We start from the raw sequence: 49681 nt of genomic DNA, 5'->3' as shown, positions 1-49681 counted from the left end.
TGTGTCACGATAAAGGGCACCATGGTTGAGTAAAACACGAGATTGGTGATTGCGCCGATTTTGCGTGTGGAGGCGACTACTGGGGGGTATTTGTCCTTCGCAACTTTATGTTTGTCTTCCTCGCGATTGACTGCCCGCATACCATCAAAGGCGCGGACCTGCTTCACCAGTCTATTACCGATGACGGTAACAAGCGTCAGCGTCGCCAGCAGTATCAGAGTGGCCTGCCAGTTGTAGGTCATGGTGCGCTCCTTTCTTTAATCGCTACCCTGCAGTTATGTAAACATACATTTACGAAGAGTAAAATACATATTTACCAGTTTGGCGGCGTATCTGCCCCTTTAGGTGCGGTTTGCGCTATTTTGGTGCAAAAATACCCTGCTACATCCTTGGCCCGTTTCCGGGAGATGGCTCAAATATCGTCAAATTGCCCGATTGTGGGGGCTTTTCCGTGACCTCAGGCCCACAAACTGGCATCCTGTAGGGCTAATTCATTGATGAGGTTACTATGAAAATCGCAAACAACTGTGTCGTCTCCTTCCATTACACGCTCACGGACGAAGACGGCCAGACTCTGGATAGCTCAGATGGCCGCGAGCCACTGGCCTATCTGCACGGCCACAACGGCATCATTCCCGGTCTGGAAAATGAACTGGTGGGTAAAGGCCAAGGCGACTCTCTGCAGGTGGTTGTTCAGCCGGAAGATGGCTACGGAGAATTTAATCCCGAGCTGCTGCAACAGGTTCCGCGCGAAGCCTTCCAGGGCGTAGAAAGTATTGAGCCCGGTATGCAGTTCCAAGCTCAGGGTGAAGGTGGTCAGGCCCAGATGGTCGTGGTTCGTGAGGTTACTGACGAGGCTGTGTTGGTTGACGGGAATCACCCGCTGGCAGGTCAGGTACTGAACTTTGACGTAACCATCGAATCGGTTCGCGAAGCATCTGCCGAAGAGATTGAACACGGTCACGCCCACTGACGTGATACTGACAGGGTGCCGCCACACAACGTTGTGGCGGCAATTCCAGACCATATGATTGTTGTTACCGACCTCGACGGTACGCTCCTCGATCACCACTCCTATTCTTTTGACCCCGCACGCCCGGTGCTGGCCGAACTGGCCCGACGCCATATCCCGGTTATTCTCAATACTAGTAAAACCCGCGCGGAGCTCACCGATTTGCAGCGAGCCTTGGGCCTGCAGACCCCGTTTGTGGTTGAAAACGGCTCTGCTATCTACAGTGCGGATCAATCAGCTTGTAGGGTGCTTGGGGCGCCTCGCGTCGAGTTGTTGAGCGCGTTGGGCGACGCACGAATTCAGGGTTACCGTTTCTCTGGCTATGCTGATATGTCTGTTCAGGACGTGGTTCAGCACACCGGGCTCAGCGAAGCCCAGGCGCAGGCGTCGATGGCGCGTGAATTTACCGAGCCACTTGTTTGGGAAGATACCCCAGAGCGGCTTGCTGATTTTGCGCAATGGATTAAGGCACGGGGATTGCAGTGTTTACGTGGAGGGCGCTTTGTTCACGTGATGGGGCGCTGCGATAAGGGGCTGGCTATGCAACAACTAATACAGCACTACTATACTGACAATCGTGGCCCGGTGGTGGCGCTCGGGGATAGCGAAAATGATCTGGCCATGCTCGAGCAGGCCGATATTGCCGTGTGTATTCGCTCTTATTCTGACCGCCGGCTGGAACCGGCATCGTCAGTCGTAGCAATACATACCGACAACTATGGTCCGCAAGGGTGGGCCGAGGCCATGACAGATATTCTCAATCAATGGGGAAGAGATTAAGTGGGCGATTTTTATCAGAGCGGCAGCATAGCCACCTTGCACAATCTCGTGGATCGGCCGCTGGAGGCGCTTGAGGCGGAGTTGTGTCAGTTCTCTCACACCCGGCCGATGAGCCTGGTGTTACCGAGCCTCTTTTCCGAGCTCCAAGGCGAGGCGCTGGAGAACATTGTCCAACATTTGCAGAAGGTTCCCTATCTGAGCGAAATCGTTGTTGGGCTTGATCGGGCCAGCGAGGACGAGTTTCGACAGGCCATCGATTTCTTTGGCCGGTTGCCGCAACACCACAGAATTCTCTGGAATGATGGGCCGCGCCTGAAAGCACTTGATCAGCGCTTGCAGCAGGAAGGCTTGGCGCCGCAGGAGGCAGGAAAGGGGCGCAATGCCTGGTATTGTCTGGGGTATGTGCAGGCTTCAGGCAAGGGCAAAGCGATAGCCTTGCACGATTGCGATATCGTCACCTATGACCGTTCGCTGCCGGCGCGTTTATTTTATCCGGTAGCTAATCCGGTATTCAGCTACGAATTCTGTAAAGGTTATTACGCCCGGGTCACCGACAAAACGATCAATGGTCGGGTGAGCCGCTTGCTGGTGACGCCGCTGATCCGGTCGCTCAAAAAAATCTACCCGAATATGGAATATCTGGATTATCTAGATAGCTTTCGTTATCCACTTGCCGGTGAATTCTCCATGCAGGCAGACGTTGTCAGTGACCTGCGCATTCCCAGTGACTGGGGGCTTGAAATCGGGCTGTTGTCGGAAGTCTTCCGTAACTATTCCTGTAATCGCCTGTGTCAGGTGGATATTGCGGATCGCTACGATCACAAACACCAGGATCTGTCAGAACACGACGATAGTGGCGGCTTGTCGAAAATGTCTATCGATATCACCAAAGCCATTTTCCGAAAGCTAGCAATCAATGGCGTAGTATTTTCCAACGAAACCTTCCGCTCCATTAAGGCTACCTATTACCGCATGGCGCTGGATTTTGTCGAGATGTACAACAACGACGCGTTGATGAATGGTCTGCAGTTGGATATACATCGCGAAGAGCAAGCGGTGGAGCTGTTTGCCGGCAATATTGTAAAAGCGGGGAATATCTTTCTCGACAACCCGATGGAAACGCCGTTTATTCCCAGTTGGAACCGGGTTGTCAGTGCCATCCCGTCCATTCTGTGTGACCTGCGTGAAGCGGTTGAGGCTGATCGACGGGAGTTTGGTGGGCGTGACTAATCAGACTGATTTTGGCTTGCTGACGGCCACACTCGACAGTCAGTTGTCGTTTATTTACGGTGAAGCGCGGGCGCTTGAGTTGCGCGAGCGGATTGTCAGCTTGTTTGGCTTTAATGACACAACGTTTGGTCCCGAGCCCTTCAGTAATCACTGGGATCAATCCGATATCTGGATGATTACCTATGGTGACAGCGTTCAGCGGGCGCCTGACCCTCCCTTGCAGGTGCTCAAGGAATTTCTTGATACGCGCTTGCAGGGTGCAATTTCGGGTGTGCATATTCTGCCGTTTTGCCCCTACAGCTCCGATGACGGTTTTGCCGTCATCAATTATGTGGAGATAAACCCCGCACTAGGTGAATGGGAAGATATCGAAGCAATCTCGCGAAACTACAGCTTAATGGCCGACTGTGTTATCAACCATTGTTCCAGTCGCAGCCTGTGGTTTGAAAACTTTAAGAAGGGCGAAGGTGTTGGTGCCGATTTCTTTTATGAAGCCTCTCCGGAAGATGATCTCACTGCAGTAGTGCGGCCGCGCACCAGCCCCTTATTGCGGCCTACGGAAACTGCGAGTGGCCTGAAGCATGTGTGGTGTACCTTCAGTCACGATCAGGTGGATTTTGATTTTGGTAATCCCAGCGTGCTGCTTGAATTCCTTTCAATTATCAAGCTCTACCTGGATCGCGGCGTACGCATTCTGCGTTTGGATGCAATAGCTTTTTTGTGGAAGGAATTAGGTAGCAATTGCCTTAACCTGCCGCAAACGCACGAGATCGTGCGCTTGATTCGAACAGTGTGTGAACACTACCGCGGCGACTCAGTTATTATTACCGAGACCAATATTCCTAACAGGGAAAATCTGAGCTATTTCGGTAATGCCAATGAGGCGCATATCGTTTACAACTTTTCACTACCGCCGTTGCTTCTGCACAGCCTTCTCAGTGAAGACTGCAGCCACTTGAAAACCTGGCTGATGAGCATGCCGCCTGCTCAGCATGGTACTACCTATCTTAATTTTATTGCGTCCCATGATGGTATTGGTCTACGCCCTGCGGAGGGGCTGCTGAGCGACGAGGAACTGTCGCAGTTGGTAACCAGTGTCGAGTCTTTCGGCGCTAAGATTTCGTGGCGAGCCTTGGAAGATGGCGGTAACCGCCCCTATGAACTCAATGTGAGCTTGTTTGATGCCTTGCGCGGAACTCATCAGGGGGAGGACGAGTTCGCAGTGCCGCGTTTTCTTTGCGCGCATGCGATCATGTTGGCGCTTGAAGGTATACCGGCGTTTTATATTCATAGCCTGTTTGGTACGCGCAACGATTACAAACGTTTAGAAAATACTAGTCATAACCGCGCGATCAATCGTCATCAATGGCAGTGGGACGAGCTGCAAACTGCGATAACGGATGACACCACGCATCGCCAGATCTTCGAGGCGCTGCAACGCCTGATTCGTGTACGCAAGGCGCAGCCCGCATTTCACCCCAATGCCACACAATATACGCTGCACATCAATGATCAGGTCTTTTCTTTCTGGCGACAGAGTGCTGACCGGCGGCAAAGCATATTTGCCCTGCACAATATTTCCCGACAAGAGCAGACAGTCAGCCTGACAGAGTTGAACCTCATCGGAACGGATGCCTGGTTTGACCTGCTCAGCGGTATCGCTATTGAGGATTTACGCGGTACGCTATCGCTTGCGCCGTATCAGTGTGTCTGGATCAGTAATTCAGGCTTATAGTCGTGGCGATGCAAGCTCTGGCTGTTGGCCGCACTCATCGCTTTGCGCTATTAGTGCTTGTGCCCCGCTCAAAGGTAGCTTAGGATTCTCGGTGTTACTCAACTTTCTGATCTGAGATTACATGTATCCACTTCATCTTATGACATTTAGTGCTATTCGCTGGCTGGTGTGCCCGGCGAGGCTTGGCTGCGTGTCTGGATGAGGTAAACCCCTAATTCAAAAAGGCCGCAGAAATCTGCGGCTTTTTTTGTTTCAGGCTCCAGATTTCTCCGGCACAACAGGAGAACCAAAACATGGGGCCGCCGCTGGCTTACCTGGTTGTGATTGCCGTTTGGGCAACAACACCGCTCGCTATCAAACTGAGCAGTGAATATTACGCGCCAATGGCGGCGGCTTCGCTGCGATTTTTGCTAGCCTGTGCCATCGCTTGCTGTTTGATTGCGCTGTTTCGTGGCGGCAGTAGCCTGAAACGGACTCACTGGAAAGCCTACCTGGTAGCGAGTTTGGGTATCTTTCCGAATATGCCTTTGGTTTACATGGCAACCGGCTATATCTCTTCGGGGTTGGTGTCGGTAATGATGGCAACCGCGCCGTTTATTATGGGCGCCTTATCCATCTTTGTTTTGCGACAGAACCCCTTTACACCCTTGCGGATGTTGGGGCTGGTGGTCGCGCTGGCAGGGCTGCTGGTGATCACCGCGAATCAGTTTGCGTTGGATGCTGATGCGTGGCGGGGCATATTACTTATGCTTGGCTCCACCTTCACATTTTCATTGAGTAATGTGTTGCTCAAACGAATGGATACTTCGACGATTGATCCTCTGGAACAGAGCCTTGGCGCTATGATATTTGCGTTGCCTGGGCTGTTGCTGTGCTGGCAGGTTAGTGATGGAAATGTGCCGCAAATTGCCCTCAATAGCGCCACCTGGGCCGTTGTGTATCTTGCGGTCGTGGCATCAATTGTCGGTTTTATGGCGTTTTACTATGTGCTGCGCACTCTGCCGTTTGAACTGGTTGGGCTGGTGCCGCTGATCACTCCAGCGCTGGCCATGACGCTGGGCGTGCTTTATGCCGGCGAGATGGTTGATGATGCACTAAAGCTCGGCAGCCTTATGATTTTGTTGGGGCTGGCAATCTACGAGGTGGTGCCCGGCCTGCTGAAACGCAGGCGCATGTCAGTTGTCGTCAGCGGCTGTGCTGGGACTGCGCAGCATCAGTAGGCCACCGCTAATCACAAGCGCAATGCCGAGAACTGTTGGGGTGTCGGGAACCGCACCCCAGATCCACCAGTCGAGTAGTCCGGCGAAGACCAGGGCAAAGTAACTGGTGGGTGCCAGAATGGAGGAGGGCACATAGGAGAAAGCCTTGGTATAGATCACAAACGTGCCATACATGACCACGCCGACGTACAGCAGCCAGGGCAGCGCAGCTTCGGGGATAGGTTGGTAGTGAAGAACGAAAAACGGCAATACAAACAGCAGGGATATACTGAAATAGTAAAACAGTATCCGGCTTTCTGGTTCGGTGCGGGCAAGCTCACGCGTGCTGACCATTGAGATGGCCAGCCCCAGCCCGGAACTGAGAGCTACCAACTGCCATGGGCTGATGCCGTCGATAGTGGGGCGCAGTACCAGTAGTACACCGGCAAAGCCAATGATCAGTGGCAACAATCGTGAAGTGGGGATGGCGTTGCGATACCAGACGAGTATTACCATTGGTACCATCAGTGGCGCCGTATTCCGAAACAGGGTCGCTTCGACCAGTGGCATATATTGCATCGCCAGATAGTACGTATAGAAACACGCGCAGCCGCTAATACCGCGAATGGCGTGTTGCAATGGCCGTTGGGTGACTATCGCGCGTTTGCCGTTGCGCAGCCACCAGGGCAACACCAATAGGAAGCAGATCAGGTATTGCGCCAGAACAATAGCGGAGATGTGAACCTGTCCGCTGAGGTGTTTGCCGGCCGCAGCAACAGTGCTGCCGAGGAATACCGTTAGAATGCCGAGTGTGATACCGAGCGCAAATTGTCTTGGATTGCCAGTAGTAATGTTGTTTTCCTTGCACAGCCTTTGTGCGCAGATCGGGGGGCGTCATGCGGCGGGCTGAAATTTACAATTGGGTCTTTGTAGCGTGAAGTGTAAGGTGAAGTGATGTCTGTGTGGAAGCAGCCGGCAACAATTGACGACCTAAATCGCATGCAGGGTGACAGCCTCGCCACTGTGTTGGGTATTGAGTTTATTGAAATTGGCGACGATTACTTGAGGGCCACCATGCCAGTGGATAATCGTACCCGGCAGCCCTTTGGCCTGCTGCACGGCGGGGCTTCGGTCGTGCTGTCGGAAACCATGGGAAGTGTAGGCGGCTTTCTGGCGGCGGCGCCGGGCTCGATGGTTGTTGGCCTGGAGGTGAATGCCAATCATTTGCGCTCGGCGACGGAGGGTGTGGTTACAGGTACCTGTAAGCCATTGCATATGGGGCGAACCACGCAGGTCTGGGAAACTCAGGTTCACGACGCGCAGCAGCGATTGGTATGTGTGTCCCGGCTAACCGTAGTCGTCAAAACGCCTAAGAAGTAACCGTAAATTCGAAGGTTGGGGGCTGGTTACAGCCCCTGGATTTTGCGTACGGCCTCAACTTCGAGATCTTGAAGATCTTCCAGAATGTTATCGAGCACAGTGCTGATTTTGGTGCAGGTGCGAATGGTTTCAAGGTTGGGCCAGGTTGCCCGTTCACCTTCACGCATCAGGCCGAATAACTCCTCTTCCGACAATTTGGCGAGCAGTTTGCGCAAGTCGTAAAAACGGAAGCTCGGTACGATATTGATATCACCCGAATACTCCTGCTTGGCGAGGCTGTGCATACTGTTCAGCGCCATGTTGACGCGAGGCATATCGCGTAAATAGTTTTGCGATATAAAGCGCTGGGCATCGAGTACTTCGGTCAAAGCCGAGCGACCGACGCCGGTCAGTAGGGTAGACAGACCTCCGCGCTTCTTTTTACGGCTGATAAACGGCAGAACGACGGGGTTAACCTGGCTGACGATGAAGTGGTTCACGCCGTACATGCGTGACAGTCGTTTCGCCGGCAGGTCATCCGAAATCGAGCCATCGATCCATTTGCGTGAGGCCAGGTATGGCTGGCTGTCACCGTAAACGTTTTTAGCCTGAAGGCTGACCGGTGGGTACACGCCGGGTACCGCGCAGGAGGCGAGTACAGCCGAGCGGATATAAACATTGGGTGAGGCAATGGCATTTAGCAGACGCGAGGTCTGGTGCGGCTCAGCCGGGGCAATCGAGATACAGATTTCTCGTCCCGTTTTCTTGTAAGCCTCTTCAAAGGTCATGTCTGGAATCAGACGGCTTATCAAATTCTGCAGGTCGTGAATGTCGATGTTGGCGCGGGCTCCGCGGAACATGCGATTGAACCAGCTGGCTTCCTGCTGTGCTTCAAACGCCAGGTTCTTGGGGTCCATGAACTTTTCCATCTCGTCGTCGGTGTGCGTGCCGAGCACGGCGGCGACGAGTGAGCCGGCGCTGGCGCCGGAAATCACGTGGGGGAGTAGCTTTTCTTCCAGCAGGGCTTTGACCACGCCTATGTGGTAGAAGCCCAGTGCACCGCCGCCGCTGAGCATCAGCGCTGAGCGGCCATAGCATTGGCTGGCTCGATTAAAGAAGTCGAGCTTGTCCTCGAAACTGATGTCTGGGTTGTCTGTGTTGGCAATGTGTGTCAGGGCGCTGGCAATTTCATCCACATAGTCCTCTATCAGCACCTTGGTGCCAAATTTGGAGCGGGAGTGCACGGCAGCTTTGCCCATGCCGCCCATATTGCCGTGAATGCCCTCATTCAGGGTGAACAGCAGGCCGATGTCATCATGGCGGGCGCGCAGCGCGCGCAGGCGGTCTAGGCGGTATCGGATGGACACATGGTCGTATAGCCGGGTTTGGTCCATTTTGCGCCACTGAGCCAGTCCAACCAGTTCATCGTAAGCCTGGGCGGCCTGAGACCATTGCTCGTAGTTCTCGGCATTGCGCATGCGATCTTCGAGTTGTTTACGTCTTCTCACCGGTAGCTGCACCATAGATTCCTGATTCACATATAAATTGACAGTGGCCACATTGTAGAGCGTCTATCAGCTGATTCATAGCGGCCCCACTTACTGATGTTGTCAGATGGCACACTCGCAAATATATGTTTCCATCGTGTGAATATGGCCCTTGCAGCTCAGTTTTCCCTCTCATCTTGGGGAGGGCTCGCGTATAATTGCGGTTTTGTTCAGGATCAGGGACGAGGTATGGCTGACGACCCGGTTTTTATGCCCCAAAAGTACTCTCAAAGACGGCGCTCCATGCAACTCGCGGAGCTAGGGGTGCGCGGTTCGGTGCGTATGTTGCAAACCTTCGCTGCCGTCTATCCCAAAGCGGTGAAATGGCTCTATAACTGGCGTGTGCCGTCACCGGCAGAGATGCGAGAGCTGTTTGAGACCTTGGGTGTGACCTATATCAAATTTGGTCAGTTTATCGCCAGCTCACCCTCTATCTTTCCCAAAGAGTACGTGGATGAGTTCCAGAAGTGCCTGGATCAGACGCCAGCGATACCCTTTCGTAAGGTAAAGGCCATTATTGAGGAGGATCTGGGTAAGCCGTTGGATCGCGTGTTTGCCCATGTCAGCCCGGAACCCTTAGCCTCAGCCTCGATTGCCCAGGTTCACGCGGCAAAACTGCTCACGGGCGAAGACGTAGTGGTCAAGGTGCAAAAACCCGGTGTGCGCGCCACCCTCACCACTGACCTGAATGCGGTATACCTCGTAACCCGCTTGTTTGAGCGGATCGTGCCGAATCTGGATAGGGGCTCGATTGCCGACCTGGTCGAGGAGATGTTTCAGGCAATGCTCGATGAGTGTGATTTTGTCAAAGAGGCCGACAACCTGATCCAATTTGACCGTTTTCTTGCCAAGTCCAGCAATTCGATGGTGGTGGTGCCAAAGCCCTACTTACAGGCCAGTAATGAGCGGGTGCTGACTATGGAGCGATTTTATGGCGTGGCGCTGACGGACATGGAGGCTCTCAAGGCTTCGGGGCATGACCCGGCAGAAAGCCTCTTCAATGCCATGAACACCTGGTTTGCCAGCCTAACTCAATGCGACTTCTTTCATGCAGATTTGCACAGTGGCAATTTGATGTTGCTGAAAACTGGCGAAGTGGGATTTATTGATTTTGGTATGGTTGGGCGGATCAAACCGAGCGTTTGGGAGGCGACCTTCAGGCTCTTCATGGCGGTAAACGAACAGGATTATCAGGCCATGGCGGAATCGATGCTGGCTATCGGCGTCACACGCAGTGAAGTGGATGTCGCCGCTTTGGCGCGAGATATAGAGCGCCTGTTTAGTCGCTTGGATGCGATGGAGCCTGAGTACTTGCTTGGTAATGGTGGCACAGAGCCGGATGGGGTGACGAACTTAATGACGGAGCTGGGTGCTATTGCCAAAGATTATGGTATCCGCTTCCCACGTTCTTTTACCCTGTTGCTAAAGCAGTTCCTCTATTTTGATCGCTATATGGATCTGCTTGCCCCGGGCGCCAATATTTTCGGCGACGATCGGGTAAACCTCTACCACTAATACTGTACGCCTGTTAATGGAAATCGGGTGCTTGCTGGTCTTCAATGGCGGCACCGATAAAACTAACAGGCCAATCCCATGTCTTTTGTTCTAGTTGATAAACCCCGCCCGCACGTCACCCGTATTACCCTGAATCGCCCTGAGCGAATGAACGCCATGGCATTCGATGTCATGGTCCCTCTAAAAGAGGCATTGGAAGAAGTCAGCTTTGACAATGATACCCGGGTTGTCATCCTGACCGGCGCAGGAGAGGGCTTTTGCTCGGGTGCCGATCTGGAAGATCCTGGCTACATGTCAATCTTTGATGGTCTCACCATGCCCGGTATAGCGCGCCGCGCGATGAAAGTTCTCGATGACGTAGTGAAGGCGCTGCAGGATATGCATCAGCCGGTGATCGGCGCCATTAACGGCGCAGCCATTGGTGGTGGTTTTTGTCTGGCAATGGCTACGGATATTCGGGTCGTCTCCGAGAGAGCGTATTTTCGCGCGGCTGGCATCAATAATGGTCTGACTGCGGCGGAGCTGGGGCTCAGTTATATGTTGCCCCGGGCAATAGGGTCGAGTCGCGCTTTCGAAATTATGTTGTCCGGCCGGGATGTTGATGCGACAGAGGCCGATCTTATTGGTTTGGTATCAAAAGCCGTCCCACATGAGTCCCTGCTCGATGAGTGTTATTCGGTGGCCGAGAGAATTGTTGGTTTCAGCCAGTTGGGGGTGGAGTTGACCAAGCAAATGTTGTGGGCAGGTCTGGAGGCCGGAAGCAGGCATTCGCACATGAACCACGAAGGGCATGCTCAGCTGTTTGTGCGGATGACGACGCAGAACTTTGAAGAGGCGATCAAGGCCAGAAAACAGGGCAGGGCGCCCGAATTTAAGGATTAGTCAGTTGGTTTGCTTTCGCCTGCGCATGCGGCCGTTTAGGGCATTCACCCCAGAATGCCCTATGGCACACCTAGGAATTAGTGGTAGCTTGCGCTACTCTTGAGGGTAACTGGTGATTTTTAGCGCTAAAGTCACCATTCAAGCCACAAGAGCACAATCATGTCGCGTTACCTGACGTACATAGCGATCGCAGCCCTGCTGATGGTGGGGGGGCGTGGACACGCCCTCGGACTGGGAGAAGCTCAGGTACGTTCTCATTTTGGCTCACCGCTGGATTTGAGTATTCCTGTACAGCATCTCAGTGGAATGACAGGGGATGATCTACGAATAGCCCTTTCGGCACTCAATGACGCAGTCTCCGGCTCCCCTCTGGACGCGATGGTGGGCAGCAAGTATGAGGTCGACTATGACCCTGCTACGCAATCTATACGACTGCGTTCGAACGAGCCGGTCATGGAGCCCTATCTCGCGTTTACCCTGAAAGTGCGGTGGCCCAGTGGACATCTGAGCCGCGAATACACCGTACTGCTCGATATGCCCGCAATACACACCACCAAACCAGCCCAACACGTTGCCAACGTCAATCAGGCTGTCGGTAAACCTGTTGTAGGTTCTGGCGCTGTGGCAGCTGATGTCAGCAGTGTAAAGGCAGTGCCAGTTAGGGCTGAGCCACGGATGCCGCCAGAGCAGGCAGCGGCAGATTATGACAGCGGCCGTTACCGTGTTGTGAGAGGTGATTCGCTCTGGAAGCTGGCGCAAGATATCAGTGATCAACGCCAGGGCAGTCATGCTCAGTGGATGGCCGCGCTGTTTCAGGAAAACCCAGGCGCTTTTATTTCAGGGCGGCCTGATCGGTTGAAAGAGGCCTACTTCTTAACTGTGCCAGAAGCCTGCTCAGACACCAGACTTCTGTTAACGGCTGACGGGGGCTATCGGTTGGTGGCAGGTGAGCACCAGAAGGTTGCTGGCCGTGCTGAGAATGACGCGGCGGCTGCACCCGCACTAGAGAAGGGCTCGGAATCAGTCGTCGACACAAAGTCGTCGTTAGTAGCTGAATTAGGTGCATCGGAAGTGTTAGCCGGCGAGCAGTTATTGGTCGAGGCTTCGCTGCCCGTCGAACCGGTCCCGAGCATGGATGAGGGTGCGCCGGAACTCAGTGTGTCGCCGGTCGCCGAACGTGATGCTATCGAATCACAGGTTGTTTTAAATGAGCAGCGAGTTGCAGAGCTGGAGCGGCAGTTGGTTGAAGCGCTGGCATTGATTGAGCAGCAGAGTCAGCTCGTTGCTGGGCAGCAGCTGTCGCTGGAAAATTTGCCGGTGACGGCTTCCGTACCACCGGTGTTGGCAGATCTGACTACCCCTGCTTATCTCTTCCGTTCGATGGGCTGGTTGGCGCTCGGCATGTCGCTGGTGCTTGGGTATATTATGTACAGGGATCGCAGTGGCCCAAGTTTTCGGGTGGGTGGTCGGCGGAACCGCCAGGCGGATTTTGCGTCGATGCTGAGAAAAAATTAACTCAGGCGAATATTTGTAGGCCATAAACTAAAACGCCCGGCAACTGCCGGGCGTTTTAGTTTATGGCGGTGAGGGAGGGATTCGAACCCTCGAAACGTTGCCGTTTACACACTTTCCAGGCGTGCTCCTTCAGCCACTCGGACACCTCACCAGATGAAACATCAGCGTACTATGCGGTTTTTTTACGAGCTCCAAATTCGCACGCCTGCGCGCTCGTTATCGCCCTTTCGGGCTCCCTTGCTCCGGCGCTGAGAACCAGTTGTTTACAGCCTTCCCGAGAAGGGCCGCTACTCTATAGAAATGCGGCCAAAATGGCAATATGCGTTTCATGTTTCGCCAATGCGGCTGCCCGCCAAGCGGTGCTGTGGTAAGCTGGGGGCTTGATTTGAAGGTGTTTTACGATGTTGAAATGTGCGATTGTGCCGGTCACGGCCTACCAACAGAATTGCAGTATTCTGGTGTGCGAACAGACAGGCAAGGCTGCGGTCGTTGATCCCGGTGGTGACGTGGAACGCATCAAGCAGGGCTTGGAGCAGCTTGGCGGAACCTTGGAAAAGGTCTTGCTAACCCACGGGCATATGGACCATTGCGCAGCGGCCGATGATATGCGCCAAGAGTATGGCGTACCCATTGTTGGGCCGCATAAAGAAGACAGCTTCTGGATCGACAAGCTTCCCGAATGGTGCCAGATGGCAGGCTTTCCCCGCGCCGAGGCTTTTGTGCCGGATCAGTGGCTGGCAGAGGGTGACACGGTAACTGTCGGTGAGCAGACCCTCAAGGTTCGCCACTGTCCCGGCCATACGCCGGGGCATGTCATCTTCTTTCACGAGGGGATTCGTCTGGCCATCGTGGGCGACGTGTTGTTTCAAGGCTCGATTGGGCGCACGGACTTTCCGATGGGTGATCACGATACACTGATAAGCTCCATTCAGGATAAGCTCTGGCCACTAGGCGATGACGTAACCTTTATTCCCGGGCATGGTCCCACCTCTACCTTTGGTCAGGAGCGGCGCACCAACCCCTTTGTTTCAGATTCGCGATTTGGGTGAGCCATGGGTGATCAACTGACGCATATAGATGCCAAGGGTAATGCCCAGATGGTCGATGTTACCGACAAGGCGGTTACCCAGCGTGAAGCCCGAGCGACAGCCACGGTATCCATGCAGCCTGAAACCCTGAGCATGATTGTAAAGGGAGCGCATAAGAAGGGCGATGTTCTCACCGTTGCAAGAATCGCCGGTATTCAGGCCGCCAAGAAATGTGCAGACCTTATTCCGCTTTGCCACCCACTGATGCTTAGCTCAATTAAAGTGGAGCTGTCACCCGTGCCAGAGGAAAATTGCGTTCGCATAGAGGCGGTATGCAAGCTCGCCGGGCAGACCGGTGTGGAGATGGAAGCGCTGACAGCCGCTTCGGTGGCGGCACTGACTATTTATGATATGTGCAAGGCAGTTGATAAGGGAATGGTGATCGGCGACGTCAGATTGCTGGAAAAGCTCGGCGGCCGTTCGGGCCATTGGCAGGCAGCGCCATGATAAAGGTATTGTTTTTCGCCAAATTGCGCGAAAGTTTAGGCTGCGGCTCTCTCGAGTGGCCCGTTCAGGAGGCGCTCTCGTTAAAGGATTTACGTGACCAGATAATTGCCAGGCACCCAGAGTGGGAGCCCGACCTGTGCGCGCAAAATGTGATCGCGGCGGTGAATCAGGCGGTCGCAGCACCGCATGAGGTTGTTCAACCTGGTGACGAGGTTGCGTTTTATCCGCCGGTGACGGGGGGGTAGCTGTGGAGCCGCTAATTCGCGTCGGTGAAGCAGACTTTGACGTAGGCGTTGAAGTCCAGCGCGTGCTTGCGATGGCGGATACCATTGGAGGGGTCGTCAATTTTGTTGGCGTAATGCGCAGCAACAATGACGGGAGAGCGGTGGAGGCAATGCATCTCGAGCACTACCCGGGGATGACTGAAAAGGCACTGGCAGCCATTGCGCAGCAGGCAAGTGAGCGCTGGTCGCTGGAGGCTATTACCGTCATTCACCGTGTAGGGCTCTTCAAACCGGGGGATCAGATCGTGCTCGTGGTGACTGCGGCATCGCATCGCGGCGAGGCGTTCCAGGCCTGTGAATTCATCATGGATTTCCTGAAAACACGAGCGCCGTTCTGGAAGAAGGAAATTACCGCGCAGGGCGAGTTCTGGGTAGACGCACGCAGCAGTGACGACAGCGCGGCGGATCGCTGGCAGTCTACTTGATTTGGGTGGCCTCTACGGCCACATTCTGCGGGGCCATCGGCCTCGCAGAGCATTAATTTAAAAAGGCAGCGGTGTATAATGCTGAGTTTTACCCTGCCTGATTATAAGGAATAAGCATGAGTCTAGACAGCCGAGAGTTTCGCAATGCGCTGGGGCGCTTTCCCACCGGAGTGTGCGTAATTACTGCCAATCCGGACGGATATGAGCCATTTGGTATGACGGTCAACTCCTTTGCCTCTGTGTCGTTAGATCCGGCCCTGGTGCTGTGGAGTCTGCAAAATGATTCAGAGTGTTTTGAAGCATTTGCCAAAGCCAAAAAGTATGCGGTGAACATATTGGCTGAAGACCAGATGCAGCTTTCGAACTTCTATGCGAAGAAAGGCGACCACACCTTGCAGAAAGAACACTACACGATGGGTCGCCACGGAACACCTGTGATTAAAGGCGCACTGACTACCTTTGAGTGTGATATCTGGCAGCGATACGAAGGTGGGGACCATGTGATTCTTGTTGGCAAAGTACAGGCCATGCTCAACAGTTTTGAGACCAAGCCACTGGTATTCTTTTCCGGGAAATATCGCGAGTTGCGCTGATGAATTATTGCAGTGAATGCGGTAAACCAGTTGCGCAGAGGGTTCCTGAAGGGGACGACCGGCTGCGCTATATTTGTGATCACTGCGATACTATCCACTACCAGAATCCACGTGTCGTTGTAGGTTGCCTGATAACCGAAGGCGATAAGATTCTGCTCTGTCGTCGCGCCATTGAGCCCCGTAAGAATTTCTGGACCATTCCCGCCGGCTTTATGGAAAACGGTGAAACTATGTTGCAGGGTGCTCTGCGTGAGTCACAGGAAGAGGCTTGTGCCGAAGTGCAGGGCGAGACGCTTTACCGGCTGTTTGATATTCCCCGAATTAACCAGGTGTATGTATTTTATCGTGGCACGCTAAAAAATGGCGCCTTTGATGCCGGCCCGGAAAGTTTGGAAGTGCGCTTGTTTGATGAGGATGAAATTCCCTGGTCCGAGCTGGCTTTTCCCGTGGTCACAGATCTACTGATGGAATATCTGGAAGATCGGAAAACCGGTCAATATCCCGTGCGTATAGATCAACCGGGGCCATTGTGGGCCGAACATACCGGGTGGAACAAGCGCTAGCCCCCGCGCGCCACGGTTATCTGCATTCGCAGCGTGCGTGCGGTAATAACTACCAAATAACCAAGGTGTTCAGCGTAGGGATACTATGACAACACAGACAATAGCCATGCTGGTAGCAGCATTGATTTTCGGATTGCTGCTCGGTGTGTTAATAGGCGACTTAAGACGCCGGCGCCAGTCAGATTCAGAGGTACAGGCTGCCAGAATTGATGCCAGCGCGTATTCTGTGAAGCTTGAAGCCGCCGTTGCCCAAAGCCAGAGATTAAGCAGCGAGCTCACTCAGGCGCGCCAGGAAATTCTGGAACAAACCAATGAAAATGCCCGGCTGACGACACGTTTGGAAGAGCAGGCGAAAGTGCACGAGGAAAAAATGCAGGTGCTCAATAGCGCCCGCGATCAGCTGACCTCGCAGTTTAAACAGCTCTCCGACACCATCTTCGACCACAAGCAGAAAAGTTTTAACGAATCCAGTCGGCAAACGCTGGAGTCGCTGTTGACGCCCTTTCGGGATCAGATTAAGGAATTTCGCACTCGGGTAGATGATATCTACGACCGGGAAACGCGAGATCGGAGCTCACTCAAAGAACAAATCAATCAGTTGCAACAAGTGAACCAGCGTATGAGCCAGGAAGCGCTCAACCTTACCAGGGCGCTCAAGGGAGATAGCAAGGCTCGCGGCAATTGGGGTGAGGTGATCCTGGAGCGGGTGCTGGAAGAATCTGGTTTGCGCAAAGGTCATGAGTATGAAACTCAGGCCAGTTTTACCGAGCAGGATGGTCGCCGCCTGCAGCCTGACGTAGTGGTGCACTTGCCTGATGACAAGGATATCGTGATCGACGCCAAGGTTTCACTGGTTGCCTATGAACAGTATGTGAGAGCAGAGGAAGAGGCGGAGAAAAAGGCGGCACTGCAAGCTCATGTTCGCTCACTAAAGCAGCATATTGATGGCCTTAGCCTGAAATCCTACGAGCATATAGAAGGCATCAATACGCTGGACTTTGTATTGATATTTGTTCCGATTGAGTCGGCCTTTATGGCGGCATTTGATAGCGACCCTGAGCTGTTCCGAGTCGCCTATGAGAAAAATATTATCGTTGTTAGCCCGACAACCCTGCTGGCCACCCTGCGCACAGTACAGAGTATCTGGCGTCATGAACACCAGAATCGCAATGCTGAGACCATTGCCAGAGAGGCGGGCGGGTTGCACGACCAGTTTGTTTTAATGCTGAGCTCACTGGAAGATGTCGGCAAGTTTCTGGACCGGAGTCGTGAAGCCTACGAAAAAACGCTGGATCGTATCAGCCGAGGGCGAGGCAATCTGGTCAGACGTGTGGAGAAATTGGAAAAGTTAGGTGCCAAGGTTAAGCGCAGCCTCCCGCGTAAATATACTTCAGAAGATGAAGAGCTTGAATCTCTTCCCAATGAACAAGACTAACGGAGCATACGATGACATTTCCCAAAGTTGGCAATCTGGCCCCTGCCTTTAGCCTGAAAGATCAGGATGGCAATAAGGTTTCATTGAAAGATTTTCGTGATAAAAAAAATGTCGTTTTGTATTTTTATCCGCGCGCTATGACACCGGGTTGTACCACGCAAGCTTGCGGTCTGCGTGACACCGAAGCCGAGCTGGCCAAGCGCGATTGTGTTGTGTTGGGAGTAAGTTTTGACCCCGTAGCCAAACTCAAAAAGTTTCAAGAGAAATACGACCTGAACTTTACACTTTTGTCCGACGAGGATCATGCCGTCATTGATAAATATGGCTGCTGGCAACTCAAGAAGTTTATGGGCAAGGAAAATATGGGTACGGTCAGAACCACTTTTATTATCGGCAAAGATGGCCGGTTAAAATATATTCTCGACAAGTTCAAAACCAAGACTCACCACGAAGACCTTGTGGCATTGGTGGAACAAAACCTTTAAACCGCAAACGCTGTAGTTTTTCAGCGCAAACAGTGCCTCAGGCATCGCGAAATTAACCGGGTAGCCCCATGAAAAAATTTATGTACACAGCCATCACACTGCTTACCCTGAGCATTGTGTTTGGAGCCGTGTTTGGTTGGATTGAATTTCGCGATCGAATGGTTGACAGTTTTGTGGCGGCCTACATACCACCACCTGTTGGTGTAGAGGCCGAGCCCGCAAGGGACGATCACTGGGACACCACATTGTCTGCCGTGGGTACGGTGAAAGCCGTGAATGGCGTAGACATTACCACCGAGGTCGGCGGGCTCGTAAAAGAAATCTATTTTGCGTCGGGTCAGAATGTCGAAGAGGGTGACGTTCTCATTCAGCTTGACGATGACGTTGAACAGGCAAACCTGAAAAGCTTTAAAGCGCAATATCGTCTGGCGAAGATAAATTACGATCGTGATTCGCGGCTGATGCGAAGCAATGCCATTTCCCGTACAGCGTTCGACAAGGTCGAAGCCCAGCTGGCGGATATGAAAGCCCAGGTAGAGCGCACACAAGCCATCATTGCTCAGAAAAAAATCAAGGCGCCTTTTGCTGGCCGGTTGGGGATTCGCCAGGTAAATGTGGGTGAATTCGTCAACAGCGGCGACAAGATTGTTACCCTTCAAGCACTTGACGAACTATTGATCAACTTCAATGTGCCTGAATACTACACGCCAAAACTGTTTGTCGGCCAAAAGCTGCGTTTTACCGTAACTGCCTTTGGGCGCCGCGTTTTTGAAGCTGCGATTTCATCCATCGATGCGAAGGTCGATGAAACCACCCGCAACATTCAGGTGCAGGGGAGTTTCCTCAATGATTTGGGAACGGTTGTGCCTGGTATGTTTGCCAACGTCAATGTGGTGCTGGACGAACAGAAGTCAGTTACCACGGTGCCGCAAACCTCGGTCAGCTATTCACTGTATGGCGATTCGGTGTTTGTCGTATCGGAACAAGAGCTCAACCTGAAAAAGCCAGACACCACCATAGAGCTGTTGGGGATGACGATTGATCTGTCCAGCATTCATAAGATGGAGACTCCTCCTGAACGAGGGCTGGTGGTCAGCAGACGTTACGTTAAGCTTGGTGCCCGTCAAGGTGACCGTGTGGCCATAGAAGAAGGTGTCGCGGCGGGTGAATTGGTGGTTACCGCCGGGCAGCTCAAATTGAATAATGGCACGCGCGTAGAAGTTATCGCTCCCGGATCAGAAGACGGCCTATGAATTTTACCGATATCTTTATTCGCCGTCCGGTGCTGGCAACCGTACTCAGCCTGTTACTGCTGGTGTCGGGTATGAAGGCTTTTACCAGTTTGCAGGTGAGGCAGTACCCGGAAATAACCTACCCGGCAATCAACGTTACCACGGTTTATCCTGGTGCCTCAGCATCGTTGATGAAAGGATTTGTAACAACCCCAGTCCTCTCGGCCTTGAGTTCTGCCCAGGGGATTTCCTATTTGACAGCCACGAGCACTGACGGCACCTCTACCGTTACGGCTTTCCTGTTGCCGGACTACGATGTGGACTCAGCTTTTCTTGAGGTGAGCGCCAAGATCAACAAGGTTAAAAGTGAGCTGCCTAGGGAGTCAGAGAACCCGCTGGTCGAAAAAATGGAAGGCGCCACAGGCGATATTCTGCAGTACATCAGTTTTGTTAGTGATGTAATGAGTCAGGAGCAGATTACCGATTATTTGAGCAAGGTCGTGTTGCCGGAAATTACCACGATTGAAGGTGTCAGTAGGGCTCAAATTCGCGGTAAGCGAACCTTTGCCATGCGTATCTGGTTGGACAGTGATCGTATGGCGTCTCTGGGTATCTCCACCCAAGACGTAGAAAGTGCGCTGGCGCGCAACAATTACCAGAGCGCAGCGGGAAAAATTGAAGGTGAGTTTGTCCGTATTTCTGTGACAGCCGATACCGACCTAAATACGGTGGAAGAGTTTAACGATATTGTCATTCGTGGCGATGGTCAGACATTGATCCGCTTGCGTGATATTGCACGAGTAGAGCTCGGCGCTGAGCACTACCGGGATGTGATTCGCTACGGTGGCAAGCGTACTGTCTTTCTTCAGACCACGGCTGCGGCTGCGGCGAACCCGGTTGAAGTGGCAGAGAATGTTCGTCAGGCCTTGCCTCAACTGGAAAAGCAGTTGCCGCCAGAGCTGAAAATGGAAGTGGTTTTTGATACCACGGTATCTATTGAGCGCTCGATTAATGAAGTGTTGAAAACCCTAGTGGAAGCCAGCGCCATCGTGGTGCTGGTTATCCTGATTTTCTTGGGTAACTTGCGCTCCGTGTTGGTACCTGTGGTCACGATTCCGCTATCGCTGATCGGCGTGATGGTGTTGATGTTGATGATGGGTTTCTCCCTCAATCTGCTGACCTTGCTCGCGATGGTGTTGGCGATTGGGCTGGTGGTCGACGATGCGATAGTGGTGCTGGAAAATATTCAGCGCCATATGGAAGAGGGGGAGTCGCGCTATCAGGCGTCCCTTAAAGGTGCGCGCGAAATCGCTTTTCCGGTTATAGCCATGACCTTTACGCTCGCGGCCGTATACGGACCTGTAGGTTTTCTGGAAGGGCTCACGGGGGCGTTGTTTACCGAGTTTGCGTTTACGCTGGCAGCGGCTGTTGTCGTGTCGGGCGTGGTGGCACTTACCCTGTCGCCCATGATGTGCTCGCGGATGTTGCCAGAGCAACTTGAAGTGGGACGCTTTGCTCGTGGGGTTAATTCGGTGCTCGATGGTCTGACTCAGCTCTACCTGCGAGCGCTGGATGAAGCCATTAAAATGCGCTGGCTCACAGTGATGTTCTGCGGAATTATCCTCGCCTGTATTTACTTTCTTTACGACTCCATTGCTCAGGAATTGGCACCTCAGGAGGATGATGGCGTTGTGGTTGTTACCGGTGTTGGCCCCATCGATGCCAATGCTGACTACATGGAAAAATACGTCGCGCAGGCGGAGAAGCCAATCGCGGCGATACCGGAGCGGGAGCGCAGCTTCTTCTGGGTGTCTGATTCCAGTGTCTTTTCGTTGGTGCTGCTGTCGGAATGGGAAAATCGTGAGCGCAGCGCCAAGGAAATTCAGGATTCGCTGCTTGCCGATCTCAATAAGGTCACAGGTCTGCAGCTTTATACATACAACTTCCCACCCTTGCCTGGCGCCGCCAGCGGTCTGCCCATGCAATACGTGCTCACTTCTACGCTGTCTGATGAGTTGCTGTTTCAAGTTGCCAATAGGATACGTGAAGAAGCGCAGGCCAGTGGTTTGTTTACCTACGTTAGTCAAGATCTGAAGTTTAACAAGCCCGAGCTCGTGCTCAGCATCGATCGATCCATTGCCGGCGAAATGGGTGTTTCAATGGAGGCCATAGGGCAGACGCTATCTACCTATTTGGGAGAAGCTAACAGTGGTCGATTCAGTGTGGAAGAACGCAGTTACAAGGTCATTGCTCAGGCAGATACCCAGTTCCGACTGAATCCGGAAGCGATGAACAATTACTATGTGCCTGCGGCCAATGGCACTATGGTGCCGCTTTCAACTTTTGTTACTACAACGCTCCGGGCGTCGCCTAACAAGCTAAGTCAGTTTCAACAATTGAATGCGACTTATATTGGCGCAATGCTGGCACCCGGTGTGAGCATGGGGCAGGCGGTCGATTACTTTGATGAGCTGTCCGGACGGGTATTGCCGGATGGATTCAGCCATGATTACATGGGGCAATCGCGCCAATTTCTGGACGAGGGCAATGTACTGGTTGCCACCTTCGGGTTCTCTGTACTCCTGATCTACTTGGTACTGGCAGCCCAGTTTGAGAGTTTCAGGGATCCGATTATCGTGCTCATCAGTGTGCCCATGTCGATATGCGGCGCATTGATTCCGCTCGCCGTTGGTCTGTCCACCATGAATATCTACAGCCAGATTGGCTTGATTACATTGATAGGGCTGATCAGTAAGCACGGCATACTTATAGTCGACTTTGCCAATAATCTGCAGGAATCCGAAGGTTTGAGTATTCGTGAAGCCGCAAAGCGCGCTGCAGCAGTGCGCTTGCGTCCCATTCTCATGACGACCGCCGCGATGGTGTTTGGCGTGCTGCCGCTGCTGACTGCGACCGGTGCGGGTGCAGAAAGCCGCTATAGTATCGGTCTGGTCATCACGGCAGGAATGTCGATAGGTACCGTGTTTACGCTGTTTGCTGTGCCAGTGCTTTATACCTTTTTCGCCCGAGTGCGCAAACCCGACCCCATTATCAGTGAAAACTATCAGGAGACCGTTTAATGAAAGGTGATGAATATATACAGCAGGCGCTGCAAACAGAATCGCAACCCAGTGAAGAGCAGTTATCTCGTGTTAATTTGCGCATTCTTCATGCGCTGATGGGGCTGCAGACTGAAACCGGTGAGCTGACTGATGCGGTTAAGCGTCATATCTTTTATGGCACGCCACTGGATAAAGTGAATCTGGTTGAAGAGATTGGTGATGTGTTCTGGTATATCGCTATTCTTATGGATGAACTCAAAGTGGACGTTGGTGATAAAGCCAGCTTTGAGCACGCAATGAGAGTAAATATCGAAAAATTGCGTGCGCGCTACCCTAACAAATTTACCGAATTCGACGCCGTTAATCGCGACCTCGACACAGAGCGGAAAATCCTGGAGCAATAGCTGTAGTGAGTTCTCCCCTTCGCTTTAGGGCGGGCCCGAAGGCGCGCCGTTTTATCGAGCAGAATGGTCTGCACTTGCAGGATATAGCTGCATTGGCTGGCGCTGCCGGCGGACCCAAATGGCTGGTGCTGGCTGGTATCGATCGTATGCTTGCCGATTGGCTTGGTGAGAGGAAGGCCCCGCTACCGATGGTGGGCGCATCCATTGGTAGCTGGCGGTTTGCGGCGCTCGCGCAGAGCAATCCGAAAGCTGCTATCGATCGCTTGGAAAATCTCTACATTGAGCAGGCCTACGTGGGTAAACTAAGCTACCGGCAGGTTACTCAGACTGCGACCCGTCTGGTGTCAGACCTGTTAGGTGCAACGGGTGTCAGTGACATTCTCGAGCATCCTTGGGCGCGGCTGCACATCGTAACGGCTCTCTGTAGAGGTTGGACGGGCAAAGATGCAGTAGTGCCGATGGGGATAGGGTTTGGCGCTGCAATGGCGCTCAATACGCTGCGCCGCCCTTTGCTTGGCGCTTTTCTTGAGCGGCATGTGTTTGCAGATCCGCGAGAGGGTGTCTTATCTCTAGCTGCGTTTCCCGGTTTCAGTACACAGTTGCCAGAGCTGACCGCTGCCAATCTGCCGTCTGCCTTGCTCGCTAGTGGTTCCATTCCCTTTGTGATGGAGGCGGTAAAGGTACAGGGGCAGTCTGGCAATTACCGCGATGGCGGTATGGTGGATTACCACATGGACCTACCATTGAGTAATAGCGGTATTGTGTTGATGCCGCATTTTTCGAAGCTGCTGATTCCCGGTTGGCTGGATAAATTTGTCCCCTGGCGTAAACCCCGCTTCCTTGAAAATACACTGGTGATTCACCCCTCAGATGAGTGGATAGCCACACTACCAAACCGTAAAATTCCTGATCGAAAAGATTTCGAAGGCTACCGCAATGACGATGCCGGCCGATTTCGCGACTGGCGGCTGGTGGCACAGCGCAGCGAAGAGTTGGCTGACTTTCTGGCGCAGAGAATTCAGCGACAGGATATCGCCAGCATGATTGAGCCGCTTTAATCGCAGTAGGTTAAGGGGTTTCCGCAGAGGGTAATTGCGCGTGGCTCCTGATGATCTTTTACCAGAAAGGATACGTGCCGCGTGTCGTCATCAATCATATAGGTATGTGAAGCGCCAGCGTAGATGCGTTTAGTTGGCAACACCTTGCAGTCCGGTGCCTGCTTGGAGCGACATTCCCTGCCAACATAGAGCAAAAAGTTACTGTTGCCGGTATTGGTAAACGTCAAACCATTGTTAGTGTGGGAAAATTCGAGCGCGCTAACGGGAGACGGTGGACGGTAAACAGCCAGAACCTCGTAATTGAACACAATGGAAACAATCGGGGCTTTTTGATCGTCCTTTGGCGTTGCTATCTGGCGCGGTTTTACCACAACGCGATAGATTGCATCGGTATCTTCTGGAATGCCCAAAAACGACAGGCGCACTTTGCGCCGCCCCTGTGGCTCAACATCAAATTGCCGCGGGGTGGCGATCATTCCCATTTCTCTCGGGTTGCTGAGTGTTACCCGTTGCTCTTCCGGCTGTCCCGGGAACAAGACTTTGTATACTTCAATTTGAACTGACTGTGTGGAATCACCGCGGTTGTAGACGTGGAAATCCGCTCTGCGTGTAGACCCGGCGATCACGTCGATGACGCTCTGGTCCAGCGTGATTTCTGCATTGAGTGGTGGCGCAGAAAGCATGGTCAATGAGCAAAGAAGTAGATAGAGGGGGATATTTTTCAGATGCATGGATTATTGCGGTATCTATTATCGTTGTACGCATCATAGCACCCAAGATCGTATCTGGGGGGCGGATTCAGTTTAGTAATTGCTATGACACAAAGTATTGACAGTGTGATTTTGTAGTGCTAATTTTCCCGTGCTCCTTAAGGAGAGGGGGTAGGGTACCGAGTAAGCTCTACCATGTATGGCGGCCACTACATTTTACTCAACTTCTAATAAACGTGTCATTGCATGATGCAGGACTACAATTAAGGGGTTGTGTTGATGAGTGCTTCCAAGCATTTTTCCCGTTCTATTCTGTCTATTTCTCTTGTCGCTATCTGCGGCACTTCATTCGCAGCTACTACCGACGGCAGTAAAGGCGCTACTTCCAATGGCAAGGTCGATGTTAAGGGCACTGTCAAAGAGAAGGTTCAGATTGCCGGTCTGACAGAGGTAAATCTGGATACCGCATTGGACGGCTGGAATGCCAGCGAAAGTGATATCAGTGAAACCAGTGCGTCTTTCTGTGTATGGTCATCTACGGAAGGTTACAAGGTTAAAATCACTGACAATACGTCGGCATCGGGAACTACTGAATTCGACCTGGAGGCCACGGCTGCTACCGGCCACGAAGATCTCACCTTGGCGCCGCTGCCGTTCTCGTTAACCTGGACCGATGAGTCCAATACGGCGCAATCGGTGACTTACAACACGGATCTAACGGGTCTGGTTACCACGGCGACGAATAAAAACTGCACCAATACCACCATTGGTGTGTCCATTGCCGCTAGTGACCTCTACGCAGCGCGAGTAGGTAACTATTCTGCTGAACTGAATATCACCGTTTCACCAGAGTAAGCGTCATAACGGGCAGGCGTGTATCCGCGCCTGCCCCCATCGCTTTGAACGCCTTTATTTGAGTCGCCCAGCGCTTGACTTGCCGGTGCTGCGTTGGTTTTATGGATATAACCCTAGACGCAAGGTAAGTGGTAAATGGTGGTCCGAAGGCTGATCAGCCTATGGTTCGTGATGTTGGTGGTGTTGAGTGTTCCGAATGGCTTGGCCCAGACGAATTCTGCCACAGCAACAACGACTGTCAGTATTAGTATCCCCGCACAGGTGCTCGTGACGCAGATTGAGCCGTTTGTGTTGGGAAACTGGTCCGGTGCCGGCCCAATGTCCGGGGAGCAGGCTGTTTGTGTTTGGTCTAGTACAGGTGGCTATAACATTACTGCAACTACCACTGAAGGCGGCAGTCGATTCAGCATGCTGGGTGCGAATAACCGCATGCTGGATTACAGCGTGCACTGGAATAGTGGCGCGGGTTATCAAGAGCTTGTCAGTGGTCAATCGCTGGCGGGGCAGTCCACGTCCTCCCGTTCAGCCGATTGCAGTAATGGTACCGAAGCTTCCGAGCGCCCCTTCCTCAAGGTCCTGGTGGCTGAGGCAGATCTTGACGCCGCGAAAGCAGGGGCCTATAGCGACGTTTTGGAAATTCTTATCGCTGTCGAATAAGTCGCGCAGCCTGCTTTCTATAATCCTTCCCATTTTCTCAGCGTTACCGCCCTGTGTTTCCGCCCAAGAAGTTGTCTACCTCGACGTATTCTACGGTGAGCAGTTTGTGGAGTCGGTATTAGCTGAGTATGACGAACAGCAGATAACGTTGTTTGATGCCGAGTTGCTTGAGCAGAAGTTACCGGAGACTCTCGATAGAGCCTATATCAGGGAGTACTTGTCACGCCCGATTCGCTATCTGTCACCAAACGCCTGCAATGCAGGAAATATCAGCCGCTGCTTTGAGCAGAGTGCGGAAAAGATTATTTTTACCTTTGATAGCGAGCTGTTTGCGGTGCAGGTTTTTATTGCCCCCTCTCTGTTACCGGTCCATGACGTTGAATTGGATGACTATCTGCCGGGTTACTCCGGTACTCCATCGTATTTGTCCCGTGTCAGCGCTCTGTATTCCTACATCGATCAGAGTCAGGGGCATCTCTCTTCATACAATCTTTTTATGGATCAGGTGTTTAGTAGCGGCGACAAACGTTTAGTTGCACAGCTCGGAAAAACCGATTCCGAGAGCTATTATGCCCGTAGTGTTTATTTTTCAAGTGATCGAAAAAGAGAACGATTTTTGTTTGGTCGCTACGAACTGCCGGGTAATAGTTTAACGCCGGGCCGCCTGATATATGGTGCCGGGCTACAGACAACCAATGATCTCAGGCTTGATCTTGAGCAGGTAGGGGCGACGCAGCTCGAATACTTTATGCCGCAGCGCTCGCGCGTCGAAATCTATCGTGACGGAAGGCTGCTCAGTGTCAAATATTATCCCACTGGAAATAATAGCCTTGATGTGTCTGATTTGCCTGTGGGCGCCTACGACATCCATGTGAAAATATTCGTAGACGATGTGGTCGTTCAGGAAGACACTCGCTTCTTCTCAAAATCGTCAACTCTGCCTCCGGTTGGCGAATCTGTGTTCCGGATGGATGCGGGGCTCATTACTGACGTCAATCAATTCGCCAGTGTCGAGGGTTCCGAATTTCTGCGCTGGGGCTATGGGTTTCGATTGAATGATGCCAATTACCTAGAAGCTGAATACCTCTCCAATCACTATTGGCGCTCGTTCCAGATGTCGCACCGCTGGTTGCGCAAAAATATGGTCGGTGATGTTTCGCTCTTGCAGGCCGACGATGGTTATAGAGCGTTTGCATTGAATTCGTCTTATCGAACTCTTTATGGCTCCTATGGCCTCACCTGGACGCAAGGTGATCCGGGAGCAAGCAGCGAGTTGCCCGAATTTCGACGATTTAATATCAGGGCGAGAGAATATGGGGTGCGGTATGGCTACCATTTTCAATCCCTGTCGTTACAAGCCAATGTCAGAAAGCTTGAATCAGACCTCGATGACACAATTTACAGTAGTCTTTCAGCCTATATATCCAAGCGAATAGGGCGAGATTCCGCGCTCTCCGTGTCGTCGTCGCTTGCCTATGATGAAAGAAGCAAGTTAAGTGCAAGTGTTTCCGTTACCCTCACATTTTCCGGCAACTCTGGTGCCTATTGGGCGCGCGCCGGTTGGCGTGATCGCGAGGACGACGAGTTTCAACATGCTGTAGGGCTGTCAGGTCGGCGGGATTCATTCAAGACCATGGACTCACTTCGCTACGCTGCACAATTAGAGCAGCGGGGTGAACGAAAAAACCTGGGTGCTGATATTGATCTTTCGCACGAGCGCTTTAGGCATGTGTCGTCGCTGAATGTCAGCTCTGGTGAAAATACGACTACAGCCTATTCCGGTATTTTCAATACAGCTTTTAACGTATCTAAAGCTGGGGTCAGAATGTTTGATGGAGCGGATTTGGGCTCTGGTATCTTGGTCTCGCTGCCATCTGAGCATCAGTCACCTGTCGTTATTACTGTCGATGGAGCGCGCCATATCGTAACGACGTCAGGCGGTGTTCAGTTTATCCCACTGCAACCGTACCGGGTGTATAACGTTAGTGTTTCTTCCAGGTCAGGTGCGGCGCTTGAATACGATTCCACGGAAAAACAGGTTGTTTTGTATCCAGGGCATGTTCCGGTCCTGGAGTGGGTCGGTATTCGGGTGCTGCCTGTGTTTGGGCAGGTTAGCTTTGAGGGTAAAGCCGAAGATACGCGGGTGATCGTGAAAACCAGTCGGGGTTCTGATGTTGCTGAAAATAATGGGTTTTTTGCTGTAGATCTGGCCACAGACTCCCCTCTAATTGAATTCAGCGTAGATGGTAGAGCCTGTGATATTGCGGTGGACATACAAGATGCTCAGCCGGTTATTGATCTGGGGTTAGTCCGGTGTTCTCTGTAGTAGCTGAAACCCATTCTACTTTGAAAAATGCTTGAGCCAGAGAGCGCGGTTAGTGCGCTCTCTGGCAGGGCTTCTCCTCAATATTGTGCGATACGCCGACTAATTAGTCGGTGCGATCAGTGGCGTGGCAACTGGGATGAGCCTTGATCGCACAGTATTTGCGTAGGGCTCAGCAACATTGTGCGGCGTATCTGTTGGCACCATAAACTGCCATTGCTGACCATCAATCTCTGTGACTGGCGCAGGGGAAAAAGCGTTGTCACTATCGTGAGTAAAGAAGTAGTGAATGCCGTGTGCGCCAAAAGCCCCTTGGCGTTGGTCACAGCGCAACTGCTCATAGGGCGTACCGTCGTTAGCCTGTTCGTAGCCGCTGATTACCCGTGAGTCGGTAGAGGTTTCACCGGGCCACGGCCGGGCCACCGGATCATCGCCGGTGCCGTCATCGAGGCAGGCGTCATCTCTGTAGTAGGGCACGATCAAGGGGTTGGCCAAAGCTTGAGCGTTTTTCAACTCAAAGATATACACCAGTGAGCCGCTGTCGCCCTTGCCTGAAACCTGTTCCCAGTTTTCAAAACCGAGCGCCAAGTTAAAGGTGGGATCAGGCGCATCAAAGAAGGCCGGCGAGCCAAACAGGCTGTCAATCTGGCCGAACTCGTCGTTGATACCGTCAATCGGTACGCCCTGCGGGCGCAACACCGTGAAGTAGCGACCTTCCTCTACGTTTTCACCCGGAACTGGCACCATGGCACTGCGGTTGTAGTCCCAGGAGGTGTACAGACCGTCGGGCGGAATGGGGTGTACCCGCACGCGGTAGCGATACGTAATCGCATCGCGATAGAAGGTTTCCGTTTTGGTTACATTGGTGCCGGAATCGGCGCCCCACACTTCGCGGATGGCACGTACCGGTCCGGCACGCTCGCCAAGAATCGTGGAGTTGGCTTCCCAATTCACCTGTTCGTCTTCAAAGCCGACCAGTGAAACCACCGAGTCGGGGCTTTGCTGGAATGCGCGGCCTTTCCATCGGTCGATCAGATCGGGACGCGATTGCCAGTAGCTTTCATCCGGATCACTGGCCGAAGGCTGCTTGATACGGATATCGCGCACCATCCAGCGGCCAGTGGCTTCCCAGCGGTAGGTATCGGAACTGACCACCACACCGTCTCTCGGAAAGCGGTCTGTTGAAGGGCAGACATAAACGTTTCCGTTGAACTGGCATTGCCCTGCGTCGCCGTGATATTTGTCGAGGCTGGATACGCAGATGGTGCCAGTGCGGTTGGGGCCGTACCCTCGGTTACTGCTGCCAAGTTTTTTCGGGTCGTTATCGCTAAAGATATGGCGGTCGATCCACTCATCGGCATTGGCTGCGCGCTGGTAGTTCACATAGCCATTGGCGCTGCTAAAGGAAGAGCCGCCGTCTTTTTGTACCAGATAGACAACGCGCTGTGGGTCAGCCGGATCAGTGGCAGTCGCTTGCAGGGGGTCAGCCAGCGAAATCATCTGTACAGCTTTCCAGTCAGCCGGAAAGCTGGGAGACGGGCTTATTTCGCCAGCGTCAGATGCCATAAAGACAATTTCGTCATCCTCGTCAATACCGGCAATCGGATCCGGAGTTGCGGATGGGTATTGTGCATCACAGCCATCGCCTCCAGCGTTCCAGGTCTCGCGATCCCACACGTAGCTGAGCTCGGGGTCTGTCCCCGAATAAAAGGAAAAGTCCGATTCGGCGTTGGCCAGGAAGTAGGGCATGCGTTCATCTACTTGCACCGGGATCTCGACATAGCCAAAGCTATTGGCGGAGGGATGGTCGGCGTCGTAGCGGTAAGCGGCAATTTCATTTACTGGCATCCCGGTGGGAACAAAGTCTTCGGTGCCCGGGGCGGGGTAAAGCAATATGCCATTATGGGCGTCACGTTTGTTCAGCTCTGCCGGTTCGGTAATGAATTCGCCATCGGCGCCCACTCCACTGGGGTAGGGTTCGGCTACGCCCTGCGCGGCGGGTACTGACCAGCCTGGCAACTGGGCACCGGTCAATACCACCGGTTCCGCATCGCGGGCGGCCGACAAAGCTTGTTGGCCTGCGCTGGCGGGGTCGGTATGCAAGCCAAGCGCATTACCCACCTCTGATTGGAAGCGGGTGGCGTCGCCGGTACTGGCGGCGGCCAGTATGGCAGCGAGACTGTCCTCCTCGCCCGTAAACCAGTTGCTTATTCCGCTGGAAAACTGGGCCAGAGCTTGATTCAGTGCATCGCCAGCGCCTTCAAAATCACCGGAAAGGAAGCTTTGAATGACGCCGGAGAGGCTGGCGAAGAAATCTGCCAGCACGCCTAGTATGCCGCTACCGCGATCGATGTCAGAACCGCTTCCAGCAAGTGTTGAGGTATTGCCATACACATCGACTGCGTCGGCAGTAATACCATTACCCAGATCGGTGATGCTGGCGGAATAAGTAGCTACGTTGTTGTCGATAACCGGAGAGTCGGCCATAACTGCGTCGACACCGTTGCTGAATACCACGAAGCCTTGGCGCACCGGCGCTTCCTGGCGGGGATCAACGGCGGGGTCTATCAGTCGGTAATTGTCTGGTTGAGCCGGATAGGACAGCGTTACGCTATATATACCGTTGTCTTCAACAGGTTCGCTGACGATTAGATTGTCGGCATTGCTTATCGTAAACGCTTCGGATTCCAGTGTGTAGTTTTCATCGCCGGTGTCGATGTGTGTGCCTACAATACGGAACCGGTAGTTGCCGGCGGGCCAGTCGAGCGGGGCTTCAAAAGTCACGGTCCACAAATGACTGCCCAGACTCAAGCGGTAGTCGAGATGGGTTTCGTATTGAGTGTCGATGATTTCGCTGTTGCGTCGTCGTACTGGCGCCCAGTTATTGGGTGACGTTTCCACTTCGAGAGTAACCGTTGGCAGTTCAGCCAGTGGATCGTTACCTTCCCAGGTGAAGTAGGTCGTGCCAAAGCGCTGGATATCGTTTGGCTGCAACGTCGCTAGAGGGTTAGCTATGTTGGGTGTCGGCTGGGCATCGGGCACTTTATTGTAGTAGTCGCTATACAGCGCAAAGTTGGCGGCAAACTCATCTTTGGGGGGCACCTGATCAAACAGTAGGGCCGTGGCGAGTTCAATGCTTGCGCGCTGAATGCGACCGCCTTGTTTCCAGCCCCAGAAGGTGGTGGTGCCTTCGGTGTCACCGAGTTTCCAGGATTCCTCGGAGTCCGGCAGGATGTAGCCAATGTGATCCTGTGAGTAACCCCAGATAAAGACATTTTCAGCTGGTACCCCCAGTGCCATCAGATCGTCTTGCAGACGCAATCCCTGCTCCACCAGCGGTTCGCCAGGCTGGGCCAGAAAGTAGGCGTCACCAATTTTAAAGGCCGTGACGCGGGTGTCCTGGGGCACGAAAGCGCCATTTTCAGCCACGCCATTGTCGGCAAGGTCAATGGTGTCGGGCGGCGGTGCAGGCAGGCAGTAGGGTATCTGTTCGCCACTGCTGGGGCCGACAAAAGGTACGCCCGCATCGCTATTGCACTGGGCGGCACCCCATTCATAGGGGTACTCATAGTTCTCATAGCCGAGTGCTTCGCGCGAGAGAATGATGCGCTGCGACACGGCGCGAATATCTGGCGTCAATGCCAGTTCGCTGATGCTGTCGTAGATTGATAGGACCTGCGGCGCCATCAACTTGCCGTAGCGTTCAATGCCCTGCAATTTGGGTTTGGCGACATTGCGTGGGCTAACATCACCCCCTGCGCTTTGGATCAACATGGCGACAACCGGCGTATCGAATTGTTGTTCAACTTCGCGCTCAACCGCGGCCAGCACATCACCTGAGAAATAGAGATTCTCTACGTCGAAGGCGATACCGTGGGCCGCAAAATTGACCACGACTGCGAGAGGTTCGTTATCTGCGCTGTCGACCCGGATCACACCAATGCGTTTGCGTAGGCTATTCTGCTCGGCAATACGCTCGGCGGAGTAGGGTGAACGCGAACGGCGAAAGCCATTCAGACCCTGAGTGTCGGAACCTGTCGCATGCCCCACTTTGGCGGGTTGCATATTGCTCAGAGCATCGACCACAGGTTGGGCAAGCTGGCTGACAATACGGTTGAACAGGGCGGGCTGATAGTAGTCCATGGCCAGCCAGAAATAGCGGGCAGAGTGGTTGGCAATTGCGCCGGGGCCGTCGTGGGTATGGGTGGCAGACATCACCAGCCCTTCTTTCAGATTGCATCCCTGCGGCAGGTTGTCGCCAAGTTCAGTGGTAGCCACCTCGGCCACTTTCTGCACCACTTCATCAAGCATGCCGATAAAGTCGGTTTTAACCATTACCACACAATCGCTGCCGTCGTAGAGGGCGACGGCCTTGGTAATCAGTGAATCGTAGTAACCGCGAGACGGAGGGGAATAGGTCGCATAGGGTGAGTGGGCGGCGCGGGCTTCATCGGGTACGGTTGGAAGTGGATGCCCGTCGTGATCTTGGGCCGGTAAGAAATCAGCAAACTCCGAGACAAAGAACTCAAAGGGTGCTGAGGGGTCGCCGCCGGGGAAATTTTCGAATTCATCCGCAATAGGGAAGAAGTCGCCAAACACTGGCGGTCGAGCATAGCCGCCCAGAGGAGTGCCCACCGGTACGGCGATGGCTTTCTTAGCGACACCGGCGAGTAATTGTCCGGGAGGATTATAGGGGCCAGCGTCTGGCTCAGCCGGGTGACCTGTATTCAGGCCCGCCGCCGCACCGGCCTGCACGGCAGCGATTTGGGTAACATCACCGACGAATGCGCCAGTCGATCCCTGCAGGGCCGCGATGGCACCTTCCAGATTGTTATTGCTCAGTTCGGCAATGACCTGTTGCAGACCCTCACCATAGAGATTTAGCGCATCGGCAAATCCGGGGTTGGCTGTCGGTGGCGCCTGTTCGCCAAACCAGATTGGCGCAGAGACCAGCAGGTGATTCCGATTGCCACCACAGTTGTTTTCAGTGGCCGGGCAGGCAACCACAAAATACCAGTCCTGACCGCGCGCTGGATGATTAACGCCTAGCTGAGTTGTGAAATGACCCAAGCCGTCAGCGGCACCCAGCGAAATTGGGTCGTCCTGACCACCTCGCGTATTGCTAACCAAAGCCAGTTGCGCGCCGACGGGCAAGTTATCTGCCTGAATATTCAGGAAATGCTGAACTTGGGGAGAGGGTATTGTCGGGATGATAGAGCCCAGCGGTTGCCCGCTATTCATAGACTGGCCATTGGCCCAGTAGAGCAGTGAGGGTGTTTGTGCTGGTGTACCGGGAGTGCCGCCGACCACGCGACTGCTTACGGCAACAGTTCGACGGTTCTGGAGGGCGACGTAATAATCCTGCGGCTTACGGCCCCGAGTAAAAATCAAGGTTTTGCCGTCGGAAGTGTTGGCCCATTCGCGCTGGTGCTCATCTTCCGCATCAACCGGGCCGATATGCCAGCCCTTGGTCAGAGCTTTTACGTAAAACTCAATATCGTCGCCACCGCGAACTTCCATCGCTACCACGTTGTCATCGACATCGGGAACGTAGCTCAGGTCGTTCCAGTTGGCGCTGCCGCCAGTATTTAAAATATCGTGACCGCTATCAAACGGAGTCAGTGAGGGGTTGCCACCGGGATGGTTAAAGGCGACCAAGGCATCGGAACCACCGCCTTCTACCGCCGGAGTGCGCAGCCAGTCCCACATGAAATCCATGCTGGCGTAGCTGCCGTCATTTTTGGCGTTGATGATATTGGTCGAACCATACACGTTCATATGGTTGTAGAAGTCGTTGGTCCACTCGAAACCACGCAGGGCGGTAAATCCAATGTACTCACCATTGGCATCGCGTTCGGTTGCGGCGCTTGCCTGTTCGAGTGTCGCTTGCCATTTAAAGTACTGATCGTTTTCTTCAGCGTTGGCACAGGACAGGAAGGTAGCGATGGTATCAGCGCTGGGTGGTGCAAAGGCTTGGGCGCAAACTGCCGCTGTGGTAATCGATAGCTTTTCATTATCCGAGTGCTCGGATGACCACATAAAGTCGAGGATAACCCCACTGTCACCGTTGCCATCATCGGTGGTGTTGTGGCCAATACGTCCGGCTTTAAAGTAGTCAGCAGGGCGCATGGCCGGATCGCCGTCGGAATAGCCGCTGTGCTCGTGCACGGCGCCCACGCGTTGTACTAATGGGCCGTCACTCTCGCCGCCGTTATAATCGGGATCGGCAAATGCAAAGGCTTGGCAGAACTCGGACTGCCATTGGTAGTCGCACAGGGAGCGAACCACATGGGCTGCGTTGCCGGTCGCCAGACACTGCGGATTGAGGCCACTGGAAAGGTTGCTGCAGGTACTGTTGGAATCTGTTATGCGGCGTAGAGCCGAACTGGCGGGCTGACTGAAGTCAGGCTGCCCTTGCGCATCCACGGCGTAAACAGGCAATTCAATCGTGCCTTGCAGGTTCACTGCCTGAATGGATGGATCACGCGAGAAAGAGGCGAGAAACTGTGGGTGATAGCCGTACACCAGCAGAGCCAGCTCGTCACCTTGATTCAGCCGTTCGGCAATGCCGACCATCTCTACGGCTGGGTGCTCACCCAGGCCGCGCACTGGCATGATCTGGTCGTCGATGAGTCGCCACTCATCGGTGCCAGCGCGTTTTACGCCAAGGCCTACATAGCTAATGCTGTCGCAACCCGCACGAATCGTTGGTACGCGGCCAACACCACAGGCTTCATCGTTAGCCACCTGAGGACTGGTGACTGTAAGCGAGGCCAGTGGAATACCGGCGAGGATGGCGCCATTAGCGTCCTCGACTGACACCAGCGGCAAAACCGAAAAGGACTTCCCCGCGTTGTAGAGTTGCTGGGCCAGCGCACCATTGGGGATGCTACTGAGGGCCAGGTTATCCATCACAAAAGCGTTGTTGCCAATGCCGGTTTGACCAAAGCGTGTGGCGAGCAGTTGGTCGTCAGGTATAAGCACTGCATCGTTGTCACTCAAAGACAGACACAGCGCGCCTTCCGTACCGTTGAGTGAAGCACCGGGATCGATGCCTTTCAGTTTCTCATTCAGCCAGTCGAGTGTTGCAGTGCTGCGATTAATGTCACCGCAGTTGCCAGTACCGGAGCCTTCCTGAAAGGCAAGGGGGCCAGGACCGGGCGCATAGCCCTGAAGGTTATGGCCCGACTGGTGGGTCAGCAGGCGCACATCACCGCCGCGTTCCTTCATGCACTGGTAGTTCCACCAGGCGTCGTTGAAATTAAACAGAGTGTCGCGCAAACCCTGGGTCAGCAGCACATCGACAGTGGGCTGACCACTGCGGGTGTTGCTGCCGGGGCTTTCCTGAAAGTCCTGCAGGTTGTTGTTAATCGGGCTTTCGTTGGCAGAATAGGGGCGTACAGGCTCGTCGTTGAGACCACACCAGTAACTGGGGCTGTGGTAGCGGAACCAGTCCAGTGCGCTGCGCGGAAACTCATTGGTGCTTGCACCGCGCAAGAGTGTTTCCTTGATATAGGGATCGAGGCCTCGCGCCAGCGGCGATTGGCCCGCAGAGAGTCCGGGGCCGTAGCTGCCAGCTTCGCCGCCGGCGACCAGTAGCAAATCCCAGGCAGTTTTCAGTACATCACCGGGGTTGAGGCTGTAGCGCAGATCGTGCCAGGTAATATCCGGCACCATCGCATCGATACGCTCTTTCTCATCGACCGCGTGGAGCAGCATTTGATAGCCGCCGCCATAGCTGCTGCCAATGGTGCCGACCACGAGATTATCGGCTTTGGCCACGCTTTGCGGGTTGGCTGGACGGTTGATAAAGGTGCCGGTGCTTTCATCGCGCCAAGCGAGATAGTCGAGATTTTGCTCCGCCCAATCCAGTATCTGTATTAGATCCTTGCCTTCAAAATCCGGATCCATTACTCGCACGGTGCCGCCGCTTTGACCAAAGCCGCGCTGGTCGATGCTGATAACGGCAAAACCTGCGTCGCGCAGATCACTAAAACCGCCGGTGCTGCGCGAGCCGCCAAAGCCGTGTCCGTGGAGCACAAGCGGGTGGGCGCCGTTGGCGGTTTTGCCACAATCAATGGCGTTGGGTTCTAGCACCTGAAAGCTGATGGGGTGACCGCTGTCAGAGCTGAGTACGACCTGGTAGCTATCGCCGCCTTCAAGTTTGGTGCCCTGGTCACAGGATGCATTGACGAGTTGCTCAGCCGCACAGCCGTCGCCGTTCACATCGCTGCCATCGGGGGTGGCGGGGCACTGATCATTGACATCGGCAACGCCGTCGTTGTCGCTGTCATCCGGGGGATCACAGGCGTCGCCTTGGCCGTCATTATCGGTATCGGTCTGATCGTTAGGGATGGTCGGGCAGTTGTCGACGTCATCATTGTAGCTATCGCCGTCATCGTCCGGGTCGGCGTTGTCCCCAATGCCGTTGCCATCAAGGTCGCTCGACTCAGTTGGGTCACCGGGGAAAGCATCGTCGCGGTCCGGAACCCCGTCGCCGTCACTGTCGGGTAATGCCGGCAAGGCGTCACACAGTCCGTCGTCGCTTATGCCATTCACATCCAGCACTGTACTGACTGTATACAGGAAGTGAGACTTCTGACATTTGGCAGAAGGTTCGCGACGTGGACACTCGTGCGGATCGTCGCCCGCATTTCGGGGTGAAACATTGCCGATGGGTGCGGGCAGCGTAATATCGCCAGCGCAGCGTCCATCGGGCGTGGCATCCCAAGGTGCATCATAGATCGCGAGCGCTGAACCGCTGTAACGCCGATTAATGTACTGCGCACCGCCGGCAACGGTCAGGTCGTCCAGCAATGCGTATTCCTGCTCATCAGGGTGACGATCGGGCGAGCTGAGATCCTGCCGGTCAACCGCCGCGTGCAGCGTGCGCGCCATAACGTCGGCGCTCCACATCGTAACCTGGTGGTCGGAGAAGCCTACCTGTAGCAGCAGCTCATTGTCCGGCGTATTCGGGTAGGGCGTATTACTTGAACTGCCGGTGGCCATATGGTGGGCATAGCCATTGTTTTCAGCGCGCTCCCAGATCATCTCCATCAGGGAGAACACTAAAGACCGATCGAGGTCGTCGTGGTAGGCGGCGTTCAGCGGGATCGAGTACAAATCAAAATCAACACTGCGACGCAGAAGGGTTGAGTAGTTCATACCCGGTACGCCGAGCACGCCGCGATTCACATCACGCGATACGGCAACCACCGGGCCACCCATGATGCCACCCTGGCTGTTGCCGTCGTAGTAAACCTCACGCGTGTCAAACAGAGGCTCGCCATTAGCATTCTGGAATGCAGGTAGAGCGGCAAAACCTTCCGGGTGTTTCATGGCGCGGGCAAGGAACATCATATTCAACATGCCTTGCTGAGAACCATCGGCCAGCAGTGGCAGGTTGGATACGTCCAACAGAATGGTCACGATGTTTGGCAGATCGCCTTCGGAGAAACCGAACCAGTCGACAGCACAGAACATCATATTGTGCGCGTCGGCCATATCCGCAACGTGTCCGGAATTCACTTCGCCCCGGCTGCCCAGCAGACCGTGCCCGTAGAGAGACGGTCTGGCAGGCGACTGCAGAGCAGAATTCGGGATGTTACAGATGTATTTGCGCGTCATGGTGGCTTGATCGCTTGCGCGATCTGGCAGCCCATCCCCGAATTGCGACGGCGAAGCGTTAGCATCCGTCGGGTCATAGAAAAAACGATTAGGTGGCAGGCTGACCGCACGACCAAATTCCGGCGCATCGGGGTCGAAAGCCAGACACATTTCGCTCAGCGGTGCGAAGGCGCGACACTGACTGCGAATTGCAGCAAGTGCTTCCGGGTAGTTATCCCGCAGCTGATTAAACAAGGCATTAAAGTCACCGCCCTCCAGTGGGGAAGGATCACTCGGTAGCACGTAGCTGGGAACGGTAATCGTGCCTTCCACGCGGCGAGCGATACGGCTGTTTGGATTTTCTTGGGTAAGGTCCACGGTTACCGTGGGCGCCCTGCCCATTTGGTAACCGTCTTCGCCAGGAAGGATGTCGATGGTTTCACCCAGCGAAGCAAACGCATCGTCGCGCAGGTGAAGCAGTCGTCCGGCGAGGCTACGCTGGCTGGCGACGGTAAAATCCCAAGCGAGGTAGAGCTCCTCACGCTTAATGTCCTGAGGCAGGAAGTCGAAGACCTTGTCGTTCAGTTGCTCACAGCGCTCTTGAATCTGAGGTAGCTGAGAATTCAGGCCATCGCGACAGACACGGAAAGCCGGCCCAGCGTCGATGGTGTCGCCGTTGTTATCTTTCAGGTTGCGCAGTGCAACAATATAGCGAGTCCCTTCCTCAAAATTTTGTGCCGGACGAATAATCAATGCGGGTCGTTTGGACCCCATCGTTGGTGGCGAGGGTATCGAGGGTTGCGCGGGAATAAATATGCCTGCGTTAAGATCGATTTCAGCCCAGACCGGGTGGCGTTCGCCGGTCTCAGTGTTAATGACCACCACAGGTGCATTATCGAGACGGTAGTCAGCTAGACGGGTAATGGGCACCGCGCCCTCAATCGGCCCCAAGGGTTTACCGTTTTGGTCGTTGACTGTGGCCAGGTCTGGTACGTAGGTCAGTATCAATTGCCCCGGCGAGAAGCCGTCATTGCGGTTCCATTCGGTCGGGTCAATGGGTTTGCCGGCAATATTTCGCGGCATGGCCAGCGGGCTGAAGTTTACCCGGCGATCGGTACCACCATTGCTGGCTGACTGCGGACTGCCTGGGTTGGCTGCAACCGTAAACTGGTCACTGGGAAAGGGGAGCAGGCAGTGTGCTGGATCGAGGACATCACAGCCCTGAACCGATGCACGTGCTGATTCAATGAGGAGCGGAGCGTCATTAACAGGTAATCCGGCGCTGATTAACCCTGAGTAAAGTTGATTTACGGCATCTTGTAATGCCGGGCCAATGGCGGGTATCTCGTTTACACAGTAGCCAGTTTCAGGGGCGCAGACTAAAAACTCGTCACTTGGATCAGATGGATCACTGCCGCCAGAGCTGGCGAGTGCGTCACTGGCAGAAGAGCCGGGTTCAGGTTGCCCACTATCGTCAGTGGTATAAAGCGGCAATTCAACGACACCTTCCACGCTCACCGCAGGAATGCTTAGATCCCGTGAAACTGATGCAGCAAACTGGGGGTGTTCTGCGTAGAACAACAGGGCGAGTTCGTCTCCTGCTTTGATACGTTCAGCAACACCGACCAGGTCGACGTCATGAGTACCCAGACCGCGCAGGGGGGTGAGTTGATCGTCAACGAGGCCATAATTGGGCATGCCGCTGCGCTTCAGGCCCAGGCCGACAAAGGTAATGCTGTCGCAGCCTTCGCGGGTGCCTTGCGGATTGCGGCCATTTTCGCAGAAGTTTTCGTTGATCGTGCTGACACTGCTCACGACCACACTGATATGAGGAATACCTGCGAGAATTAGGTCTGACGTGGCTGTACCCAAGGGCGCATGGATCGGCAAGTTACCGCTGCCGTGGGCAGCGCCTACAGGGCCGTTGGGTATCGGTGTGATGGGGCTAACCGCGCGTTCCGTAAAGTTATCCCGCACGTGGGCAAAGGCTGGGTTGGATTGTGGTGCCAGTACCTGATCTGCAGGCAGTGTCACTGAATCGTCGGCGCTGCCAAGTGCAAAACACACACCGGCTTCAGCGCCCTCGTTTTGCGCGCCGCGCAGGTTGTGTTCAAACCACGCAAAGGTGTCATAGCCGCAACGGCCTTCACCCGAGGACGTTTTGTCGGGTGATTGCACAACAGGCAGTACATGCCCCAATGCTTGGCCATGGTGGGTCTGGATACTGACATCTGCGCCAGCCGCGGTGAGACACTGCTGATTCCACCAGACTTCGTTGAAGTCGAACAGTGTGTCGATCATGCCATGAGTCAGCAGAACCTTCATGCCTTCGAAGTAACGAGTCGGGTTAGGCGCTTCAACCAGGAATGAACCGATACCCGGACGACCATCTTCCCGCCGGTTCGGTACGTTGTAGCTGCCGTTCGGGTCGAGCATGGGAATCTGGTCGTCTTCCTGAGAATAATCCGGGTAGGGCATGGCCGGTAGGCCATTGGCGGCACACCAGTAGCCCAGTCCGCGATAGTGGAACCAGTCCAGAGAGCGGCGCGGCCACTCGTTGGTAGACAGTGCCCGAGCGACGGTTTCCTTCGTGAAGGGGTCCTGACTGAACTGGGTGGGCATGAAGTTACCGGGGTTGTCTTGCAGTGCCTGCAAGCCGGCGGCGTTGCCTTGCGCTTCACCGGCGCCGGACAGTACAAGCCCCCAGGCGCTTTTTACAACGTCGCCCGGATTTAGGGAGTTTCGCAAATCGTGCCAGGTGATATCCGGTACGATGGCGTCGAGACGTTTCTTTTTGTCAGTAGCCAACAGTGCGAGCTGGAAGCCGCCGCCATAACTGGAGCCTTGCGCGCCGACAACAAGGTTGACGCCATTGACAACGCTCGTGGCATTGAGGGGGCGGCTAATGAACTCTCCAGTAGACTCGTCGCGCCAGGCGAGGAAATCCAGGTTTTTCTCTGCCCAGTCGAGAATCTGATTCAGGTAGCGGCCTTCAAAGTCTGGATCCATGCCACGCACGGTGCCGGTGGACTTGCCAAACCCGCGAGGATCCCAGGAAATGACGGTATAGCCAGCACGGCGATACTCTTCAAAGCCGTCGACCGCACGGGGAAGGCTGTAGCCCGGACCATGCATCATCAGAGGATGGGCACCTAGATGAGTGTTGGCGCACTCGATGCTGTCGGGTTCAAGAATCTGGAATGTTACGGTTTCGTCGTCAAAGGTTTTTAATGCAACCTCAATACTTCTTCCGCCTTCTAGATTGGCGTCAAGTTCACACGAAGCGAACTCGATTTGCGAAACACTACATCCTGTTGAATTAGCTGCTTCATTTGCCGGCGTATTGGCGCATTGATCACCTTTGTCGCCAACACCGTCGCCGTCGCTGTCTTTTGATTCGTTTTTATCTAGGGGGAAGGCGTCGTCCTCGTCTCTGACACCGTCGTTGTCGTCATCATCGTCTTTATTGTTGCCAAGGCCGTCACCGTCGGTGTCGGTATCTTCCGATGGGTCTGTGGGGAAGGCATCATCGTCATCTTTGGTGCCATCGTTATCATCATCGTCATCAGCATTGTTGCCAATACCATCGCCGTCGCTATCGACTGACTCTTCAGAATCTAACGGGAACGCGTCGTCTTCATCGCGAACGCCGTCATTGTCGTCATCGTCATCGGCATTGTTGCCAATGCCATCGCCGTCGGTGTCAGTGTCTTCATCTTTATTCAGCGGAAACGCATCGTCTTCATCACGAACGCCGTCATTGTCGTCATCGTCGTCGGCATTGTTACCGATGCCGTCACCGTCGGTATCTGTATCTTCATTGGGGTCATTTGGGAAGGCATCATCATCATCGTTGGTGCCATCGTTGTCGTCATCGCTATCGCAGGTGTCGCCCAAATCATCGCGGTCAAAGTCAGCTTGATCTGCATTGCTGTCTATAGGGCAATTATCATCACCATCGCGAATGCCATCCGCATCCGTGTCTGGGTTGGTCGGATCGCTGCCTTGTTCGGTTTCGCTGTCGTCGGTCAGGCCATCGTTATCGTCGTCTTTATCGCAAGCGTCACCGCGCGGGTCGCTGTCCGAGTTCTTTTGATCCGGGTTTGCGACTGAAGGGCAGTTGTCGAATCGGTTCTCAATTCCGTCACCATCGGTGTCGGCGCTGCGTTCGGCTTCATTTGCACAGCCGTCTGCCTGCACCGGCGGGGTGCTGTTGGGGCAATTGTCGTTGGCGTCGGAAACGCCGTCCTCATCACTGTCCACGCCCTTATCGTAGTCAAACTGGCCGTCGGCAATGTCTTTGCGGCTTTCTTCCAGGTGTTTTTTGGCCACTGCTGGAGAAACAACGGTTCGTTCTGCGCCACCGTTGGCGGTTTTAACGAAGGTTTCCAGTGCAGAGCCATCAAAATTTTCAAAATCGACGTTGCCGCTGAATTGCGTTGCGGTGTCCTGCGCGCGCAGGGAAATCTGGATGCCGTTATCGGGGTTGCCATCTTTGTCCAGGGTTAGAAAAAAGCGCGTTATATTGATCGCTACGTCTGGGTTTTCACTAAAGGAGTCTGGGGTGACAAAGAGTGTGTCGGCAGATGTGTTAACGTCACCAAAAGTTATACCGCCCAGCGTGAAGTTGAGAGTCTCACCGGGAACAAAGGTAAACGAACCATCTGCCCGGGTTTTGAAAGCACCCGTACCATTGCGCTTGTAGGCGACCCCCTGAACGGGGCCGTCGATAAATTGCCCATTCTGGCTGTTGGGAGCACCTCCGCCCCCGCCACCAGAGCTACTGCCACCACCCCCACAGGCGGTAAGAAAGAAAACGATTGCAGGCACGCTCATGCGATTAAGGATCGGCATAGGAAATCAACCTCAGGCTGCTATTTGGTTGTGGGCAATGCGCAAGGGTGTGCGCTTATCTTGTAAACTCTGATAAATTTTTATGAATTTATATATCAGAACGTTGCAGAGTTGACAGTGATCATATAATACACAGCCTAGTATCCGGTGCAATTGACATTGGAGGCCAAATTAAAAGAACTCATTACAGTGCAATAAACTACAATTCTTATATATAACAATGAGATAGGTAGTTTTAGTGGTTGGGTTTAGCAAGAGAAGGGCCGCAGGGTCAGGGGCGGGTCTAACACTTCGAGTATGGTGGGCTGATAAACACTCAGACCAAGCAGTGTTTATCAGCCGAAGCGCCGGCAGTTAGGGTGTCTTCATTTTCAACGTGGCGGTAGCGCTCAATACTACCCGCTCGCCGACTGTGAGTGTGGCGCGAACAAAGGCCAATTTTCGGGTTCGGTGAATGAGTTCGCCGTGGCCGGTTAGCAGTTCACCGGCCTTGGCTGAGGCAATAAACTGATTGTCACAGGTTACCGTAACGCAGCCCTGTTCGGTGTTTTCGATGCCTGCCAAGCACAGGGTGTAGTCGGCAAAGGCCATTAATACGCCGCCGTGCACAATGCCGAACATATTGCAGTGTTTCTCCTGCAACCGCAGGGCGGTCTCGGAACGCGGCGCCATGGATTTACAGAAGAAGGGGCCGACATTGTCTTCAGCTGGGTCGCCTGCCCAGTGTTGGTAGTCTTCTGGTACCTGGTAATCAGAGGCTTTCAGTTCGTTCATCTCAACGCTCATGTCAGAATTTTTTGTATTGTGCAGCCTATTTGTCGCTATGCCTACGCCAAATGGCTGATCCCCCATGTGGTGGATATTCTTTGACTAAGTCAACTCGCTACAGTCAGCGTTCGTCGTTCAACTTTTAACGTTTAACGGAAGGGGTGAAAATGGATTTTTGGCAAGTTATCAGCTGGTGTGAGACCGAACAGATTCCCGCCATTGCAATGCATGCAGAGCAGCTCGGGTTTAAAGGGTTAATTCTGGCAGAGCACATTTACTATCCAGCGAAAACGCGGTCGCGCTACTACTATTCGGCTGACGGGGTTTCGCCGCAAACCCCGGATATGGAGTTCCCGGACCCCCTGATCAGCTTTGCTGCCGCTGCGGCTGTAACGCGCACATTGGAATTCATGACGGGTATCTACGTGGTGCCGCTCAGGCATCCCGTGGAGCTTGCCAAGAATATCGCGACGCTGTCCAGGCTTAGCGATAACCGGTTTTCCTTGGGCCTGGGGTCTGGCTGGTTAAAAGAGGAGTTTGATCAGTTTGGCGTCGATTTTAGCCGCCGCGGACGACGCACCGATGCTATGCTCGAGGTGATGCGCCAACTCTGGCGTGGGGCAGAAGTAAGTTATGCCGATGAGTTTTTCACTCTGGATCGCGTGAAAATTCGCCCTTACCCGTCGCAATCAGTGCCATTGGTTGGCGGTGGTCATTCGCCGGCCGCGCTGCGTCGGGCGGTCGAACTTTGCGATGGTTGGTATGGACCAGGCAATACACTGGAAGATCTTGAAACGCTTGTACCTAACCTGCTTGCCATGAGAAAAGCCTCGCCGCGCCGTGAGGAGCCTTTTCAGATTGTGGCGCCGTTGCTTGAACCGCTCACCCCAGAGGCCGTGGCCAGGCTCAGCGCTATGGGGGTAAGTGGCACTGTGAATTATCCGTTCCTGTTCGGCATTGGGCCTGAGGCCACACTGGATGATAAAAAACGTTACATGGATAGCTTTGCCCGGAAACTGCTAACTTGAACCGTAGGTGACGCTGCTATCGACGAAAAGGCAGAATGTTCTCAGCCTGCGGCTTGATTAACAGATTAGACATCAGCAGTTTCAGCCGATTTGCAAACAGCACCCGGTCGCCACTGTATGAATCTGTTAATTGCGGCAGGGCGTTGTTGGGGGTGGTTAGATAAAAGCTGGTCATGCCCGCCAATAAAGACATGCACTCCACAAATGGCACTGTGTTGAAAACACCCTCGTTAACGCCGCGTTCAATCAACTGTTGCCAGCGCTCCAGTGTCAGTGTGGATGCTAATTGGGGGTCGTCACTCGCTCGGCCGGACACCGCGGCGTGGAGCGACAGATAAATAAAATCCGGATTGCTGAAGGCGTACTCCACCCAGGCATCGGTGGCCAAGTTAAGCAATTCGGTTGGGCTGGTGTCTGCTTGATCAAAGTAAGGCGCCAGCTTCGCGTCCTGCTCATCGATGGTGTACTTCCAAACGGCTTTGTACAGCGTCGCCTTGTCTTTGAAATGGTGAAACAGAGACGGTCGGCGAATGCCTACGTCGTTGGCAATATCGTCGAGTCGGGTGCCTGCGTAGCCATTGCGCGCAAAATGCTTTAACGCGATTGCCAATATCCGGCTGCGGGTATCCATTTTTTGTAAGGGTTGTTCTGTGCTCATGGCGCCATTATTAATGGCCTTGTGGCGGAACACCAGAGGTTGCGTTCAACCGGAGGAATTAGGACGAGGTGTGGCGACGAGTGGTGCTGTTGATGATATGTTCGATTTCGGTAATGGCTGAACGGAATTCCTTCAGCGACTCCGGCTTTTGAATAAATGCCGCCGCACCCAGGCGGTCTGCTTCCTGGCGATCGCTATCGGTACTGAAGGCCGACATCACGACGCAGGGAATCTGTGTGAGGTGCGGGGCCTGTTTGATCTCCTGCAATGCCTGCATACCATAGATTTTTGGCATATACAGATCGATGAAAATGATATCGGGAAGCTTGCCCTGTAAAATATCAGTGTTACCCGGGCGTAGCTTTAGGACACGTAGTAAGGCTTCTCCGTCGCCAACAGTGCGCACGTCACAGCGGCTGTCGAACTCGGACAAGGCTCGGGCGATAATAAATGCGTCTCCCTGACTGTCGTCTGCCACCAGGACGTTCAGCCGTTGACCGCTGTTTCCCACCTGCCTTCTCCACGCTCCTCTGTGTTAACGCGCTTTATACCAAGTTCGGCGCCTTAGGCATTTACGTGGATGTACCTAAACTGTGGAATATTACCAGTATCGCCGAGACTGACGCCTGTCAGGCCTGCTTGGCCAGCCAGAATTCCAAGGCAGAATCGTCGTGATCGAGCGCGTGCTGGTCCAGCCACTGGGTATAGCGAACTTGGTTAAAGTCGTGGATTTTTACTTTCTCACCGCTGTCGTCGACAAAATGCGTAGAAACCCAGGCGCTGATACCGCAGGCAATGCGGGCCGACGGCAGAATTGCCCAATCATTTGGGCTGTACATCGCCATATGACGATCCGATAAAAACCGAGGTCGGGTAGCTTCGCCGTAAAGCTTGATATCCGCGTCAATATTGACGGTAACTTCGTGCTCGTAGTGTCTCATGCGCTGATACCACTCCAGCGCTGGCCCAGTAAGCCGCCGGCTTTCCAGTGCATGCTGCATTTCGTGTTCAGATATATTCGCGCTCAAAGCAAAGGTATTGGTGGGCACAAGATATCGTTTCAGTGCCAAGCGAAGGTGGCGGCCGGCGGCAAGCGGCACAATGCCATTGTCGGCCTGAGCGAAAAGGCGGGCGGCGGGGAGGACAGTATCTTGAATCATGCAGCTAATAACTCGTGCTTAAGGTCGCAGGTTGCGATGGAATTTGGGGCTCTGGAATCTTTGACTCGTTGGGAGAGAACAAATAATGCGCAAAACTTGGTTGAATTTTAACCTATTGTAGGTACTTTCCGCTATGGCATTTTGAGTTCTTTTGATGTTCTTTTGGGTCAATGATTTTTATTATTTCAATAAAAACAATAAGATGCATATACCTGTATGGTTTTGCTAAAAGGGAAAGACTGGTGTCGCCCAGCAAAACCGGGATAATGTGTTCACCAAAAACAAATTCGTCAGGCTTCTTATGTTTTATCGCTATGTTTCTGTTTTCGTGGCAGTTGTCGCCGCACTTGTTCCGGGCGTTGTGAGTTCACCAGCCGTCGCCGCCGAGGGGCGTGGGGTGCTGGAAGAGGTGGTGGTCACGGCCCGACGCCGGGCCGAAAACCTGCAGGACACGCCCATTGCGGTATCCGCAGTGGGAGCCGATACGTTGGATCGACTTGGAATCAGTGACATAGAAGACGTGGAAACCTTGGCGCCGAGCCTGCAATTCTCCCAGACTAACTACAAAGCGCCCGCCATTTTTATTCGCGGTATCGGTCAGCGCAGTGGCAACCCGGTGCTGGATCCCGGGGTGGGCATGTACTTGAACGGTGTATACGTCCCGCGCTCTGATGCCCAACTGCTGGATGCGGTGGATGTGGAAAACATTCAGGTACTGCGCGGCCCTCAGGGCACCCTGTTTGGTAAAAACAATATTGGTGGCGCCATTCTGGTGGATTCAAAAAAACCCCACTCAGATGAGTTTGAACTGGCCGCCAAGGTGACGCTGGGAACCCACGGACGCAAAGATGCCAAACTGAGTTCCAACTTGCCTGTCACTGACGATCTGGCGCTACGATTGGCCATCAATAGCAAGCGCAGCGATGGCTCGATAGAGAATGTGAATGCGGGTAACGGGCTGTTCGATCAGGATCGGATGGCGGTCTCCGGGCGAATGCTTTGGTACGCAACAGAGTCACTCGAGGTCGATCTATTTGGTTTCCTTAGCCGCATCGACGAGCGCGGCTCTCCCTACAACTGTCAATTCCAGAATAGCGGCGCCATTCTTACCAAAGGCATTTACCGCGACCCCAATGGCAGCAATTTTAAACAGGCCTGCGATCGCAGTTCAGCCCTAGCTGACAATTTTGAGGTATCTCAAAACGACGAAGATGCGCGCTACGCTATTGATAATCATATGATGGCGCTTACGCTGCGTTGGCCGATGTGGGGTATGGATGTGGAAAGCATCAGCAGCTACGCCTTGCAGGACAATATAGCGATCAGCGGTGACTCTGACGGTACCGCCCTTCATATTGTTGCGGTGGGGCCCGATGCCGGTAATCAAGTATTCGCCGGGGCCGGACTCAGTGCCCCCGATCAAGAGCGAACCCAGTTCACTCAGGAATTGAAATTTAATGGCAGTGCCTGGAATGAGACGCTCAACTACACCTTCGGCGCGTTCTTTGCCCGTGAAACTCTCGACAACGCGTTCGATGGAACCGATGTGGGGGATAATGGCCTGGTAGCGGTAGGACCAGATGCGGCGGTGGATCTGGGAATTGCGCTACCAAATAATGCGGTGCTGCCTGTTCAGGCCAATGCGGCTCAAAATGCCGATTACGAAAACGAAACCAGCGCGGTTTTTGCGCAGGCAAGTTGGGATATGGCGCAGTGGCTGCAGCTGACGCTGGGCGTGCGTTACACCGAAGAAAAGCGCAGCAGTGTTCACACCCAAATCACACCGGATTATCAGGAATACGCCAACCGCCTCAATGCACAAATAGGCAGTAACCCATTTATTGTGCAACCAGTTGTACATTATCAAGATGGGATCTATTCGCCAGTATCGTTGCAGCAGTATTTTGCTTATCAGGCGCCACAAGTGCCGCTCGACTTTGCCGACCCGCTGGTGGGCGACACCCGCTTTTCCGAAGTCACGCCAAACCTGACACTAACTTATCTGGCTACCGACGACACCCTAGAGGCTCTGCGCCTAGATAACTTTATTGTGTACGCCACGGTGTCAAAGGGCTTCAAATCCGGTGGCTTGGATATTCGTAATACCCAGACGAGCGCTAACATCCAACAGTTTGAGCCCGAGCTGGTCACCAGCAAGGAGCTGGGTTTTAAGCTCGATGCGCTGGATAGCCGAGTGCGCTTCAACGTGGCTGTTTTTCAAATGGACTATACCGACCTGCAGGTAGCGCTATACGAGCGCGGTGCTACCGCGACGGAAGTCATACAGTTTACAGGTAACGCCGGTGAAGCGGTGGTTGACGGTTTTGAACTGGAACTGACGGCTTTGATCGGGGATTTCACTATTAACGCCAACGCCGGTTATACCGACGGTGACTTAATTGAATACAGCTTGGGAACGAATACTGCTGACGGTTTTGCGATCGTAGATCGCAGCGGCGAAGCGTTTCCGCAGGTGCCGCAAAATGTGCGTGGTCTGGTGTTGCGCTACGATTGGTATTCAGACTTCGGTGTTATCTCACCGCAACTGCAATACTACTATTCCGATGAAATTTTTATCGGTACGGATTACCTCAGCGGTGACTACGACAGTTCGGTGATCAGCCAGTACGAGCTGTATAACGCGCGCCTGGCGTGGGAGGTGAATGATCAGCTCTCGGTTACGGCTTTTGTCGATAATCTGAAAAATGAGCCTTACTTTGTCGGCGGTATCGCAGTCACGAGCGTTATCGGGGTAGCCAATCGCGTGCCCGGTACGCCGCGCCAGGCGGGCCTGGAGTTTAGCTATAGGTTTTAAGTCGGCCGATCTGGTTTGCAACGCACGTGATTGCATCCACGCAATACTCGGATACTCAGCAAGGAAAGAGTAAAACCCACATGAGAATTATCAAGATTGTTCTGGTAGGCGTGATTTTACTGGCGGCCGTGCTGATCGTGCGTACGCTCGGTTTTGCGCCGCCGGCGAGCGACGATATCGCGCCGATTGCGTTAGGCGAATGGAACGAGCAGGAACTTGCTCAAGGGCTTGCCACCGCGTTGACCTATCCAAGTATCTCTACGGGGGATATCGCTGAATTTGATTACGAACCTTTCTTTGACCTTCAGCGTTATCTAAAACAACGTTTCCCCAAAACCTTTGCCGAGATTCCTTACGAGGTGTTTGAGAAGGCGACCCTGCTGTTTCGCTGGCAAGG

General features: G+C 53.8%; 35 protein-coding genes, 1 tRNA gene and 1 pseudogene. 27 read left to right on the top strand and 10 right to left on the bottom strand.

Annotated features, from left to right (window positions below):
• Positions 1 to 242: hypothetical protein (locus ABYP39_RS01280; protein ID WP_372780825.1), on the bottom strand; the 242-nt coding region annotated here is incomplete at its 3' end.
• Positions 243 to 508: 266 nt separating this feature from the next.
• On the opposite strand from ABYP39_RS01280, the gene ABYP39_RS01275 reads away from it, so the two are divergent.
• The 5 genes from ABYP39_RS01275 (at position 509) to ABYP39_RS01255 (ending at position 5977) form a co-directional block, all read left to right on the top strand.
• Positions 509 to 973, top strand: coding sequence for a peptidylprolyl isomerase (locus ABYP39_RS01275; protein ID WP_372748625.1), 465 nt, complete (start codon positions 509 to 511; stop codon positions 971 to 973).
• 54 nt (positions 974 to 1027) lie between these two features.
• The gene (locus tag ABYP39_RS01270; protein ID WP_372780824.1) at positions 1028 to 1792 is read left to right on the top strand and encodes an HAD-IIB family hydrolase; all 765 of its coding nucleotides are present in this window, start codon (positions 1028 to 1030) and stop codon (positions 1790 to 1792) included.
• On the top strand, positions 1793 to 3022 hold the full coding sequence (locus ABYP39_RS01265) for a glycosyl transferase (RefSeq protein ID WP_372780823.1): 1230 nt from the start codon (positions 1793 to 1795) through the stop codon (positions 3020 to 3022).
• A complete protein-coding gene (locus tag ABYP39_RS01260) occupies positions 3015 to 4757 on the top strand; it encodes a sugar phosphorylase (RefSeq protein WP_372780822.1) in 1743 nt (580 codons plus the stop codon). Before ABYP39_RS01265 ends, ABYP39_RS01260 begins: the two co-directional genes overlap by 8 nt.
• A gap of 293 nt (positions 4758 to 5050) precedes the next feature.
• A complete protein-coding gene (locus ABYP39_RS01255; RefSeq protein ID WP_372780821.1) occupies positions 5051 to 5977 on the top strand; it encodes a DMT family transporter in 927 nt (308 codons plus the stop codon).
• On the opposite strand, the gene ABYP39_RS01250 is transcribed toward ABYP39_RS01255, so the two are convergent.
• Positions 5933 to 6772, bottom strand: coding sequence for a DMT family transporter (locus ABYP39_RS01250; RefSeq protein WP_372780826.1), 840 nt, complete (start codon positions 6770 to 6772; stop codon positions 5933 to 5935). The two genes, ABYP39_RS01255 and ABYP39_RS01250, sit on opposite strands and share 45 nt — an antisense overlap.
• 138 nt (positions 6773 to 6910) lie before the next feature.
• Here ABYP39_RS01250 and ABYP39_RS01245 point away from each other — a divergent pair, with 138 nt between their 5' ends.
• Positions 6911 to 7336, top strand: coding sequence for a hotdog fold thioesterase (locus ABYP39_RS01245; protein ID WP_372749193.1), 426 nt, complete (start codon positions 6911 to 6913; stop codon positions 7334 to 7336).
• A gap of 26 nt (positions 7337 to 7362) precedes the next feature.
• On the opposite strand, the gene ABYP39_RS01240 is transcribed toward ABYP39_RS01245, so the two are convergent.
• Complete coding sequence (locus tag ABYP39_RS01240; protein WP_372749192.1) at positions 7363 to 8823, bottom strand: DUF3336 domain-containing protein; 1461 nt, start codon at positions 8821 to 8823, stop codon at positions 7363 to 7365.
• Positions 8824 to 9051: 228 nt separating this feature from the next.
• Between ABYP39_RS01240 and ABYP39_RS01235 the strand changes: the two genes are divergently transcribed.
• The 3 genes from ABYP39_RS01235 (at position 9052) to ABYP39_RS01225 (ending at position 12774) form a co-directional block, all read left to right on the top strand.
• On the top strand, positions 9052 to 10377 hold the full coding sequence (locus ABYP39_RS01235; protein ID WP_372749191.1) for an ABC1 kinase family protein: 1326 nt from the start codon (positions 9052 to 9054) through the stop codon (positions 10375 to 10377).
• A gap of 78 nt (positions 10378 to 10455) precedes the next feature.
• Entirely contained in the window at positions 10456 to 11259 is an 804-nt protein-coding gene (locus ABYP39_RS01230; protein WP_372780820.1) for an enoyl-CoA hydratase, read from the top strand.
• A gap of 159 nt (positions 11260 to 11418) precedes the next feature.
• Positions 11419 to 12774 carry a FimV family protein gene (locus tag ABYP39_RS01225; protein ID WP_372780819.1) on the top strand — a complete coding sequence of 452 codons (1356 nt, stop codon included), beginning with the start codon at positions 11419 to 11421 and terminating at the stop codon, positions 12772 to 12774.
• Between the two features lie 63 nt (positions 12775 to 12837).
• Here the strand turns inward: ABYP39_RS01225 and ABYP39_RS01220 are convergent.
• A tRNA-Ser gene (locus tag ABYP39_RS01220) sits at positions 12838 to 12925 on the bottom strand.
• 250 nt (positions 12926 to 13175) lie between these two features.
• Between ABYP39_RS01220 and ABYP39_RS01215 the strand changes: the two genes are divergently transcribed.
• The 12 genes from ABYP39_RS01215 (at position 13176) to ABYP39_RS01160 (ending at position 23850) form a co-directional block, all read left to right on the top strand.
• Positions 13176 to 13823, top strand: a complete 648-nt coding sequence (locus ABYP39_RS01215) for an MBL fold metallo-hydrolase (protein WP_372780818.1) — start codon at positions 13176 to 13178, stop codon at positions 13821 to 13823.
• A gap of 3 nt (positions 13824 to 13826) precedes the next feature.
• Entirely contained in the window at positions 13827 to 14309 is a 483-nt protein-coding gene (moaC, locus tag ABYP39_RS01210; RefSeq protein WP_372780817.1) for a cyclic pyranopterin monophosphate synthase MoaC, read from the top strand.
• Positions 14306 to 14554 (top strand): MoaD/ThiS family protein, encoded by a 249-nt coding sequence (locus tag ABYP39_RS01205; protein WP_372780816.1) that lies wholly within the window; start codon positions 14306 to 14308, stop codon positions 14552 to 14554. Before moaC ends, ABYP39_RS01205 begins: the two co-directional genes overlap by 4 nt.
• Before the next feature lie 2 nt (positions 14555 to 14556).
• A complete protein-coding gene (gene moaE, locus ABYP39_RS01200) occupies positions 14557 to 15018 on the top strand; it encodes a molybdopterin synthase catalytic subunit MoaE (protein WP_372763715.1) in 462 nt (153 codons plus the stop codon).
• Positions 15019 to 15134: 116 nt separating this feature from the next.
• Positions 15135 to 15611 carry a flavin reductase family protein gene (locus tag ABYP39_RS01195; RefSeq protein WP_372750684.1) on the top strand — a complete coding sequence of 159 codons (477 nt, stop codon included), beginning with the start codon at positions 15135 to 15137 and terminating at the stop codon, positions 15609 to 15611.
• Positions 15611 to 16174: an NUDIX hydrolase gene (locus ABYP39_RS01190; RefSeq protein ID WP_372760363.1), complete on the top strand. Its 564-nt coding sequence runs from the start codon at positions 15611 to 15613 to the stop codon at positions 16172 to 16174. Before ABYP39_RS01195 ends, ABYP39_RS01190 begins: the two co-directional genes overlap by 1 nt.
• Positions 16175 to 16259: 85 nt before the next feature.
• Positions 16260 to 17609, top strand: coding sequence for a DNA recombination protein RmuC (rmuC, locus tag ABYP39_RS01185; protein ID WP_372763716.1), 1350 nt, complete (start codon positions 16260 to 16262; stop codon positions 17607 to 17609).
• Positions 17610 to 17620: 11 nt separating this feature from the next.
• A complete protein-coding gene (gene bcp / locus ABYP39_RS01180; protein WP_372780815.1) occupies positions 17621 to 18094 on the top strand; it encodes a thioredoxin-dependent thiol peroxidase in 474 nt (157 codons plus the stop codon).
• Between the two features lie 68 nt (positions 18095 to 18162).
• Positions 18163 to 19347 (top strand): efflux RND transporter periplasmic adaptor subunit, encoded by a 1185-nt coding sequence (locus ABYP39_RS01175; RefSeq protein ID WP_372748903.1) that lies wholly within the window; start codon positions 18163 to 18165, stop codon positions 19345 to 19347.
• Positions 19344 to 22406 (top strand): efflux RND transporter permease subunit, encoded by a 3063-nt coding sequence (locus ABYP39_RS01170; RefSeq protein ID WP_372748904.1) that lies wholly within the window; start codon positions 19344 to 19346, stop codon positions 22404 to 22406. Before ABYP39_RS01175 ends, ABYP39_RS01170 begins: the two co-directional genes overlap by 4 nt.
• Positions 22406 to 22792, top strand: coding sequence for a nucleoside triphosphate pyrophosphohydrolase family protein (locus tag ABYP39_RS01165; RefSeq protein WP_372748905.1), 387 nt, complete (start codon positions 22406 to 22408; stop codon positions 22790 to 22792). The genes ABYP39_RS01170 and ABYP39_RS01165 overlap by 1 nt, the downstream gene beginning before the upstream one ends.
• A gap of 5 nt (positions 22793 to 22797) precedes the next feature.
• Positions 22798 to 23850 carry a patatin-like phospholipase family protein gene (locus ABYP39_RS01160; protein WP_372780814.1) on the top strand — a complete coding sequence of 351 codons (1053 nt, stop codon included), beginning with the start codon at positions 22798 to 22800 and terminating at the stop codon, positions 23848 to 23850.
• Here the strand turns inward: ABYP39_RS01160 and ABYP39_RS01155 are convergent.
• Positions 23847 to 24581, bottom strand: a complete 735-nt coding sequence (locus tag ABYP39_RS01155; protein WP_372780813.1) for a molecular chaperone — start codon at positions 24579 to 24581, stop codon at positions 23847 to 23849. The genes ABYP39_RS01160 and ABYP39_RS01155 overlap by 4 nt on opposite strands.
• A 258-nt stretch (positions 24582 to 24839) precedes the next feature.
• Between ABYP39_RS01155 and ABYP39_RS01150 the strand changes: the two genes are divergently transcribed.
• The 3 genes from ABYP39_RS01150 (at position 24840) to ABYP39_RS01140 (ending at position 28398) form a co-directional block, all read left to right on the top strand.
• Positions 24840 to 25415: a hypothetical protein gene (locus ABYP39_RS01150; protein WP_372749558.1), complete on the top strand. Its 576-nt coding sequence runs from the start codon at positions 24840 to 24842 to the stop codon at positions 25413 to 25415.
• A 135-nt stretch (positions 25416 to 25550) separates the two neighbouring features.
• A complete protein-coding gene (locus ABYP39_RS01145; RefSeq protein ID WP_372749557.1) occupies positions 25551 to 26072 on the top strand; it encodes a hypothetical protein in 522 nt (173 codons plus the stop codon).
• Positions 26011 to 28398 (top strand): TcfC E-set like domain-containing protein, encoded by a 2388-nt coding sequence (locus tag ABYP39_RS01140; protein ID WP_372780812.1) that lies wholly within the window; start codon positions 26011 to 26013, stop codon positions 28396 to 28398. The genes ABYP39_RS01145 and ABYP39_RS01140 overlap by 62 nt, the downstream gene beginning before the upstream one ends.
• 99 nt (positions 28399 to 28497) lie before the next feature.
• Here the strand turns inward: ABYP39_RS01140 and ABYP39_RS01135 are convergent, their stop codons facing one another.
• Together ABYP39_RS01135 and ABYP39_RS01130 are read right to left on the bottom strand one after the other, a co-directional pair.
• Complete coding sequence (locus ABYP39_RS01135) at positions 28498 to 42855, bottom strand: neutral/alkaline non-lysosomal ceramidase N-terminal domain-containing protein (RefSeq protein ID WP_372780811.1); 14358 nt, start codon at positions 42853 to 42855, stop codon at positions 28498 to 28500.
• 354 nt (positions 42856 to 43209) lie between these two features.
• Positions 43210 to 43629 (bottom strand): PaaI family thioesterase, encoded by a 420-nt coding sequence (locus ABYP39_RS01130; protein WP_372750374.1) that lies wholly within the window; start codon positions 43627 to 43629, stop codon positions 43210 to 43212.
• 161 nt (positions 43630 to 43790) lie between these two features.
• On the opposite strand from ABYP39_RS01130, the gene ABYP39_RS01125 reads away from it, so the two are divergent.
• Positions 43791 to 44651, top strand: a complete 861-nt coding sequence (locus tag ABYP39_RS01125; protein WP_372780810.1) for an LLM class F420-dependent oxidoreductase — start codon at positions 43791 to 43793, stop codon at positions 44649 to 44651.
• A gap of 16 nt (positions 44652 to 44667) precedes the next feature.
• On the opposite strand, the gene ABYP39_RS01120 is transcribed toward ABYP39_RS01125, so the two are convergent.
• The 3 genes from ABYP39_RS01120 to ABYP39_RS01110 form a co-directional block, all read right to left on the bottom strand.
• Positions 44668 to 45309, bottom strand: coding sequence for a TetR/AcrR family transcriptional regulator (locus ABYP39_RS01120; RefSeq protein WP_372780809.1), 642 nt, complete (start codon positions 45307 to 45309; stop codon positions 44668 to 44670).
• A gap of 58 nt (positions 45310 to 45367) precedes the next feature.
• On the bottom strand, positions 45368 to 45820 hold the full coding sequence (locus tag ABYP39_RS01115) for a response regulator (RefSeq protein WP_372780808.1): 453 nt from the start codon (positions 45818 to 45820) through the stop codon (positions 45368 to 45370).
• Positions 45821 to 45938: 118 nt separating this feature from the next.
• Positions 45939 to 46469, bottom strand: coding sequence for a hypothetical protein (locus tag ABYP39_RS01110; RefSeq protein ID WP_372780807.1), 531 nt, complete (start codon positions 46467 to 46469; stop codon positions 45939 to 45941).
• Positions 46470 to 46797: 328 nt separating this feature from the next.
• Here ABYP39_RS01110 and ABYP39_RS01105 point away from each other — a divergent pair, with 328 nt between their 5' ends.
• Positions 46798 to 49284 (top strand): TonB-dependent receptor, encoded by a 2487-nt coding sequence (locus ABYP39_RS01105; RefSeq protein ID WP_372780806.1) that lies wholly within the window; start codon positions 46798 to 46800, stop codon positions 49282 to 49284.
• 80 nt (positions 49285 to 49364) lie between these two features.
• Positions 49365 to 49681: pseudogene (locus ABYP39_RS01100) on the top strand (hypothetical protein); the annotation flags it as partial.

Origin of the sequence: Litorivivens sp., assembly GCF_041625495.1 — a bacterium.
Taxonomy (GTDB): domain Bacteria; phylum Pseudomonadota; class Gammaproteobacteria; order Pseudomonadales; family Spongiibacteraceae; genus Litorivivens.
This window is presented reverse-complemented; position numbering and strand designations above follow the sequence as displayed.

Excerpts from the sequence above, each read along its gene's own strand:
- ABYP39_RS01275 (WP_372748625.1), top strand. The coding sequence starts at position 509 with ATGAAAATCGCAAACAACTGTGTCGTCTCCTTCCATTACACGCTCACG.
- ABYP39_RS01270 (WP_372780824.1), top strand. The coding sequence starts at position 1,028 with ATGATTGTTGTTACCGACCTCGACGGTACGCTCCTCGATCACCACTCC.
- ABYP39_RS01255 (WP_372780821.1), top strand. The coding sequence starts at position 5,051 with ATGGGGCCGCCGCTGGCTTACCTGGTTGTGATTGCCGTTTGGGCAACA.
- ABYP39_RS01245 (WP_372749193.1), top strand. The coding sequence starts at position 6,911 with ATGTCTGTGTGGAAGCAGCCGGCAACAATTGACGACCTAAATCGCATG.
- ABYP39_RS01235 (WP_372749191.1), top strand. The coding sequence starts at position 9,052 with ATGGCTGACGACCCGGTTTTTATGCCCCAAAAGTACTCTCAAAGACGG.
- ABYP39_RS01230 (WP_372780820.1), top strand. The coding sequence starts at position 10,456 with ATGTCTTTTGTTCTAGTTGATAAACCCCGCCCGCACGTCACCCGTATT.
- ABYP39_RS01225 (WP_372780819.1), top strand. The coding sequence starts at position 11,419 with ATGTCGCGTTACCTGACGTACATAGCGATCGCAGCCCTGCTGATGGTG.
- ABYP39_RS01215 (WP_372780818.1), top strand. The coding sequence starts at position 13,176 with ATGTTGAAATGTGCGATTGTGCCGGTCACGGCCTACCAACAGAATTGC.
- moaC (WP_372780817.1), top strand. The coding sequence starts at position 13,827 with ATGGGTGATCAACTGACGCATATAGATGCCAAGGGTAATGCCCAGATG.
- ABYP39_RS01205 (WP_372780816.1), top strand. The coding sequence starts at position 14,306 with ATGATAAAGGTATTGTTTTTCGCCAAATTGCGCGAAAGTTTAGGCTGC.
- ABYP39_RS01195 (WP_372750684.1), top strand. The coding sequence starts at position 15,135 with ATGAGTCTAGACAGCCGAGAGTTTCGCAATGCGCTGGGGCGCTTTCCC.
- ABYP39_RS01190 (WP_372760363.1), top strand. The coding sequence starts at position 15,611 with ATGAATTATTGCAGTGAATGCGGTAAACCAGTTGCGCAGAGGGTTCCT.
- rmuC (WP_372763716.1), top strand. The coding sequence starts at position 16,260 with ATGACAACACAGACAATAGCCATGCTGGTAGCAGCATTGATTTTCGGA.
- bcp (WP_372780815.1), top strand. The coding sequence starts at position 17,621 with ATGACATTTCCCAAAGTTGGCAATCTGGCCCCTGCCTTTAGCCTGAAA.
- ABYP39_RS01175 (WP_372748903.1), top strand. The coding sequence starts at position 18,163 with ATGAAAAAATTTATGTACACAGCCATCACACTGCTTACCCTGAGCATT.
- ABYP39_RS01170 (WP_372748904.1), top strand. The coding sequence starts at position 19,344 with ATGAATTTTACCGATATCTTTATTCGCCGTCCGGTGCTGGCAACCGTA.
- ABYP39_RS01165 (WP_372748905.1), top strand. The coding sequence starts at position 22,406 with ATGAAAGGTGATGAATATATACAGCAGGCGCTGCAAACAGAATCGCAA.
- ABYP39_RS01155 (WP_372780813.1), bottom strand. The coding sequence starts at position 24,581 with ATGCATCTGAAAAATATCCCCCTCTATCTACTTCTTTGCTCATTGACC.
- ABYP39_RS01150 (WP_372749558.1), top strand. The coding sequence starts at position 24,840 with ATGAGTGCTTCCAAGCATTTTTCCCGTTCTATTCTGTCTATTTCTCTT.
- ABYP39_RS01145 (WP_372749557.1), top strand. The coding sequence starts at position 25,551 with ATGGTGGTCCGAAGGCTGATCAGCCTATGGTTCGTGATGTTGGTGGTG.
- ABYP39_RS01135 (WP_372780811.1), bottom strand. The coding sequence starts at position 42,855 with ATGCCGATCCTTAATCGCATGAGCGTGCCTGCAATCGTTTTCTTTCTT.
- ABYP39_RS01130 (WP_372750374.1), bottom strand. The coding sequence starts at position 43,629 with ATGAACGAACTGAAAGCCTCTGATTACCAGGTACCAGAAGACTACCAA.
- ABYP39_RS01125 (WP_372780810.1), top strand. The coding sequence starts at position 43,791 with ATGGATTTTTGGCAAGTTATCAGCTGGTGTGAGACCGAACAGATTCCC.
- ABYP39_RS01120 (WP_372780809.1), bottom strand. The coding sequence starts at position 45,309 with ATGAGCACAGAACAACCCTTACAAAAAATGGATACCCGCAGCCGGATA.
- ABYP39_RS01110 (WP_372780807.1), bottom strand. The coding sequence starts at position 46,469 with ATGATTCAAGATACTGTCCTCCCCGCCGCCCGCCTTTTCGCTCAGGCC.